Below are 56,343 nucleotides of genomic sequence, written 5' to 3'. Positions count from 1 at the left end.
TCCCCCCGGGTTTCAAGCTGCCGTTCTGAGCGGGCTTTGACCACGCTGTTCAGCGCAGCGACATTGAATGCGTGCGAAGTTACGCCATATTAGCGACGAACCACCTATAAGAAGGGCGGTGCGCCCGGTCGCGGGGCCCGTCCAGGAGCCGTAATGACGCAATCTTATCCCCTTCTTCCGCTGCGTGACATCGTCGTTTTCCCGCACATGATCGTGCCGCTGTTCGTCGGCCGCGACCGTTCGGTCGCCGCGCTCGAAGCCGCGATGGAAAGCGACAAGGAAATCTTCCTCGTCGCCCAGCTCGATCCGGGCGAAGACGATCCGCAGCGCGACGATCTCTACGACGTCGGCGTGATCGCGACGGTGCTTCAGCTGCTGAAGCTGCCCGACGGCACCGTCCGCGTGCTGGTCGAGGGCAAGGAGCGCGCGAAGCTGCTCGGCCTCGCCACCGAAGACAAGGCCGTGATGGCGAGCGTCAAGCCGATCGCCGACACCGCCGACGACAGCGTCGACACCGCCGCGCTGATGCGCTCCGTCGTCGACCAGTTCGAAAATTACGCCAAGCTCAACAAGAAGATGCCCGCCGAAACCGCGGTGCAGCTGTCGCAGATCGAGGACGCCTCGCGTCTCGCCGATTCGGTTGCGGGCAATCTCAACATCAAGGTCTCGGACAAGCAGGCCTTGCTCGTCGAGGATGCGCCGTCGAAGCGGCTCGAAATGGTTTTCGCCTTCATGGAGGGCGAGCTTGGCGTGCTGCAGGTCGAAAAGAAGATCCGCGGCCGCGTGAAGCGCCAGATGGAAAAGAGCCAGCGCGAATATTATCTCAACGAACAGTTGAAGGCGATCCAGCGCGAGCTCGGCAACGACAATGGCGAGGGCGGCGACGACCTCGCCGAGTTGCAGCTCAAGATCGACAGCCTCAAAATGTCGAAGGAAGCCAAGGCGAAGGCGCAGGCGGAGCTCAAGAAGCTGCGCGCGATGGCGCCGATGTCGGCCGAAGCCACCGTCGTGCGCAACTATCTCGACACGCTGATCGGCCTGCCGTGGGGCAAGAAGTCGAAGCTCAAAAAGGATATCGCCAAGGCGCAGGCTGTCCTCGACGACGACCATTATGCGCTCGAAAAGGTCAAGGACCGGATCGTCGAATATCTCGCCGTGCAGGCACGCACCAACAAGCTGAAGGGCCCGATCCTTTGCCTCGTCGGCCCTCCGGGCGTCGGCAAGACCTCGCTCGGCCGCAGCATCGCGAAGGCGACGGGCCGCGAATTCGTGCGCCAGTCGCTGGGCGGCGTGCGTGACGAGGCCGAAATCCGCGGCCACCGCCGTACCTACATTGGCTCGCTGCCGGGCAAGATCGTGACCAACCTCAAAAAGGCCGGCACGATGAACCCGCTGTTCCTGCTCGACGAAATCGACAAGCTTGGCCAGGATTTCCGCGGCGATCCCGCCTCGGCGCTGCTCGAGGTGCTCGACCCAGAACAGAATGGCAAGTTCCAGGATCATTATCTGGAGGTCGATGTCGATCTGTCGGACGTGATGTTCGTGACCACGGCCAACTCGCTCAACCTGCCGCAGCCGCTGCTCGACCGCATGGAGATCATCCGGCTCGAAGGCTATACCGAGGACGAGAAGGTCGAGATCGCCAAGCTTCACCTGATCGCCAAGCAGGTCGAGGCACACGGTCTGAAAGACGGCGAGTTCGAGCTGACCGAAGAGGGACTGCGCGACCTGATCCGCTATTACACCCGCGAAGCGGGCGTTCGTACGCTCGAGCGCGAGATTGCGCGGCTGGCGCGCAAGGCGCTGCGCCGTATCCTCGAAGGCAAGGCGACCAGCGTCACTGTTACGCCGGAAAACCTCTCTGAATTCGCGGGCGTGCGCAAGTTCCGCCACGGCATGGGCGACCTCGAGGATCAGGTCGGTGCTGTCACCGGGCTCGCGTGGACCGAGGTCGGCGGCGAATTGCTGACGATCGAGGCGGTTACCGCGTCGGGCAAGGGCCAGGTTCGCACCACCGGCAAGCTCGGCGAAGTAATGACCGAGTCGGTTCAGGCGGCGCTGTCGTTCGTGAAGGCGCGCGCGCCCGCCTATGGCATCAAGCCCAGCTTGTTCGCGCGCAAGGACATCCACATCCATTTGCCCGAAGGCGCGGTGCCCAAGGACGGCCCGTCGGCGGGCGTCGGCATGGTCACAGCGATGATCTCGACGCTGACCGGGATCGCGGTCCGCCGCGATGTCGCGATGACCGGCGAAGTCACGCTGCGCGGGCGCGTGCTCGCGATCGGGGGCCTCAAGGAAAAGCTGCTCGCCGCGCTGCGCGGCGGCATCAAGACGGTGCTGATCCCCGAGGAAAATGAAAAGGACCTCGTTGAAATCCCGGCGAATATCACGAGCGGGCTGAAGATCATCCCCGTCAGCCATGTCGATCAGGTGCTGGCCGAGGCGCTGGTGTCGCCGGTCGTGCCCATCGAATGGACCGAGGCCGACGAGCTCGCCGCGTCGCCGCCGGTACACCCCGGAAGCGACCCCGAAACGGCGATTCGGCACTAAGGGGCCGCCGCTTGATGGCGTTTCACCCCAAATTCGTCGCAAAATCGATGTTTTGGGACGTTTTTCGCCCTTTTTTGCTTTGACAAGACAGGGGCAAACATCGTTAGTGGCGCGCCATGGCTTCGGGCCATGAGAATCATTCAACCATAATGCAGGGGTTCCTTAGGCATGAACAAACAAGACCTGATCGCCGCCGTCGCCGATTCGAGCGGCCTGACCAAGGGTGATGCCAGCAAGGCCGTGGAAGCCGTCTTCGACGCGATCACGGGTTCGCTGAAGAAGGGCGGCGAAGTCCGTCTCGTCGGCTTCGGCACCTTCGCGGTCAGCAAGCGCAAGGCATCGACCGGTCGCAACCCGCGCACCGGCGAAACGATGACCATCGCGGCGTCGAACCAGCCGAAGTTCAAGGCCGGCAAGGCCCTCAAGGACGCCGTCAACTAAGTTGGCCCGCGCCTTTTGGTAAAAACATCTCGGGCCGCGGCGCAAGCTGCGGCCCGATTTGTATTTGTGCGTGAAGATCGAGCAAATGCCCGTTGCAATCATCGCCGCAGCGGCTATGGACGTCCGGCTTTCGAAGCTTGGACCCCGGTTCAGGTCGGAACGGGCGCGTAGCTCAGCGGTAGAGCACACCCTTCACACGGGTGGGGTCACAGGTTCAATCCCTGTCGCGCCCACCATGGCCCCACGGGCCGTGGCGGAACCAATACCGGGGCTGACCCGCCCATTCATCGCCTATTCAATGCTTTCGCGTTAGAGAAACGGCCATGACCCGCACCCTGACCCTTTCGATGATCTCCGCCCTGCTCCTGTCGGCAGGGTCGCCCGCGATCGCCCGCGGCGATCGCGACCAGGACCATCTGCGTCAGGCGGCCGCACAGGGACAGGTGGTGCCGCTGGGCAAGCTGATCGCCGACATCCGTTCGCGCCCGCCCTATGACGACATGACCTATCTTGGCGGACCGCAGTTCGATGCCGGGCGGATGATCTACAAGCTCAAGTTCATGGACGGCAGCCAGGTCGTCGTCGTCTATGTCGATGCCCGCACCGGCCGGATCGTCGGCCGCAAACCCTGACAATTCCAGAGCCCGCACGTTTCGTCGCAACGAGATTTTGCGATGAACGTTCGGACTTGATACACAGTCGAAACATGCGGCCGTCCTGTTCGGTTTCGCAAAGGAAAGGCGCCTGAATGCGGATTTTGATTGTCGAGGACGAACCCACGCTGGGCCCGCAGCTCAAGGCGACGCTGGAGGGGGCGGGTTATGCCGTCGATCTCGCGACCGATGGCGAGGACGGGCATTTCCTGGGTTCGACCGAAACCTATGACGCGGCGATCCTCGATCTCGGCCTCCCCGAAATCGACGGGCTGACCGTGCTCGACCGCTGGCGCCGCGAAAAGCGGAATTTTCCGGTGCTCGTCCTGACCGCGCGCGACAGCTGGTCCGACAAGGTGGCCGGGCTGGATGCGGGTGCCGACGACTATCTGGCAAAGCCCTTCCAGACCGAGGAATTGATCGCGCGGCTGCGCGCGCTGATCCGCCGCGCTTCGGGCAACGCGTCGAGCGAGTTGATCGCGGGCGACGTTCGCCTCGACACGCGGTCGGGCCGCGTCACGCTCGCCGGAGAGCCGGTGAAGCTGACCGCGCAGGAATATAAATTGCTGTCCTATCTGCTCCACCACAAGGGCAAGGTCGTGTCGCGCACCGAACTGATCGAGCATATCTACGATCAGGATTTCGACCGCGATTCGAATACGATCGAGGTGTTCGTCACGCGCATTCGCAAAAAGCTTGGCGCCGATATCATCACGACGATCCGCGGGCTGGGCTACCAACTCGACGATCCGCAATAGACCATGTCAAAGGCCGACGTCGCCCCGGCGGTCGAAACCGGCCCGGACGCGGCAACCAAGCCCCTAGCCACGTCGAAACGGATCACGGGCTCGCTGGCGCGGCGCATGATCGCGATTGCGGCGCTCTGGATTTCGGTGCTGCTGATCGGCGGCGGTTTTGCGCTCGATCAGGTGCTGAAGACCGCGATCACGCGCAATTTCGATTCGGGCCTCGAATATGTGCTGATCGCGATGATCCGCTCGTCGGAGATCGGGCCCGACGGGGAGGTGCGGCTGATCGAGCCGCTCGGCGACCAGCGTTTCCTCGAACCGTACAGCGGCCTCTATTGGCAGATCAGCGGCGGCAACCAGGAACCCTATCGCTCGCGTTCGCTGTGGGAACGGACGCTGAAGGCGCCGGCGCCGCATATTGATAACCAGATCCACACCTATGACAGCAACCAGTTTCCCGACGAGGAATTGCGGGTGCTCGAACGCAATGTCATCCTGCCGGGAAGCAGGACCAACTGGCGGTACCAGATCGCGCAGTCGCGCGAGGCGCTCGATGCACAGGTCAGCGCGGTCCGGCAGACGCTGATCCCCAGCCTCGCGCTGCTCGGGCTCGGCCTCATCATCCTCGCGGCGCTCCAGACCTTCTACGGCCTCTGGCCGCTGCGCCATATCCGCCGCGCGATCGCGGCGATGCGCGGCGGGCAGAACCGCCGGGTCGATGCGCCCCTGCCGCTTGAGGTGCAGCCCATGGTCGACGAACTCAACGCGCTGCTCGCGCATAACGAGAAACAGGCCGAGGAGGCGCGGCTTCACGCAGGCAACCTCGCCCACGCGCTGAAGACGCCGCTCACCGTCCTCGTCAACAGCGCAACCAGTTCGAATAGCGAGCTTGCCGAAACGGTGCGGCGTGAGGCGGCGACGATGCAGCGGCAGGTCGACCATCACCTTGCGCGCGCGCGCGCCGTCGGACGACGCGGCGCGGCGCAGGCGCGCGCGGTGGTGCGCGACAGCGTCGAAAGCGTCTCGCGCGCGGTCGCCGCGCTCTACCCCGACGTGCGGCTCGATGCCGCGGGTGACAAGGACCTCATCGCGCGCGTCGAGCGGCAGGACCTCGACGAACTCATCGGCAATCTGCTCGAAAATGCCGCGAAATATGGCGGCGGCAGCATCTTCGTCACGATCGGGCGCGCAGGCGATATGGCCGAGATACTGGTCGAGGACGATGGCGCCGGCATCTCGCCCGCCGACCGGTCGCGAATCTTCGACCGCGGCGTGCGGCTCGACAGCGGCAAGCCCGGCACCGGACTCGGACTTGCGATCGTGCGCGACGTCGCGGAGATTTACGGTGGCAATATTGTGCTGGAAGAGAGCGAGGATCTGGGCGGATTGCTCGTCCGGCTGCGGCTACCGGCGGGGTAGGGGCCGGTTGCTTTGGGGTGGGGAGCGGACGGTGCGTAACTCACCTTCGTCACCCCGGACTTGATCCGGGGTCAACAGCTACCGTTGCGTCCATGGATCCCGGATCAAGTCCGGGATGACGATGATAGATCGGGCAGCCTTAGGTCGAAACCCGACGTCAGGCCGCCGTCACGTCCAATCCGCGCTGCACGCCTGACCGTGCGAGCCCCGCATCCAGCCAGCGCTGGACATGCGCAAAGCGATCGAACCCGACGATCTCGCGTGCTTCGTAAAAACCGATCAGGTTGCGAACCCAGCCGAGCAGGGAGATGTCGGCGATGCTGTAATCATCGCCCATGATCCATGCCCGGTCCTCGAGCCGCGCGTCGAGCACGCCGAGCAACCGCGCCGATTCGGCCGCGTAGCGGTCGCGCGGGCGCTTGTCCTCATATTCACGGCCGGCGAATTTGTGGAAGAAGCCGAGCTGGCCGAACATCGGGCCGACGCCGCCCATCTGCCACATCACCCACTGGATCGTCTCATAACGCATCGCGGGATCGGCCGAAAGGAACCGTCCGCTCTTGTCGGCGAGATAGATCAGGATCGCGCCCGATTCGAACAGGGCGAGCGGCTTTCCGCCGGGCCCCGCGGGGTCGTAGATCGCCGGGATCTTGCCGTTCGGATTGAGCGCGAGGAACGCCGGGTCATGGCTTTCGTTCGCCATGATATCGATCCGGTGCGGTTCATAGGGAAGGCCCGTCTCTTCGAGCATGATCCCCACCTTCACGCCGTTCGGCGTCGGCGCCGAAAAAAGCTGGAGCCGGTCCGGATGCTGTGCGGGCCAGCGCGCGAAGATCGGGTGATCGAGGGTCATGCGCTCTGCTCGCGCTTTGCCTGCTGGTGATGGCGGATCACCTCGTCGATGATGAAGCGCAGGAACTTCTCGGTGAAATCGGGGTCGAGGTCGGCGTCGCGGGCCAGCGCACGCAGCCGTTCGATCTGGCGCTCCTCGCGGCCGGGGTCGGCGGGGGGCAGGCCTTCGCGTGCCTTCAGTTCGCCGACCGCCTTGGTCACCTTGAACCGCTCGGCGAGCATATAGACGAGCGCCGCGTCGATATTGTCGATGCTCTGACGGTAACGGCTCAGCTGATCGTCCATGGGTACGCGGCTCCTCTTAGCTCCGGCACGCTTGGCACCGGCGGGGGGCGTCATGCAAGCCGAAAGTCGTTGCAAATTTGTGGCCCTCCAGCCAAGGGTCGCCCCGTCATGACTGCCGAAATCCACCAGCTGCACGGCGACCGTCCGCCCTCGCTCGACCCGATGATGGCGCTCGTCGCCGCCGACATGAACGAGGTGAATTCGGTCATTCTCGACCGGATGCAGTCCGAAGTGCCATTGATCCCCGAACTTGCGGGGCATCTGATCGCAGGCGGCGGCAAGCGGATGCGCCCGATGCTGACATTGGCGTGCGGCAAGCTGCTCGACTATCCGGGGCGGCGGCATTGCAAGCTCGCCGCAGCGGTCGAGTTCATCCACACTGCGACCCTGCTCCACGACGATGTCGTCGACAAGTCGGACCTGCGTCGCGGCCGCAAGACCGCGAACATGATCTGGGGCAACAGCGCCTCGGTGCTCGTCGGCGACTTCCTGTTCAGCCGCGCGTTCGAGGTGATGGTCGAGGACGGTTCGCTCAAGGTGCTCAAGATCCTGTCGCGCGCGTCGGCGGTGATCGCCGAGGGCGAGGTCAACCAGCTCTCGGCGCAGCGACGGATCGAGACGAGCGAGGATCAGTATCTCGCAATCATCAACGCGAAGACCGCCGAACTGTTCGCCGCCGCGTGCAAGATCGCCGCGGTGGTTGCCGAGCGCGACGAGGCGACCGAAGCCGCGCTCGACGCTTATGGGCGCAATCTCGGCATAGCCTTCCAGCTCGTCGACGATGCGATCGATTATGTTTCGGACGCCGAAACGATGGGGAAGGGCGTCGGCGACGATTTTCGCGACGGCAAGGTCACCTTGCCTGTCATCCTCGCATACGCCCGCGGCAGTGCCGAGGAACGTGAATTCTGGAAGCAGGCGATCGTCGGCCACCGGACCTCGGATGAAGATCTCGCCTACGCGACGTCGCTGCTCCACAAACATGATACGATCATCGACACGCTCGCACGCGCGCGTCATTATGGACAGCGCGCGGTTGACGCGATCGGCGGCTTCCGCGCCAGCCAGGCGAAATCGGCGCTGACCGAAGCGGTCGCATTCGCGGTCGCGCGCGCTTATTGAGCGTTCCGGGGACAGAAGCGATCCGATGACCGTTTCGCTGCCGATCGATGCCGTGCTGCCCGATATCATGGCGGCGCTGGTGCTCAAGCCCAACGCCGTCGTCGTCGCGCCGCCGGGCGCAGGCAAGACGACGCGTGTCGCCCCCGCGCTGCTCGACCAGCCTTGGTGCACGGGGGCGGTGTGGCTGCTCTCGCCGCGCCGCCTCGCGGCGCGCGGTGCGGCCGAACGGATCGCCGAGGAGATGGGCGAGGCGGTCGGCGGGCGCGTCGGCTATGCGACGCGGCTCGACAGCAAGCAGTCGGCGGCGACGCGGCTGCTGGTGATGACGCCGGGGCTCTTCCGCAACCGCATCCTCGCCGACCCGGAGCTTCAGGGCGTGTCGGCGGTCTTGTTCGACGAGGTCCACGAACGCAGTCTCGACGGCGATTTCGCGCTGGCGCTGGCGATCGACGCGCAGCAGGGGCTCCGCGACGACCTCCGCATCGTTGCCATGTCGGCAACGCTCGACGGCGCGCGTTTCGGGGCCTTGCTGGGCAATGCGCCGGTGGTGAAGAGCGAAGGCAAGATCTGGCCGCTCGATCTCCGCCATATCGGCCGGCGCGCCGAAGACCGGCTCGAAGCGTCGGTGCTCGCGGCGGTGCGGCAGGCGCTCGCCGACGAAGCCGAAGGCGACATCCTCGCCTTCCTGCCCGGCGCGGCCGACATCGAACGCGCGGCGACGGCGGTCGAGGACGCACGCCTGCCGCTCGCCCTCCATCGCCTCCACGGCCAGATCGATCCGGCGCTCCAGCGCAAGGCGCTCCTCCGCGATGAGGAGGGGCGGCGCAAGTTGATCCTCGCGACGAGCATCGCCGAAACCAGCCTGACGATCGACGGCGTGCGCATCGTCATCGACGCCGGCCTGTCGCGGCGCCCGCGCTTCGACAAGGCGGCCGGCATCGCCCGCCTCGTGACCGAACGCGCGAGCCAGGCGTCGGCGACGCAGCGCGCGGGCCGCGCGGCGCGGCAGGGGCCGGGCGTCGCCTATCGCCTGTGGGAAGCGGCGGCGACCGCGGGCATGCCGCCGTTCGATCCGCCCGAAATCCACGAGAATGACCTGATGCCGGTGGTGCTCGACTGCGCGAGCTGGGGGATCGTCGATCCGCGCCAATTGGGCTGGCTCGACCCGCCGTCACCCGCCGCGATTGCCGAAGCGAAGACGCGGTTGCAGGCGATCGGCGCGCTCGCCGACGATGGCCGGATCACCGCGCACGGCAAGGCACTCGCCGCGATCCCGCTGCCGGTGCCGCTCGCGCACATGCTGCTCGACGCGGCGCGTGCGGGCGAGGGCGAGATGGCCGGTCGGCTCGCGGTACTGCTCACCGAGCCCGGACTCGGCGGCCGCGGGGTCGATGTCGAGGCGCGGCTTGGGCGCTGGCGCGGGCAGCGCAATGAACGCTCGGAGGGCGCGTGGCGCCTTGCGCGGCGGTTCGCAACGATCGGCGAGAAACTGGCGTCGGGGGCGGGCGACATGCTGCCGCGCTCGATCGGCGGCTGGATCGCGACCGCATGGCCCGACCGCGTCGCGCGGCAGCGCGCGGGACAGCGCGGCGAATATCTGAGCGTCGGCGGCCGCGCCTATCGCATCGACCCGGTCGATCCGCTTGCGGGCAGCGAATGGCTCGCGATCGCCGATGCGCAGGGACATGCGGCGGGGGTGCGTATCCTATCCGCGGCGCCGATCGCGGGGGCCGAGGTCGAGGCGCTGTTCGCCGATCGCATCGTCCAGCATTCGGCGAGCAGCTATGACGCCGCGAACGACCGCGTCGATCATCGCCGCGAGCGGCGGCTCGGCGCGATCGCGCTGACGAGCGGGCAGGCGGGCCGCGGCGAAAATGCCGAGGACGATGTCGCGGTGCGGATGGAAGCGGTGCGGGGCAAGGGGCTCGGGCTGATCGGCTGGGGGCCGGTGTCGCAGGCGCTGCGCCAGCGGGCATCCTTCGCCGGGCTCGATGCGCTGTCCACCAGTGCGCTCGGCGATAGCCTCGAAATCTGGCTCGAACCGTTGCTCACCGGCTGCCGCGGACTGCGCGACATCGGCGACCGCAGGCTCGCCGACGCGCTGATGGGCCTGCTCGACTGGCCCGCCCGGAAATTGCTCGAAAAACATGCCCCCGCCGATTATGCGACCCCGGCGGGCAGCCGGCACCCGATCGACTATGGCGCCGATGGCGGGCCGACGGTCAGCGTGCGCGTGCAGGAACTTTTCGGGCTCGCGCGCCACCCGGCGGTCGGTGACCCGCCGGTGCCGCTGGTCCTTGCGCTCACCTCGCCCGCGCACCGGCCGATCCAGACGACGCGCGACATCGAATCCTTCTGGAGCGGGAGCTGGCACGATGTCGCGCGCGAGATGCGCGGGCGCTATCCCAAGCATAGCTGGCCCGACGATCCCGCGGCGGCGCGCCCGACCCTGCTCACCAAAGCGGCGCAGGCGCGGCGCGATGCGCAATAGGCCCCTTTTCGCGGACGCCGCTTGCCGCTAAGGCGGCGGCACAGGCCCCAGTTGACAGGACGACCCCGATGAAAGCGCGTATCTTCCAGAAGCCCAAGAATGCCATGCAGTCGGGCCGCGCCGGGACGCAGCGCTGGATGCTGGAATTCGCGCCTGCCGAAGCGCGCAAGGCCGACCCGCTGATGGGCTGGGCGGGTAGCGGCGATACGCAGCGCCAGCTGCGCCTGGGTTTTGCGAGCCGCGAAGCGGCGGTCGCTTATGCTCAAAAGAACGGGATCGAGGTCGAGGTCATGCCGACCCCCGAGCGCCGCCTGAAAATTCAGGCCTACGCCGACAATTTCCGCTAAGTTTTAGGCAAAAGCTCGTCATTACGACCCCGGCGAAAGACGGGGGAAGCAATCCAGGGCGGTTTAAGCTACTCTGGATTGCCGCGTCGCTGCGCTTCTCGCAATGACGGGATTGGTTACTCGGCGTCCGGCTGCAACAGCTTGTGCAGATGGACGACAACATATTTCATTTCGGCATCGTCGACCGTGCGCTGTGCGGCGCTGCGCCACGCCTTTTCGGCCGATTTATAGTCGGGATAGAGGCCGACGACATCGAGGTTGGCGAGGTCGACGAAATCGAGACCCTGCGGATCGCTGACGCGTCCGCCGAACACGAGGTGCAATTTGCTCATGGCTGCTTTCCTTGCGGGTTAGCGCGGGGAGGGGAGAATGGCGCGCGCCCTACCAGTGCTTTGCCCTAACGGCAAGTACAGCTCACTCCTCGTCCTTGCGAACGCCCTTGGGCAGCAGCGAACCGAGAAGGGCGCCGATCGCGACGGCCCCGGCGACGAGCGCGAGCGGCTGCTTTTCGGCTACGTCCTTCAGCTTGCTGTTCGCACGCTTGGCCTGAACCTTGCCCTTTTCATACGCTTCGCCGGCGGCTTCGCGCGCGATGCCGGCCTGTTCGCCAGCCTTTGCGGCGAATTCCTCGGTCGCAGCGCGGGCACGGCCATAGCCGTCCTGGATGCGTGCCTTCGCCGCTTCGGCGGTCAGGCGCGCGTTTTCGGCGGTTTTCTCCGCAAGTTCACTCGCTTTTGCACGCGTTTCGCGCGCGGTTTCACCGAACGGCTTCATCATCTTCCTCCACATTTTCGATGTCATTCTCGTCCGCAGGTTCATCGGCAGAGCGAAAATGATCGGCGACGTCTGTCGCCAGGTCCTGGATCTTCTTCACCAGGCGCGGCGCATGTTCCCTGATCGGCTCGCGCAGCATCCACGCGAGGCCCGCCGCGGCGGCGATCGCGATCGGCAGGCGGTTGTCGCGAAATTGCTGCTGCACCGCATGCGCGGCGTCATCGACCTTTTCGCCGATGCGATATTTGCCGCGATGGACGAGCGCGGCGGGTCGGAGCGCGGCTTTCGCGACGTCGAGCCGCCGGTACAGTTCGCCGCGCTGGAGCATCGAGCGTCGCGCCGCCGCGATCAGGCGATTACGCATCCGCGCCATCGTCGATCCCCTCATTGGTCAGGTCGCGACGGAGCGCGGTCCGAATGTCGCCATAGCTGCGATGGGCGCGCCAGCCGGCGAAGCCCGCCACGACCAGCAGAACGGCCACGACGATCAAGGTCGCGGCGAACGGCCCGACATGTGGTGCGAGCGCGAGGATTGCGCCAAAGGCGAGTGCCAGCATCGCGATGCCCAAGGCGCATGCGGCGATCGTGCCCCATGCTGCGGTCCATGTCGTTCCATGCAGCGCCAGTTCGCCGCGTGCCTCGAGCAGGGCAAGCTCTGCCTTCGCCGTGGCCGATAGATTGTCGACGACATCGCCGACAATCTTTTCCAGCGGAACGGGAGGCGGCGCAACGGGGCGTCCATCCGGCGCATAGCCGTGACTTATGCCGTCAAAGCGATGCTCATCGGGCGACGGGATGTTTGGATCGGAAGATGCCAAGGTCCTGTCAATCGTTGGAGTTGCCCTTGAGCATGCGGGCGAGCACGAAGCCGATCACCGTGGCAGCGCCGACGGCGATCGCAGGGTTCTTCTTGACCATGTCGCGGGTCGATGCGGCGAGCTCGTCGAGATCCTTCTTGTCGAGTGTGGTGGCGAGGCCGGCGACGGTCGAAGCCGCCGATCGGGCATAGTCGCCATATTGCTTGCCGAATTTGCTGTCGACGGTGCCGGCGCTGTCCTCGAGCAACTTGGCGAGGCTGCCGACGGCTTCGGCCGCCTTGTCCTTGCCCTTGGTCGCGGCGTCGCGCGCCTTAGTCGAGGCCTGGTTCTTGAGCGTCGTCGCTTCCTGCTTCAGCGACGCCGCCTTCTTGGAGGCTTCGGATTTGATGGTCTCGCGCGTCGCGGCGAGCTGGTCGCGGATCGGATGGTCCTTGGCGGCCTTCACGGTGGCGGGCTTGCGGGCGGGCGCGGCCTTGGTGGCTGCCGGCTTCGCGGGTGCCTTGGGACGGGGAGCTGCGGCTTTCTTCGTCGCGGGAGTAGCGGCTTTGGCCATCATTTAGTCCTCTTCTGTCGTGTCGGGCGCCGCGCGGGCGGGCAACCTCTCTTGGTCCTGCTAGATATATAGCAAGGCGCGCCTAATGGTTCCATCCCCGCGCAAAATTCCTATGCAGCGGTTGCACTAACGTCACCCTGCCGATAACAGGCGGGCGCCTTTCTCCATCGGCCAGTTTCCGGCCGCCAGCAGGACGATTTTCATGACCGCCATCATCGACATCCACGGCCGCGAAATCCTCGACAGCCGCGGCAATCCGACCGTCGAAGTCGATGTCCTTCTGGAAGACGGCAGCTTCGGCCGCGCGGCGGTGCCCTCGGGCGCCTCGACCGGCGCGCACGAAGCGGTCGAACTGCGCGATGGCGACAAGGGCCGCTATCTTGGCAAGGGCGTGACGAAAGCCGTGGCGGCGGTCAACGGCGACATCGCCGAGGCGCTGATCGGCCTTGATGCCGAGGACCAGCGCGAACTCGACATGACGATGATCGACCTCGACGGCACCGCGAACAAGAGCCGCCTCGGCGCCAACGCGATCCTCGGCGTCAGCCTCGCCGCCGCAAAAGCGGCAGCGGACGCGCGCGGTCTGCCGCTCTATCGCTATGTCGGCGGCGTGTCCGCGCGCACGCTTCCCGTGCCGATGATGAACATCATCAACGGCGGCGAACATGCCGACAATCCGATCGACGTGCAGGAATTCATGATCATGCCCGTCGGCGCCGGCAGCATCGCCGAAGCGGTGCGCTGGGGCAGCGAAATCTTTCACACGCTGAAGAAGGGCCTGTCGGCGAAGGGCCTTGCCACCGCGGTCGGCGACGAGGGCGGTTTCGCCCCGAACCTCGCTTCGACCCGCGCCGCATTGGATTTCATCGCCGCGTCGGTCGATCAGGCCGGCTTCAAGCTCGGCACCGACGTCGTGCTCGCGCTCGATTGCGCCGCGACCGAGTTTTTCAAGAACGGCAAATATGAGATCAGCGGCGAGGGGCTTTCGCTGAGCCCCGAGCAGATGGCCGAATATCTTGCCGCGCTCGTCAAGGATTACCCGATCAAGTCGATCGAGGACGGGATGGGCGAGGACGACTTTACGGGCTGGAAGGCGCTTACCGACCTCGTCGGCGACAAGTGCCAGCTCGTCGGCGACGACCTGTTCGTCACCAACCCGCTGCGCCTCGAGCAGGGGATCAAGGACGGTCTCGCCAACTCGCTGCTCGTCAAGGTCAACCAGATCGGCACGCTCAGTGAAACGCTCGACGCGGTCGATATGGCGCACCGCGCGCGCTATACGGCAGTGATGTCGCACCGCTCGGGCGAGACCGAGGATTCGACGATCGCCGACCTCGCGGTCGCGACCAACTGCGGCCAGATCAAGACCGGCAGCCTCGCGCGTTCGGACCGGCTGGCGAAGTACAACCAGCTGATCCGCATCGAGGAAGAGCTGGGCGACATGGCGCGCTATCCGGGCGCGTCGATTTTCGGCTGATCGCAAAGCTGAGGAAAACTGCGTGCTGACGGCTTGACGCCACGAATCAACTCTGATTCAAGGGCCGGAATGACGCAGCGCCACAAATTCCGCAAATCGATGAGCCGGGCCACCGGCCCGGCCATTGCGGTGATGGTCGTGCTGGCGATGATCGGCTACATCATCTTCGGTCCGACCGGGCTTTATGCCTGGGGCGATTACGGCCAGTCGGTCGAAAAGAAGCGCGTCATATTGAGCGAGCTGACGAGGAAGCAGAACGAGCTTCAGAACCGCGTCAACCTGCTCGACCGGCGGCGCGTCGACCCCGACCTCGCCGAGGAATATGTGCGCGAGAAACTGGGCGCCTATCACCCCGACGAGGTGATCATTCCGATGGAACCCGAAGCGAAGCGCTGAGGCTCTTTTCGGCGGCTTAGCCGCGTTTGTGCTGCATACGTAGGTTGGTGCCGTCCCCTGCCATGGTGGGCGTTGCCAAGTGCGGCGCCGCTCTCCTATAGGGAGCCTTGCCGTAACGGCTAAATGCAAAGGAACCCGTCTTGGCCAAAGCACCTGCGCGCACCTCCCCCGCGCCGAAAAAGACCGCCTCCACCCCGGCCCCCGCGACCAATCGCGAGATGCCCCGCGACCCCGCGCCCTATGACGCGACGCCGGAGGAACTCGAGAAATTCTACCGCGAAATGCTGCTGATCCGCCGCTTCGAGGAAAAGGCGGGGCAGCTCTACGGTCTCGGACTGATCGGCGGTTTCTGCCACCTCTACATCGGCCAGGAAGCCGTTGCGGTCGGCTTGCAGTCGGCGCTCGACGGCGACAAGGACAGCGTGATCACGGGCTACCGCGACCACGGCCATATGCTCGCCTATGGCATCGATCCCAAGGTGATCATGGCTGAGCTCACGGGACGCCAGGCCGGCATCTCGAAGGGCAAGGGCGGCTCGATGCACATGTTCAGCGTCGAGCATAAATTCTATGGCGGCCACGGTATCGTCGGCGCGCAGGTGTCGCTCGGCACCGGCCTTGCCTTCGCGCACAAATATCGCGGCGATGGCGGGGTGGCGATGGCCTATTTCGGCGATGGCGCTGCGAACCAGGGCCAGGTCTATGAAAGCTTCAACATGGCCGAGCTGTGGAAGCTGCCGATCATCTTCGTGATCGAGAACAACCAGTATGCGATGGGCACCTCGGTCAACCGCGCGTCGGCCGAGGACCAGCTCTATCGTCGCGGCGAAAGCTTCCGCATCCCCGGCATGCAGGTCGACGGCATGGACGTGCTCGCGGTGCGCGGCGCGGCCGAAGCGGCGCTCGAATGGGTGCGCGCGGGCAAGGGCCCCGTGCTCATGGAGCTCAAGACCTATCGCTATCGCGGTCACTCGATGTCCGACCCCGCCAAATATCGCAGCCGCGAGGAAGTGCAGGCGGTGCGCGACAAGTCGGACGCGATCGAGCACCTCAAGAAATTGATGACCGACGCCGGTGTCAGCGAGGACAAGATCAAGGATATCGACAAGGAGATTCGCCAGGTCGTTGCGGAATCGGCGGACTTCGCCGAAAGCGCGCCCGAACCCGAACTTTCCGAACTTTATACCGACGTGCTGGTGGAGCAATATTGAGATGGCCATCGAATTGAAGATGCCGGCGCTGTCGCCGACGATGGAAGAGGGCACGCTCGCCAAGTGGCTCGTCAAGGAAGGCGACACGGTGAAGTCGGGCGACATCCTCGCGGAGATCGAGACCGACAAGGCGACGATGGAATTCGAAGCGATCGACGAAGGCACGATCGGCCAGATTCTGGTCGCCGAGGGCACCGACAATGTGAAGGTCGGCACCGTGATCGCGACGATCGCGGGCGAGGGCGAAGCGGCTGCCGCTCCGGCGCCCGCGCCTGCTGCCGCGCCCGAGCCCAAGGTTGAAGCCCCGGCTCCCGCATCCGCTCCGGCTGCGGCGGCGGAAAAGCCCGCAGCTACCGAGCGCGCCTCGGATCCCGCGATCCCCGAAGGCACCGCGATGGTGAAACTCACCGTCCGCGAAGCGCTGCGCGACGCGATGGCCGAGGAAATGCGCGCCGACGACCGCGTCTTCGTGATGGGCGAGGAAGTCGCCGAATATCAGGGCGCGTACAAGGTCACGCAGGGGCTGCTCCAGGAATTCGGCGCGAGCCGTGTCGTCGATACCCCGATCACCGAATATGGCTTCGCCGGGCTCGGCGCGGGGGCGGCGATGGGCGGCCTCAAGCCCATCATCGAGTTCATGACCTTCAACTTCGCGATGCAGGCAATCGACCACATCATCAACTCGGCGGCGAAGACCAATTATATGTCGGGCGGCCAGATGCGCTGTCCGATCGTCTTCCGCGGCCCCAACGGCGCCGCGGCCCGCGTCGGCGCGCAGCACAGCCAGAACTACGGACCGTGGTACGCCAGCGTCCCCGGCCTGATCGTGATCGCGCCCTATGACGCCGCCGATGCCAAGGGGCTGATGAAGGCGGCGATCCGCACCGAGGATCCCGTCGTCTTCCTCGAAAACGAACTGCTCTACGGTCGCAGCTTCGAGGTTCCAGACGTCGAGGATTTCGTCCTGCCGATCGGCAAGGCGCGGATCATGCGTCAGGGCAGCGACGTCACCATCGTCAGCTATTCGATCGGCGTCGGTCTCGCGCTCGAAGCCGCCGACCAGCTCGCTGGCGAGGGGATTGATGCCGAGGTGATCGACCTGCGCACGCTGCGTCCGCTCGATACCGCCACGGTGCTCGCCAGCCTCAAGAAGACGAACCATCTCGTCGTCGTCGAGGAAGGCTGGCCGACCTGCTCTATCGCCAGCGAACTCGCGATGGTCGCGATGGAGCATGGCTTCGACGATCTCGACGCGCCCGTCATGCGCGTGTGCAACGAGGACGTGCCGCTGCCCTATGCGAACAATCTCGAAAAGGCCGCGCTCGTCGACACGCCGCGCGTCGTGAAGGCGGTCAAGGCGGTCCTCAATCGCGCCTGACGATCCGGAGACGGCGTTCTACCCCGACATGCGCGATCCGCGCGTCATGGTCGCCGTGCCGCACCCGCGGCGCGCGGCCATTGCGGCGCTGTGGGCGCTCGCCGCGCGGCTGACGAAGCTGCTCATCGACGCGCGTGAACCGCTGATCGGCCAGATCAAACTCGCCTGGTGGCGCGACATGATGGCGATGCTCGCGAATGACCCCGCCGCACTGCCCAAGGGCGAGCCTTTGCTTGCCGAGCTTCAGACGAGCTGGGCGGGGCAGGGGGGGCTCGCCGCGCTCGTCGATGCTGCCGAAGCGATGTTGCTGGCCGAGAGCGATGCCGAGCGGCACACTGCGGCCGAAAGCTTCGGCACGCACCTCTTCGCGCTTTCCGGCGGTACGGAGGCGGGCGCTCGCCGCTGGGGCCTTCTTTGGGGTGCCGGCATCGTCGAGGCCGAAACGGACGCGCGGCGCCTTTTGGACGAGGCCAAAAATTGCGCGGCGCCGGCACCGCGCCACTTCGGCGGCAACCGCGCGCTGCTGATGCTCGATCGCTGGGCCGGATCGATCGCGCGCCACGATGGCAAGCGGGATTTGCGCGGCGAAGGGCTTCTCCTCCTGCGCATCGGGCTTTTCGGCCGCTGATCACTAAAAATGCGGCGGGGGTGGAAATGACGTCGCCGACCATCTATCTTGGGCAGAACAAATAGGGTCGCAGGGGACATCTGCATGTTCAACGGGCTGGTCGCCTATCTCGATTCGATCAAGGCACGCGATCCGGCGCCGCGGTCGCGCTGGGAAATTCTCCTCTATCCGGGCCTGCTCGCGGTGGGCCTGCACCGCATCGCGCACTGGTTGTTCGAGGCGCGGCTGTTTTTCCTCGCGCGTTTCGTCAATCACCTCTCGCGCTTCCTGACCGCGATCGATATCCATCCGGGTGCGACGATCGGTCGACATCTGTTCATCGACCATGGTTTCGGCGTCGTGATCGGCGAGACTGCCGAGATCGGCGATAATGTCTCGATCTATCAGGGCGTGACGCTCGGCGGCACCGATCCCGCCAATGGCATCGGTGGCAAGCGCCACCCGACGCTCGCCGACGATGTCATCGTCGGTTCGGGCGCGCAGATCCTCGGCCCCGTCACCGTCAGCGCGCGTGCGCGCGTCGGCGCCAATGCGGTGGTGACGAAGGATGTGCCCGAGGGCGCGGTGATGGTCGGCATCCCGGCGCGCTCGACTTTGCTCGACGCGACCGAATATGCGCGCGAATTCGTGCCCTATGGCACGCCATGCAGCGAAACCTTCGACCCCGCGACGCAAAAGGTCGAACTGCTGCAATGCCAGCTCGACCTGATGCAGAAGCAGCTCAAGGCGCTGCTCGAAGATCGCCACATTGCAGAGGATGAAGCGCCGCGGCGCAAGGGGAGCCGGAATCGCGCCTGATGGGGACGGTGACGCCCCTGCCGTTCCATAATCGGACGGTACCGCTTCAGACCGGCTTCGAGCGTCCCGAGCTCATGCGCATCCTCGACCTTTACGGCCGCATGGTCGCTGCCGGGCATTGGCGCGACTATGCGATGGATTTCCACCGTGACGCCGCGATCTTTTCGGCTTTTCGCCGCGCCGCCGAGCGCCCCGAATATCGCATCGAAAAACGCCCCGCCTTGCGGAGCCGGCAGGGCATGTGGGCCCTTGTCTCCGAAGCGGGGGCGATATTGAAACGCGGCGACGAGCTGGCCAATGTGCTCGCGCCCGTCGAACGCAAGCTGATGAAGCTGGTCGGGGACTGACGCCGACGACCCGGAACGGTGAGTGTGGATCAGGTCTTTTTTCCTGGCCTGACCCACACCCGTTCCTCCGCCCGCAGGGGAGCTCTTGATCAGGCCGCCGCGAGGCGCCTGAGCCTTTTGTCGTCGCCCAGCAGCACTGTCGGGCTGCCGTGCGCCTTGCGGCGTTCGACCCAGTCGCGCAGCAATTCGGCGCAGCTGTGGTCGAGCCCCGACAGCTGGCCGCAGTCGATCGTCACCGGCTTGTCGCGCGGGATCGCGCCCAGCGTGTCTTCCAGCTTGGGAAGCTGGACAAAGGTCGCCGCGCCCGACAGGCGAACGCGCGCGCCTTCCGCATTGTCCGAATGATCCACCTTGAGCCGCAGGCGGCGCACATGGGGGATGAGTTCGACGAGCGAGAAGAGGATGCCGACGATCACGCCGGTGAGCAGGTCGACCGCCACCACGAGCACCAGCGTCGTCGCCCAGATCACCACCGGCAGCACGCCATGGTGCTTGAGCAGTTCGCGCGCATGGTCGAGCTTGACCAGCCGCCAGCCGGTCACGACGAGCACCGCGCCCAGCGTCGCCATTGGCATGGCGCGCATCACCGACGGCAGCAGCGCGACGAACGCGAGGATCCAGACGCCGTGCAGGATCGTCGAGCGGCGCGACACCGCACCGGCCTGGACGTTGGCCGAGCTGCGGACGATGACGCCCGTCATCGGCAGCGCGCCCGCGCCGCCGCACAGCATGTTGCCGACACCTTGCGCGCGCAGTTCCTTGTTGAAGTCGCTGCGCGGACCGTCGTGCATCTTGTCGACCGCCGCTGCCGACAGCAGCGTCTCGGCGCTGGCGATGAAGGCGACCGCGACGGCGGCGGCGATGATTTCGGGCGTCAGCCAGCCGGCGAAGGACGCCGGCGGGGTGATCGCGGCGAGGATCGAATCCGGCACCTCGACGCGCGCGACATTCATGTTCAGCACCAGCGATACGACCGTGCCCGCGACGACACCCAGCAGGGCGCCGGGAACGAGGCGCAGCGATTCGGGGCGCCATTTTTCCCATGCGATCATGACGCCGATCGTGATGCCGGCGATCAGCAGCGCGAGCTCGGCGCCGCCGGGGCTGGCGGGATCGAGCCCGAGCAGGCGTCCCGGCATGGCGGCGATATTTTCAAGCCCGCTGGCCAGCGGTTTGGCGTCGAACAGGACGTGGAACTGGCCGATAACGATCAGCACGCCGATGCCCGCGAGCATCCCGTGCACGACGGCGGGCGAAATCGCGCGGAACCAGCCGCCCAGTTTCATCACGCCGGCAATCAGCTGGACCGCCCCCGCGATGAGCAGGATGGGGCCGAGTGCCTCGACCCCTTGCGTACGGATCAATTCGAAAACGATCACCGCAAGGCCGGCGGCAGGGCCGCTGACCTGGAGCGGCGATCCGGCGATCGCACCGACGACGATTCCGCCGATAATGCCCGTTATCAGGCCTTTTTCGGGCGGGAGGCCGGATGCGACGGCGATGCCCATGCACAGCGGCATCGCGACGAGAAACACGACGATCGACGCCGCGAAATCGCGCGAAAAGCCGCTGGCCGAGCTGGCGGGGAGAGCCTGGCTTGCCATGATCAGGCGGCCTTCGCCTGACCTGCGTGCATCGCAAGGCGCTGGCCCGCTGCAAGCGCCACGGGCAACGGATCCTCGTCGCGGATCGGCACGAACTGGCCGCTGGCGCCATCAAGCCCCATCACCGCGCCGAGGTGGATGTCCACAAACCAGCCGTGCAGCGAAATCTCGCCGCGCGCGATGCCGGCGGCGACCGACGGGTGGGTGCGCAGGTGGGCGAGTTGGACGACGATATTTTCCAGGCTTGCGGCGCGGACAAGGCCCGCGTCGTCAAGGTCGGAATAGCCGGTTCGCACGACATGCTCGGCGGCGTGGCTGTGGCGCAGCCAGGCCGCGACATTGGGCATGCCTTCGGTCATGTGCGGGTTCATCAGCGCCTTCATCGCGCCGCAGTCCGAATGGCCGCAGACGATGATGTCGCGCACGCCGAGCGCGGCGACGGCATATTCGACCGTCGACGACACGCCGCCGTTCTGCGTCGCAAAGGGCGGGACGATGTTGCCGGCGTTACGGCAGACGAACAGGTCGCCGGGTTCGGCCTGCATGATATGTTCGGGCACGATGCGGCTGTCGGCGCAGGAGATCATCAGCGCCTTGGGGCTCTGGCCGTCGGCGACGAGCTTGGCGAACAGGTCGTTGCGGCTGGGGAAGACGCGCTTTTCGAAATCGAACACGCGTCCGATAAGATCGTTCATGAAACCACTCCTTGCTGGTTGGTTTCACGCACATGGCGATCGAACTTTGCTGCGGTGCAGCGTTAATGTAACGAAATGTTTCTCAGGCGGCGGGAAGACGCAGGCGTGCGGCCAAACCGCCGAGATGGCTCTGGCCAAGCTCGAGCGAGCCGCCGTGCATCCGCGCGATGCGTTCGACGATTGACAGGCCGAGCCCGAAACCGCCGGTGTCGCGCGTCCGAGCGCTGTCGAGCCGGGCAAAGGGCTGGACGGCTTCTTCGCGCAGATGTTCGGGAATGCCGGGGCCGTCGTCGGCCACTTCTATTTCGATCGTCCGGCCGCCGCTACGCAGCCGCACCTCGATTTCGTCCCCGAAGCGCAGTGCATTGCCGAGCAGGTTGAGGAGCGCGCGCTTGATCGCGATACCGTGCACCGACAGCACCAGATGGTCGGGCCCGGCATAGCGGACGCGATGTCCCCGGTCGCTCGCCTCGTCGGCGGCGGTCGCGCACAGGACCGCGATGTCGGTCGGCGCCACGGGCTCGGTCGGATTGTCGATGTCGCCCGAAAGATAAGCGAGCAGCGAGTCGATCATCCGCTCCATCTCGCCGATATCCTGCTCCATCGCCGCTTCGACGGCCGGGTCCGCGATGCTGTCGGCGCGCAGCCTGAGCCGGGCGAGCGGGGTGCGAAAATCGTGCCCCACCGCCGCGAGCGCCTGCGTCCGGTCGGCGATCATCGCCGTGATGCGGTGCTGCATGTCGTTGAAGGCGCCGATGACGCTCCGCACCTCGGCCGGGCCGCGCATCGGGACATCGACGAAATCGCGCTGGCCGATCGTTTCGGCCGCGCGCTGGAGGTCGCGGAGCGGGCGCAGCGTGTGCCGGATCAACAGGCTGGCAAGCAGCACGAGCGCGACGGCCGGGACCAGCGTCTGGAGCGTTCGGCCGAGCGTCAGGTCGAGTTGGCGGATATGGTCGCGCGCGCTGAAACTGACCCAGCTGCCGTCATTCAGCCGGATCGCGCCCGATATCGTGCTGTGGAGCCCCGGCGACTGGAGATAGAGGCGCAGGTCGCGTTCCTGTATATCGGGTTCCCAGGCAAGGATCTGGCGCGTGATCTGGTTCAGTTTCGGCGACACCGGCGGCGGATTGACCAGCCGGTCCTGCCAGACGAGATGATAGCGCGTCGTCGTGAGTTCCGACGCCACCGTATCGCGCTCGGATCGCGGCGCTTCCTCGATCAGCTTGCCCGACAGGACGAGATGCTCGGCAAGCCGCCGCGCCTTGTCGCCGTTGATCGAAAACTGGCTCGCGCGCTCATAGAGAAAGATGCTTGCGGCGCTTTCGAGCAGCACCGCGGCGAACAGGATCGCGACGATCTGCCCGAACAGGCCGAAGCCCCGCTTTTCGAACAGGCTCAAAGCCGCTCCACCGGGACGTTCAGCATATAGCCGATGCCGCGAACGGTCACGATCGGCGCGGGCTGTCCGGGGCTCGACAATTTGCGTCGCAGGCGGCTGATCAGAACGTCGATGCTGCGGTCCGAACTGTCGCCGAGGCGGGTGCGCGACAGTTCGATCAATCGCTCGCGCGCGATCACGCGCTGGGCGTTGTCGCACAGGCTGACCAGCAGGTCGAATTCGGCGCCCGTCAGTTCGACCGCGGCGCCGCCGGGCGAGGTCAGCTGGCGCCGCGGCAGGTCGGCGGTCCAGCCGTCGAAGCGGATCTGGCCGCGCTCGCGGTCCGCCTGCGGCCGCTCGATCGCGTGGCGCCGCAGCACCGCGCGGACGCGCGCGACCAGTTCGCGGACGCCGAAGGGTTTGGCGAGATAGTCGTCGGCGCCGAGTTCGAGGCCGACGATCCGGTCGGTCTCGGTCCCTTTCGCAGACAGGAAGATGATCGGGACGTCGCTCGTCCGCCGCACTTCGCGGCAGATGTCGATTCCCGACGTGCCGGGCAGCATGATGTCGAGCAGCAGCAGGTCGGCGGGGGCCGCGCGCAGCGCGTCCCACATCTGCGGCGCGGTGCCAGCGGTGCGGACGATATAACCATGTTCCTGCAGCGCGCGCGCGGTCAGGGTTCGGATCGGAGGATCATCCTCCACCATCAATATGTTCGGCGGTGTCATTGCTTCACCTGGGAGAGGGGCTTCAAATTCCTTGGCCCGGACCCGCCCGTCCGTGCCGGTTTGCGAAAGTGCAGCGACGCCTTGCCGTTCGGGCCTGGCGAATACGCGGTCCACAGGATGCACGGCCCTGCGGATCCGCGCCTCTCTTATCGTGCCTCACCGTTCAGGCAAGGGGGCGAATCGTTTCCCCGCGCCCGGCGCCCGGCGCGGGCGCAACGAAAAGGGGCCCCGACCATCCGGCCGGGGCCCCCGAAAACCGGCTTCCAGGTAAGGAAACCGGCGTGCCGTTCGGATCGCCTATCCGTGTGCGGCCGCACCCGCCGTGCGAAGGGTCGCCGGCAACTGGTTCGCCAGATGGTCGGGCAGCAGGCCGACGACCACCGCGCGCGCGTTCTGCCAGAAGGCCGAAAGCAGCAGCAGCGCCGACCCGATCACGAATGCCGTCAGCGCGACATTCAGCTCGACCGCGCCAAAGGTGCGGAACAGCTCGGTCAGCGCGAAGAGCACATAGGCGAGGGCGGAGACGAGCAGCGCGCGGCGGTCGATCGCCAGCGCGATCAGGCCGAAGAGAATATAGACGCCGATCACCAGAACCGCTGCACCGCTGCCGATATTGCCCCCGTCGGTAACGCCGAGCAGATGGAAGATCGGGTGCGCGATCATCGGCGCCGCGAGCAGGTGGAGCCAGAAGGCGACGTCGCTGCGGCGCGTCTGGCGCACGCGGTCGCTGCGGTCCCACCACATGGCGAGCGTGAAGACGCCGATCCCGGCGATCAGCACCAGCACCATCGGCAGCGTGCCGTCGGGGCTGGGCATTCCGGTGATCGCGAGCACGAGCGCCACCGCGGTCGCGGCGAGCGCGGCGGTCCCGGCGGCGACGGTGATCGGCACCATGAAGCGCTTCCAGTGCGCCCAGGCCGCTCCGGCGGTGACCATCGCCATCGCGCCGATCAGGATCGCGCCGACGGTTTCGCTGGGACTGTGCCCGAAAATATCCTCGCCATGACGGACGAGGAAGCCCACCATCGTCGCGAAGACACCGCCGGCAAAGGCGAGGACGAGAACGATGCTGGGGAGTGCCATGCGGCGTTTGCGGGTGAAATATTCGGCGAGGAACCACGCTGACGCGGCGACGAAGGCGCCACCGAGCGCAGTATGGATCGACGCGCCGATCCAGCCCACCGCGACGAGCAGGATGACAGCCGCGATGCTGACGAAAATATCGTTGAAGCCGGTGATGAGGCGGAATGATTCCTCATCCGCTCCGGGGGCGGCGCGCACCGATGCGATATGCGAGCGGAATGCCAATGCGGCCTCCGGCGTCAATACCTTTGCATCGACCGCAGCTTGCAGGTCGCTTTCACTATACATCGGGGTCGTCCTTCTGTCCGATCCCCTTGCCCCAAGGCGCTTCTAGCAGAACTGTATTAGTGTCGCAACACAATAAATCAGGCAAAGATCTGCGCCGAGGTCAGCCGCTCTTTCTGCGCGGCGGTAATCCGCTTCACCAGCAGATAGGCAAGCGGGTAAAGGACGAGGCCGGTGGCGGTGGAAGCTGCATCGATTTCCAGCGCCGTCCGGACCTCTTCGGGCGTGTCGGCACGCAGGCTCAACCGGAAGGAAATGTTGCCGGCGATGCTCATGACCAGCCAGGCGGCCCACCACGCGCGGAGCAGCCAGTTGCCTTCGTCGATGGAATTGGCGTCGCGGCCATGGCTGGCGTTGTAGATCTGCCGCATCGCGCCATAGGGTTTGAACAGGTTGGCGATCGGTACGAACAGCCATCCCACCGCCCAGCCCGGGCTATAATCGAAGCCCACGGTTTGGGCGGCGACGATGTTCGCTGCGGCGCGGTAAATCCACAGGCTGAAGACGACATAGGTCGCGATCAGCAACAGCATGTAGCTGAGGATGACCAGGCCATAAAGCATCTCGGCCTGTGTCAGTTGTTCGCTTTCGAGGCTTATGATGCCATTGCGTTCGGCGATCTGGCCGGCGAGCGTCGCAACGCTCACCAACAGTCCGCCGATCAGCATCACCTCGACGATCCTCGCCCGCCGCTGAAGCAGGTCGATCCCGTCACCGAGGCTCATCTCCGCCATATATCAATCCCCCGCACGGGACGCGCCGCTCCGGCGCCCCATGCGGAAAGACGTATAAGCGTCAGCCCAGCGCCATCAATGCCTTCATGACATTCATCGACTGCTCGCTGCCCGATTGCGGGACGGTTTCGCCATTGCGGTCGATGATCTTCTCCCACGCCGCGGCGACGCCTTCGGGCGTGCGTTCGCCTTCGGGCAGCGCGACGCCGGGGGTCATGGTGACATAGGCGGCGTGGAACGCGCCCGCGCCCGCGCCGACGATCATGTTGGTCGGCGCATCCTCGCTGACGAGATAAAGCGCGGCCGGGACGACGTTCTCGGGCGTGAATTTCTCGAACAGTTCGGCAGGGAAGATGTCCTCGGTCATCCGCGTGCCCGCGACCGGCGCGATCGTGTTGCAGCGGATATTATATTTCGCGCCTTCGAGGTGGAGCGTCTTGGTCAGCCCCGCGAGGCCCAGCTTCGCCGCGCCGTAATTGGCCTGGCCGAAATTGCCGTAAAGGCCCGTCGACGAAGCGGTCATCAGGATGCGGCCATAGGCCTGCTCGCGCATCGTTTCCCAGCACGCCTTGGTGACATTGGCGCTGCCCGACACATGAACCTTCAGCACCAGGTCGAAATCGGCGGGCTCCATCTTGGCGAAGCTCTTGTCGCGCAGGATGCCGGCGTTGTTGATCAGGACATGGACGCCGCCCCATTCTTCCTTCGCGCGTGCGACCATCTCGACCATCTGCTCATATTCGGTGACGCTGCCGCCGTTCGAGATCGCGGTGCCGCCCTCGCTACGGATTTCCTCGACGACCTGAAGCGCGGCATCCGAATGACCCGTCCCGTCGCGCGAACCGCCGAGATCGTTGACCACCACTTTCGCGCCGCGCCGCGCAAGTTCCAGCGCATAGGCGCGGCCCAGGCCGCCGCCGGCGCCTGTGACAATGGCAACGCGGCCGTCAAATTTGATCGTCATGATGGTCTCCCGGAATAGGCTGAAAAGTTGCCAATAAAAACGCGACCGTCCTTAGCTGTTCATCACGGACAGGCAAGGGGGATGCGCGCCACGGAAAAACATCGTTTGCAACCAAATTGTCATGTCAGTGACGCTGGATTGTCATATATCAGCAATAATAGCGCCATCGGACAGTCACCTTTTCGCAATGGAGCTTTCGTTCATGCGCCACGCCCTTGTCGCCGCCCTGTTGGCGACGTCGATGTTCAGCCTGCCGGCGACGGCGCATGCCCAGGCGATGAGCGCCGAGGAGGCGGCCGCGTTGCGCGCCGAGCTGGCGGCGCTTCGCGCCAAGGTCGAAACGCTCGAAACGCGCCTCGACCAGACATCGCCTCCGCCCGTCGCGACATCGGCTCCGGCACCGGCTTCGACGCCCGCCCCCCAAGCTTCGGCGACGCAGATCAAATGGAAGGGCGCGCCCGAGATCAAGACCGCCGACGGCTGGAGCTTCAAGCCGCGCGGGCGGGTCCAGGTCGATGCCGTGCACGTCGGCGCACCGGGCGCGATCGCCGACCCCGCGCTCGGCTTTTCTAGCGAATTGCGCCGCATCCGCATGGGCTTCGGCGGGACGATCCCCGGCGGCTTCGGTTATAAGGTCGAGGCCGATTTCGCCGAAAGCGATGTCGTGCTGCTCGACGCGTTCATGACTTATCAGGACGGGCCGCTGAAGCTGACCGTGGGGCAGCACAACACCTTCCAGGGGCTCGAGGAATTGTCGAGCAGCAACGACACCAGCTTCATCGAGCGCGCCGCCTTTACCGACGCCTTCAACTTCATCCGGCGTGCGGGTGTTTCGGCCGAATATTCGACCGGCGCGCTGCTGTTGCAGGGCGGCGTCTTCACCGACAATTTCACCGCGCTCGATAGCGGGAACGACGGGTATAGCTTTGACGGCCGCATCGTCTACGCGCCCAAGGCGGGCAAGACCCAGCTGCACTTCGGCGGCTCGGCGCACTGGCGCAAGCTCGGCGATACCGTGCCCACGGTGCGTTACCGCCAGCGGCCGCTGGTCCACAGCGCCGACATTCGCTTCATCGCTACCCCCAATATGGACGCCGAGGCGGAAACCGGCTTCGGCGCCGAGGCGGCGTTCATCCGCGGGCGCCTGCACGGCGCGGCGGAAGCCTTCTGGCAGTCGGTCGATCGTCCGGGCCTGGCAGATCCGCAATTCTTCGGCGGTTCGGTGGAGGCCGGGCTGTTCCTGACCGACGACACGCGCGCCTACAAGGACGGCATGTTCAAGGAAATCCACGTCAAGAACCCGGTCAGCGACGGCGGGATGGGTGCGTGGCAGATCAACCTGCGCTACGACCATCTCGACCTCAACGACGCGGGTATCGTCGGCGGGCAGCAGGACGGCTATATGGCGTCGCTGATCTGGACGCCGATCGATTATGTGCGTTTCATGGTCAATTATGCACGGCTGCAATATCACGATGCGGTCATCCCCGCCGGCGGCGACCGCGATTATGGCGTCGACAGCGTCGGCGCGCGCGCGCAGATCGTGTTCTGAAGAGGTCGGTTTGGGGTGGAAGCGGACGGTCGCTCACCCCACTTCGTCATCCCGGACTTGATCCGGGATCCACGGCGGCGCTGAAGTCATGGACCCCGGATCAAGTCCGGCGTGACGCGGAAGGCAATATCCTCCCTGTCGTGCAGCGATGGGAAGGGGAGTGGTGGAGGGGCAGCGACGTCGCGCCATCAGCCCCCTCCGTCAGCGCTTCGCGCTGCCACCTCCCCATGGCTTCGCCACAGGGAGGATCAATGTCGGCAATCGGTCGAAACCGCCCATACCGATCGCCCGCGGCTTAAACGCTCTTCCCCGCATCCAGCGCGTAACCCGCCGAGCGCACGGTACGGATGATGTCGCTGGTGCCCGGCAGGTTGATCGCCTTGCGCAAACGCCGGATATGGACGTCGACCGTGCGCAGTTCGATGTCGCTGTCCTGCCCCCACACGCTGTCGAGCAATTGCCCGCGCGAAAAGACGCGGCCCGGATGCTCCATGAAATGACGCAGCAGGCGGAACTCGGTCGGCCCCATCGCGACGATCTGCCCCGCGCGCACCACCTTGTGTGCGACCGAGTCGAGTTCGATGTCAGCATAGGTCAGCATCTCGCCCGCGAGCGCGGGGCGCAGGCGGCGGAGCACCGCCGACACGCGTGCGACCAGTTCGCGCGGGCTGAACGGCTTGGTGACATAATCGTCGGCGCCGGTCTCGAGCCCGCGAATGCGATCCTCTTCCTCGCCGCGCGCGGTGAGCATGATGATCGGGACGTTCGCCGATTTCGGGTTGCGGCGCAGGCGCCGGCAAACCTCGATGCCGGGCAGGCTTTCGATCATCCAGTCGAGCAAGACGATGTCGGGCACGCGTTCCTCGACCAGGACGAGCGCCTGTTCGCCGTCGGGCGTCTGCCGGACCGAAAAACCTTCGCGTGCGAAATGCCAGACGATGAGCTCGGCGATTGCCTCGTCATCCTCGATGAGCAGCAGGTCGGGCTGCGGCATCAGCCTTGCTCCTGCTCCGCGGCGCCATCTTCGGGCTGTTCGCCGCGCTCGCGTTCCTCCATCCGCTCGCCGGTCACGACATAATAGACCATCTCGGCGATGTTCGTCGCATGGTCGCCCATGCGCTCGAGGTTCTTGGCGACGAACAGCAGGTGCGCGCTTTCCGAAATATATTTCGGATTTTCCATCATGAAGGTGACGAGCGTGCGAAAGATGCTGTTGTAGAAATCGTCGACATTCTTGTCGCGGACGGTGACGCGGATCGCCAGTTCGGCATCGCGCGCGGCGAAGCTGTCGAGCGCATCATGGATCAGTTCGGCGACGATGTTCGACATCGACATCAGCAGCGGGATCGCCTCGATCGCCCGCGTCTGGTCCATCAGCGCGACGCGCTTGGCAATGTTCTTGCCATAGTCGCCGATCCGTTCGACCACCGACACGATTTTCAGTGCCGCGATCATTTCGCGCAGGTCATCGGCCATCGGCGCGCGCAGCGCGATCGTCTGCACCGCCAGCTGTTCGACCTCGGCCTCCAGCGCGTCGATCTTCTTGTCGTCGCGCACCACCTGGGCAGCGAGGTCGAGGTCGCCCTTGTGGAGCGCCGCCATCGCCTGCAGCAGCGCCTGTTCGGCACGGCCGCCCATTTCGCTGATCAGCCCGCGCAGGCGGTTGAGGTCTTCGTCGAAGGCTTTGACCGTATGATCGTTCGTTAGTGCCATCTTCACTGTCCTGTTGCGCTACGGATCAACCGTAACGGCCGGTGATATAGTCCTTGGTGCGTTCTTGCTTCGGGTTGGTGAAGATGTCGGTGGTCTTGCCATATTCGACCAACGTCCCGAGGTGGAAAAAGGCGGTGCGCTGCGACACGCGGGCCGCCTGTTGCATGTTGTGCGTCACGATCACGATAGCATATTTGCCGCGCAGTTCGTGGATCAGCTCCTCGATCTTTGCCGTCGCGATCGGGTCGAGCGCCGAGCAGGGCTCGTCCATCAGGATGACTTCGGGATCGACCGCGATCGCGCGCGCGATGCACAGGCGCTGCTGCTGGCCGCCCGACAAGGCGGTGCCGCTTTCCTGGAGGCGATCCTTGACCTCGTCCCACAGGCCGGCGCGCACCAGCGCGCGTTCGACGATGACATCGAGGTCGGCTTTCGACGGCGCAAGGCCATGGATGCGCGGGCCGTAACCGACATTGTCATAGATCGACTTGGGGAAGGGGTTCGGTTTCTGGAACACCATGCCGACGCGCGCGCGCAGCTGGACGACGTCCATCGACGGCGCATAGATATCCTCGCCGTCGAGTTCGATCCGGCCGGTCACCTTCGCGCTCGCAACCGTGTCGTTCATGCGGTTCAGCGACCGCAGGAAGGTCGACTTGCCGCAGCCCGAGGGGCCGATGAACGCGGTGACGAGGTCGGTGCCGACGTCGATCGACACGTCGTTGATCGCCTGTTTCTCGCCATAGAAGACGTTGACGCCGTGCGCCTTCATCTTCGGGTCGGTAATGGTCAGGTCTTCTTGGGTCATGATCACCAGCGTTTTTCGAATTTGTTGCGAAGATAGATCGCAAAGGCGTTCATCGACAGCAGCACGATAAGCAGCACGATGATCGCGGCGGAGGTTTTCTCGACAAAGCCCCGGTCGACTTCGTCCGACCAGAGGAAGATCTGCATCGGCAGCACGGTCGAGGGCGAGCAGATGCCGCCCGGAACGTCGCCGATAAAGGCGCGCATCCCGACGAGGAGCAGCGGCGCGGTCTCGCCCAGCGCGCGCGCCATGCCGATGATCGTGCCGGTCAGGATGCCGGGCAGGGCGAGCGGCAGGACATGGTGGAACACCACCTGCACGGGACTTGCGCCGACGCCCAGCGCCGCATCGCGGATCGACGGCGGCACCGACTTGATCGCGTTGCGGCTGGCGATCACGATCACCGGCATCGTCATCAGCGCGAGCGTCAGCCCGCCGACGAGCGGGCTCGCCTGGCAAAGCCCGAACCAGTTGATGAACACCGCGAGCGCGAGCAGGCCGAAGATGATCGAGGGCACCGCGGCCAGATTGTTGATCGACACCTCGATCAGGTCGGTCCAGCGGTTCTTCGGCGCATATTCTTCGAGATACAGCGCCGCGAGCACCCCCGTGGGAAAGGCAATCAGGAAGGCGATGAAGATCGTCAGCACCGACCCCTTGAGCGCCCCCCAGATGCCCGCGACCGCCGGATCGGTCGCGTCGGCGTTCTTGAAGAAGGGCCAGTGGATGCCGGTCCCCAGCTTGCCGTCACGCTCCAGCGCATCGACCCGCGCGCCCAGTTCGCCGCGCGCGCCGTCTTTCGCCATGATGTCGACCGCCGAAGACGCCGGCAGTTCGAACACCGTCTTGCCGTTCAGGAGTTCGGGGTCGGCCTTGATCTCGCTGCGCACTTCCTTCCACGCATTCTCCGAAATCAGCTCGGCCCCGCCGTCGCCCAGCGCCTCGTCGGCGGCAAAGGCGACGATGTCGGCCAGCCCCGCATTCGCGATCACCTGATCGGCGTCGGCATCGCCAAGCCGCGACGTGTCGACGGTCAGCGGCGTCGCCTTGAAATCGATCGGCACCGCGACATGCGTATAGGTAAAGCCGCGCGCGCCATTGCCGACCATCACGAACAGCAGGAAGGCGAGGAAGGCGCCCGAGAGCAGCACCGCGCCCAGCCCCATCAGCTTGAAGCGGCGTTCGGCGGCGTAGCGGCCCGCGATGCGCTTCTGCATCACGGCGCCTTTCCAGTCGGTGGGGGCGGTGTCTCTATTCATAAGCTTCGCGATACTTTTTGACGATGCGCAGCGCGACGATGTTGAGCAGCAGCGTGACGATGAACAGCACGAGGCCGAGCGCGAAGGCGGCGAGCGTCTTGGCGCTATCGAACTCCTGATCGCCGGTCAGCAATTTCACGATCTGCGCGGTCACCGTGGTGACGCTGGCGAAGGGGTTGGCGGTCATGTTCGCGGACAGGCCCGCCGCCATCACCACAATCATCGTCTCGCCGATCGCGCGGCTGACCGCGAGCAGGATGCCGCCCATCACGCCGGGCAGCGCGGCGGGGATCAGCACCTGGCGGATCGTCTCGTTCGGCGTTGCGCCCAGTGCGAGGCTGCCGTCGCGCATCGCCTGCGGCACCGCGTTGATGCTGTCGTCGGCCATCGAGGAGACGAAGGGGATGATCATAACGCCCATCACGATACCCGCAGCCAGCGCGCTTTCGGTCGAGGCGTTGGGAATGCCCAGCATCACCGCGAAATTGCGCAGCGCTGGCGCCACCGTCAGCGCGGCGAAATAGCCGTATACGACGGTCGGCACCCCCGCGAGGATCTCGAGGATCGGCTTCACCCAGCGGCGCACCGTCGGCGCGGCATATTGGGTCAGGTAGACCGCGGTCATCATCCCGATCGGGATCGCGACGATCATCGCGATGATCGCCCCGATCAGGACGGTGCCCCAGAACAGCGGGATGCCGCCGAACGTGTCGGGCTGCGGCGCCCCGCTCTGCGGCGCCCATGTCGTTCCGAACAAGAGTTCGGCGGGCGAGACGAGGCGGAAGAAGCGGATCGATTCAAAGAGCAGCGAGAGCACGATGCCAAAGGTCGTCAGGATCGCGACGAGCGACGCGAGCAGCAGGAACGCCATAACGATCCGCTCGACCCGCGTCCGCGCCCGGAAATCGGGTTTGATCCGCGTAAAGGCATAAAGCCCGCCCGCCAGCGCCAGCGCCAGCATCGCGGCGATGCCGATCCACGCATATTTGTGGCTCGCGTCGGCATAGGGCTTCACCAGCGGCGCCGCGGCGGGCAGCCTCACCGCGTCCTGCCGCCCCTGCGCGACCGAACGGGCATCCGACAGGATCGCGCCGCGCTCGAAGCCAAAGCTCGGCAGGCTCTGCGCCGCCTCGCTCGTCAGCACCTGGTTGGTGATCAGCGCGGGCGAGACCGACGACCATACGGCGAGGAACAGTGCGGCGGGCGCGAACAGCCACAGCGCGACATACCAGCCATGATATTGCGGACGCGAATGGAGCTTGGTGCCCGCGCGGCTCGCCAGCAGGTTCGACCGCTGGCGACCGGCCAGCCAGCCGATCAGCGCGAGGCCCGCGATCAAAAGCAAAAGGGCGGCGGCGTTAAAGGTCACATGGTCCTCGTCAAACCATCCCCGTCATTGCGAGGAGCGAAGCGACGAAGCAATCTCCAGCTATCGAAATGGCTGGACGCTTGCTGGAGATTGCTTCGCTTCGCTCGCAATGACGATAAAAAAGACGGTGGCCGGACGGGCGAACCCGCCGCAGCCACCAGCGGGAGGAAACTTACTTCAGCTCGCTGCCGTCCAGCACGGTCATGCCCGTGCCGTTCGCCGCCGCCTTGTCGGCAACATCCTTCGGCGACACGATCAGGCCCTTGGCGGCCAGATAACCGCCTTCGCCCGCGCCCTTCAGGAACTCGGCGACATATTCGGCCAGCCCCGGAACGACGCCGACATGCGCCTTCTTGATATAGATGAACAGCGGGCGCGAACCCGGGTAGCTGCCGTCGGCGATCGCGGCATAGGTCGGCGAAACGCCCTGGATCGGCACCGCCTTGATCTTGTCCTTGTTGGCGTCGAGATAGCTGAAGCCAAAAATGCCAAGGCTGGTCGGGTTCTTGTCGAGCTTCGAGATGATGAGGTTATCATTCTCGCCCTGCTCGACATAATAGGGCGAACCGCGCAGCGTCGTGCAGGTCGCCTCATGCTTGTCCTTGTCGCTGGCCTTCAGCGCCTTCATCTCGGGATTGGCGTCGCAGCCGGTGCCGAGGATCAGTTCCTTGAACGCATCATAGGTGCCGCTGGTCGACGGCGGGCCGAAAACCGAAATCGCGACCGCGGGCAGGGCGGGGTTCACGTCCTTCCACGTCTTCGCGGTGTTCGGCTTGCCATAGGGGTTCGCCGCGAGCGCCTTGTAGACATCTTCTTCGGTCAGCTTGAAGCCGGGGCCGCGCGAAGCCTCGCCCAGCGCGATGCCGTCGATGCCGATCTGGATTTCGACGATGTCCTGGACGCCATTCTTTTGGCAGGTGTCGAACTCCGACTTCTTGATGCGGCGCGAGGCGTTCGAAATGTCCGCGGTGTCGCCGCCGACGCCGGCGCAGAAACGCTCGAAGCCGCCGCCGGTGCCCGTGCTGTCGATCTTCGGCGTCTTGTTACCCGTCGCTTCGGCGAACTTCTCGCCGACCGCGGTGGCAAAGGGATAGACGGTCGACGACCCGACCGCGCTGATATAATCGCGCGCCCCGCCGCCCGAAGACGCCTGATCCTGACACGCGGAAAGCGCGAGCGCGCACGTCGCGGCACCAGCGATACCAAGGGCCTTGAGGGCGAATTTCTGCAGCATGACATAATCCTGTGGTGGGGGTCGTTACCGATCCAAGCCACCACCCCCGCGGCGACTCGCTGAGGGCCATTTGGGGGAGTTGTGTGACGTGTATGTGACAGGGAGTGTCATGGAAGTGTCATTTTGCAGATTTCAAAAAACGGCATTCCAGATCCAGCCAACCGCGTATCTTGCGGCAGTAAATACTAATAGTCCGGCGGTTAAGGCGATTCCCACGGTTGACAGCGGAGCCCGCCTAACGTCAAATCGCTCTGACAGCTTAACCATTTGCCTCGAAACGGGACCCGCTGTCTGGCAAATCGCAAGCCAAACCAAATATAGCCAAAAGAAAATTGAAACCCCAAGGCTTGAGGCAAGCATCGGAGAGAACGGAACGGTGAGCCGATCTAAGTCAGGTTGGGGTTTAGCGGAAAATCCAGATAGTAAGTAGTTTGCGTTGGAATCACCCTGGGTGAAACCTAGAAATCCGTAAAGAGTTTGCATTATTATACTGTCATAAAATAAACTTATATCGTTCATCGGTTCTACGACAGAGTAAGACGCCAATTTGAATCCAAAGTTTTCGTAGAAATTATACAGCGTCCTCTCGAAAGAAGCATAGAACGCATTAAATATTCCAGAGATTTTTAGCAGCGATCCCGAGCTGATTTTTTGAGAAATTTTCAGAATCGGTTTAGAGCATACATCTCTCTTCGGCGGCGTCCACTGAGATGATTTCTTGTTGAGTGTATCGACAATCTCCTGATGATATTCTCCGTACTGCGGTATGCCGCGACGAGTGGAGATTTCTCTTGCTAAAAGTGCAACTGTCTGCGGAGGAGCGCGAAAGAACGCTTCAAAATTTTTTGGATCGTCGCCACATATAAACGTGACTTTGCTTTCGACTTCCACTCCCTCGGGCATCAAATCCAAAAATTGATTTGTATAATCGTTCAGCGCTGCGTTCGCCAGTTTCTCATCTTTTTGCGCTGTCGCATTAGATAAGAGGATCGGCCATCCAAGATCGGTTTTGCTAGAGAGATTGGAGGCAACGGAGTATTCTGTCAGATACTTTAGCTGTGCGGTGTCTATATATTCGTTACGCTCAAGATTGACCATCGGTGTCAGAGAAATTATTGAAAGGTAAGCGATAAGTCTGGTCAAAGAAAAAATGAAAACAAATATTGAAAGGCTTATTATAGAATCTGAAATTGCAAGCCCCGTTGAAACTGTCCATCCTTTGTTGTTATCAAGGGTTCTAAGAAATACTCTTGTCTGAGCGTAACTTATTATATCTCCTATTAAGCATCCCACTAGAAATAGTAGAAATAAAGCAATTGTATTTAAATTTGGAGATTTATCAAATATAGAGATCATTAAAAAATCGCTCGTTACGTAAGCGTATACATAAGAAAATACAAGAGAAGCTACCGATAAAATTATTGATACAGATATAGATCTTTTTGATAGAAGATTTTTACCGAATATTTTGTCAAGTTTTTCGCTGCCTTTGTAGGCGTTGTTTGACATATCTTTGATAGATGGGGATATGGCTGCGCCAATATTCGCTTTGACGCTAGGTTTCAGAGCAAAATCTAATGCCGCGGCGACAGCAATTATTAGTCCGATAACTCCTAGTATATCTAGCATGTGTTTGCCCCCAATTGTGTGAAGTTAGTGCAGTTTGGGAAGGGGAGCAAGAATGGCACGCCGGAGAGTTGTGCTGGCGAGTCTCATGTGTTCACTCCGCAGAATTGAAGAATGAGTCCATGATCCTCATCACCGGCCACGTCATCCTCACCCCCGAGCATCGCGAGCGCATGATCGCGCTCGGTGCCGGGCATAGCGCGCGGTCGCGCGGCGAGGCGGGGTGTCTGGGGCATCGCTGCCATGTCGATGTCGAGCAGCCCGATCGTCTCGTCTTTATCGAGGAGTGGGCGGATATCGCCGCGGTGCGCGCCCATTTCGCGCTGCCCGCCTCCGCCGCCTTCGTCACCGAAATGCGCGCCCTCTCGCCGCAGCCGCCGGTGATCCGCATCTATGCTGCTCAGGATATCACCGCGAAGCTGATGGGGTGATATGCCCCTCGCGCTTGCGGGACGGGCTTTTCCGCACCCCGTCGCCCCGGACCTGATCCGGGGTCCATCGACGTCGCGGCAATGGATGCCGGATCGAGACCGGCATGACCACAGGTCGGGCTTCCGCAAAAAAAACCGCTGTCCTACATTATCGCGCCGTGCCAGCGTCGCCGCCGCTCTTTCGCATAGTCGGCTTCCTCACACCGTTTTTCGTCCGCGCTCCGTGCGGCGGGTATCATTCTACCCGAGGGGAGCGTGAACTTTGTAAACTTTGGAATATTGTTGCGCGGGCGGGCCCCCGCGCGGGCTTGATGGGCGTCGCGGGATCGTGAGGGCAGGGTGATTGGCCGCGGATCGCACCGGGCACGACAACAGCTTGATTGCGGGGGCATATGAGCGGGTTCGAATTCATCTTTTCGCTGTTCGGGCTGATCCTCGGCCCCGCGCTCGCCGAGGGGCTGGGCGGGCTGGCGAAGGCGCTGAAGGCGAGCCACAAGGTGCGGATCGGCTGGCGCGCGCCTTCGCGCAAATCGCCGGAATATTGACAAGAACCTGCGACTGGTGCTGACTTGCCGCCTACGGGGAAGGGGGTTTTCATGATCGATCATCGCGGGGTTTCGGGCGGGGAAGGGGCGCCGCGCGGCAGCTCCCTTCGCCCATATGACCCATCCGGACCGTGGCAGGGGCTGATCTTCATCGCGCCGGTCGCGGGGCTGGTCGCCGCGCTGTGGGCGGCCCGGCTGCTTGCCCTCTCGGCGATCGCGACCATCGCGGTCACGGTGGCGCTGCTCGGCGGCGCGCTGCTCGCGGGTGGCGCGCGGGTCGACTGGCTGGCGCTGCTGCGCCGGACGCTGATCGGCTGGGGCCTGTTCCTGCTCGTCGCGTTTGCGGTCGGATATGGCGCGTGGACCCTTGCGGAGGCGGGCGGCCCCGACCTGATCCCGGCGCGCGAGACGCTGTTTTCAGAGGTCGGGGGGATATGGAACCCCGCCATGTCGGCTATCGCGCTGCCGCTGGTGGCGGGGGTCGCGGCCGCGACATGGTGGCTGCACGCGCGCCTCCCCGCGACGCCGTTCCCGGTGCCCGTGCGTTGCGCCGCGATCATATTGATTCTGCTCGCCGCGCCCGTCGCGGGCGCCTGGCTCGCGCGCACCTTGCTGGCCCTGGCCTGATCGGCGCTGCGCGCGCCGCGCCCGATGCGCGGTGCCGGCGAAAAAGCGCGGTGCTGCCACACCGGCCACACCGGCTCGATCCGCTGTTGCCGATGGGGCGTCGATCGAGTTCCCCTCCCGCCTGCGGGAGGGGTTAGGAAAGGGCATGTTTGGGCGCGGGACGGCGACGGACGCTCCCAACCCCTCGCTGAAGGGAGGCGTTTTCGGCCCTACTTCCCCAAGAGCGGCGCCAGATACTGGCCGGTGAAGCTGCGCTTCTCCTTCACCACCTGTTCGGGCGTGCCCGCGGCGACGATCTCGCCGCCCTTGACCCCGCCCTCGGGGCCGAGGTCGAGGATATAGTCGGCGGTCTTGATGACATCCAGATTATGCTCGATCACCACGACGCTGTTGCCCTGGTCGACAAGCTGTTGCAGCACTTCGAGCAGCTTGCGCACATCCTCGAAATGCAGCCCGGTGGTCGGCTCGTCGAGGATATAGAGCGTCTGCCCGGTCGAGCGGCGCGACAATTCCTTGGCCAGCTTGACGCGCTGCGCCTCGCCCCCCGACAGCGTCGTCGCCTGCTGCCCGACCTTGATGTACCCCAAGCCCACGCGCACCAGCATCGCCATCTTCTCGCGGATCGAGGGCACCGCCTTGAAGAATTCGGCCGCATCCTCGACCGTCATGTCGAGCACGTCGGCGATGCTGTGGCCCTTGAACTTCACCTCGAGCGTTTCGCGGTTGTAGCGTTTGCCGTGGCACGTCTCGCACGTCACATAGACGTCGGGCAGGAAGTGCATCTCGATCTTGATCAGCCCGTCGCCGGTGCAGGTCTCGCATCGCCCGCCCTTGACGTTGAAGCTGAAGCGCCCCGGCTTGTACCCGCGCGCCTGGCTTTCGGGCAGCCCCGCGAACCAGTCGCGGATGATCGTGAAGGCGCCGGTGTATGTCGCGGGGTTCGATCGCGGGGTGCGGCCGATCGGCGACTGGTCGATGTCGATCACCTTGTCGCAATGCTCCAGCCCCTTCAGGCTGTCGTGCGGCCCCGCGATCATCCGCGCGCCGTTGAGCACGCGCGCCGCGCTGGCATAGAGCGTGTCGATGATCAGGCTCGACTTGCCGCTGCCCGACAGGCCGGTGACGCAGGTGAAGGTGCCGAGCGGGATCTTTGCAGTGACATTCTGGAGGTTGTTCGCGCGCGCACCCTTGAGCACGAGGTCGAAGCCATTGCCCTTGCGGCGGTGCTTGGGCACCTCGATCTTCTTCGCGCCGGTCAGATACGCCGCGGTCAGGCTGTTCTTGTTGGCGAGCACTTCTTCGAGCGTGCCCTCGGCGACGATCTCGCCGCCGTGGAGGCCCGCGCCGGGGCCCATGTCGACGACATAATCGGCGTGGCGGATCGCATCCTCGTCATGCTCGACGACGATCACGGTGTTGCCGAGGTCGCGAAGGCGCTTCAATGTCGCGAGCAGCCGGTCGTTGTCGCGCTGGTGGAGGCCGATGCTCGGCTCGTCGAGGACGTAGAGCACGCCCGACAGGCCGCTGCCGATCTGGCTGGCGAGACGGATGCGCTGGCTCTCGCCGCCGCTCAATGTGCCGCTGGTGCGGTTGAGGTTGAGGTAATCGAGCCCGACATTGTTGAGGAAGCCGAGCCGTTCGTTGATCTCTTTCAGGATCGCCTTGGCGATCTGGCGCTGCGTGTCATTGAGCTTTTCGTCGAGCGTGCTGAACCAGCCGAGCGCGTCGGCGACGCTGCGCTGCGCCGACATGCTGATATTCTCGCCCGCGATCTTCACCGCGAGCGGTTCGGGGCGCAGGCGCGCGCCGTGGCACGTCTCGCACGGGTGCGGCGCCTGATATTTGCTCAGCTCCTCGCGCATCCACGCGCTTTCGGTCTGGAGCAGGCGGCGGTTGAGGTTGCCGATCACACCCTCGAACGCCTTGTGCGTCGTGTAACTGCGCTTGCCATCCTTGAAGGTCAGCTCGACGGGTTTGCCGCCGCTGCCATAGAGGATCACGAGCTGCACTTCGCCGGGCAATTCCTGCCACGGCGTCGTCAGGTCGAATCCATAGGCTTTGCCCAGGCTTTCGAGCACCTGCATATAATAAGGCGAGGGCGGGTTCGATTTGGCCCACGGCACGATCGCGCCCTTCTTCAGGGACAGCGCATGGTTGGGCACGACCAGGTCGGGGTCGAACTCCTGCCGCTCGCCGAGCCCGTCACACGCCGGGCACGCACCCTGCGGCGCGTTGAAGCTGAACAGCCGCGGTTCTATCTCGGCGATCGTGAATCCGCTGACCGGGCAGGCGAATTTCTCGGAGAAGATCAGGCGGTTCGGGGGGATGCCCGCGCCCTTCATCGCGCCGCCGGTATCTTCTTCCTCGCGCCCCGGCACCGGGCCGTCGGCGAGGTCGACATAGGCGAGCCCTTCGGCCAGCTTCAACGCGGTCTCGAAGCTGTCGGCGAGCCGCGTTTCGAGGCCTTCACGGACGGCAACGCGGTCGACGACCACCTCGATGTCATGCTTGTATTTCTTGTCGAGCGCCGGCGCCTCGCCGATCTCGTAGAATTCGCCGTCGATGCGGACGCGCGTGAACCCGTCCTTCTGCCACTGCGCCAGTTCCTTCTTATACTCGCCCTTGCGGCCGCGCACGACGGGGGCGAGCAGATAGGCGCGGGTGCCCTCGGGCAACGCCATCACGCGGTCGACCATGTCGGTAACCGTCTGCGCGCTGATCGGCTTGCCCGTCGTCGGCGAATAGGGAATGCCGACGCGCGCCCAGAGCAGGCGCATATAGTCGTAGATCTCGGTCACCGTCGCGACGGTCGAGCGCGGGTTGCGGCTCGTCGTCTTCTGCTCGATGCTGATCGCCGGCGAGAGGCCGTCGATATGCTCGACATCGGGCTTTTGCATCATCTCGAGGAACTGGCGCGCATAGGCCGACAGGCTCTCGACATAGCGCCGTTGGCCTTCGGCATAGATGGTGTCGAAGGCGAGCGAGGATTTGCCCGATCCCGACAGGCCGGTGATGACGATCAGCGCATCGCGCGGCAGGTCGACGTCGACGCCCTTCAAATTGTGCTCGCGCGCGCCGCGCACCGAAATATGGGTAAGACTCATGGGAGGGATTTGTTCCAGATTTGTTCTAGGGGCGCAAGAGCGGTTCGCGCCTGTTCACAGCATAAATAGGCGGTCGGGTGCGCGGCCGCAATGCGGTCGCTTTCCACCAACCCCACAAAGACTTCGACCAGCGTCGGGTCACTCGCTTGACCCTCTGGCGCGACAGGCGGACAAGAATGATCATGCGCGCCGTCTCGACCCGGCGGCGCCGGGGAACGGGAGACTGGGGATATGAATAGTTTCACTTCGAGCGTCGCGGGACTTGCGATCGCGGCGGCGCTGATTGCGGCGCCGGCCTTGGCGAAAGATGTCAGTCCGGGAATGGCACCCATCGCGCCGAGCGGAGACGCGGGTGCGGGAGGTGCTTCGCCGGACGGTTCGCTGAAGGCGCTGACGTTCGGAAAATGGGGCGTCGACCTGGGCGCGCGCGACATGTCGGTGAAGCCGGGGGACGATTTCGACAAATATGCGAACGGTGACTGGTTCGCCCGAACCGAGATTCCGGCGGATCAGGCGTCGGCGGGGGTCGGCTATGACGTCTATAATCTGACCCAGCGCCAGCTCCGCCAGCTTGTTACGAGCGCGCCGGCGACGAGTCAGGTCGGCGGTCTCTATCAGAGCTTCATGGACGAGGCGCGGGTCGAGGCATTGGGCACCAAGCCGTTGATGGCTGACGTGGCCGCAGTCACCGCGATCAAAGATAAAAAAGCAATGGCGCGCTTCATGGGCGGCACGCAGGGCACCTTCGGTTCGACGATTGTCAGCGGTGGGCCCTATGCTGACACCGCCGATCCGACGGTCAATGTCCTGTGGCTGGGGCAAGCGGGGCTGGGGCTTCCCGAGCGCGATTATTATCTGAGCGACAGCTTCAAACCGCAGCGTGACGCCTATCGCGCCTATATCGCCCGCATGATGAAGATGGTGGGCAACGCCGACCCCGAAAAGGCGGCCGACGCGATCATGGCGTTCGAAATCGAGATCGCGAAGGTCAGCTGGGCAATCGCCGACCGCCGCGACATCGGCAAGATCAACAATCCGATGTCTTCGGAGGAACTCGCCGCCTACGCGCCGGGGCTCGACTGGTCCGCCTGGTTCGCAGGGGCGGGTATCGCGCCGCAAAAGCGGATCATCGTCAACGAAAAGACGGCGGTTCGCGATATCGCCGCGCTTTATGCCAGGACGCCGCTCGACACGATCAAGCTGTGGCAGCAGTTCCACGTCGCCGACAATGCCGCGCCCTATCTCGACAAGGCGTTCGTCGACAGCCGTTTCGAATATACGAAGGCGCTCAGCGGCGTGGGCGAGCTGCGCCCACGTTGGAAGCGCGGCCTGACGCTGGTGGACGGCAGCCTCGGCGAATTGGTCGGCGAGACCTATTCAAGCCAATATTTTCCGGCGAGCGCCAAGGCGAAGATGGAAGTGCTCGTCGCGAATTTGAAACTGGCTATGGGCGATCGCATTCGAGCCAACAGCTGGATGGCACCGGCCACCAAAGAGGCCGCTTTGGCGAAACTTGCCAAAATGGAAGTGATGGTGGGCTATCCCGACAAATGGCGCGACTATTCGGCGCTGAAGATCGATCCCGCCGATCTCTATGGCAATGTCAAACGCAGTTCGGCCTTCGAATATGCCTATGCGCTGTCGGACCTGAACCAGCCCGTCGATCGCAAGAAATGGGCGATGAACCCGCAAGAAGTGAACGCATACAACGGCGGTCTGGAGAACAAGATCGTGTTTCCGGCTGGCATCCTGCAGGCGCCCTATTTCAGCGAAAGCGTCGACGATGCGGTCAATTACGGCGCGGTCGGCGCGGTTATCGGCCACGAGATAACGCATGGTTTCGACGATCAGGGCCGCAAGATCGATGCCGAGGGCGCGGTGCGCGACTGGTGGACGCCCGAGGACGCGGCGCGTTTCGATGCGCAGGCCAAGGCATTCGGCGCGCAATATGCGACATATGAGGCCGCGCCCGGCGCCTTTATCAATCCCGACCTGACGATGGGAGAGAATATCGCCGACCTTGCCGGGCTTGAGGTCGCCTATGATGCCTATCACCGCTCGCTGAACGGCAAGGAGGCCCCGGTGATCGACGGGCTGACCGGCGATCAGCGTTTCTTCCTCGCCTTTGCGCAGGCGTGGCGCGACAAGGCGCGCGAGGATGCGATCAAGCAGCAGGTGGCGAGCGACCCGCACAGTCCCGCGCGCTGGCGCATCATCGGGCCGGTGCGCAACGTCGACGCGTGGTACAAGGCGTTCGGCGTCGAGGCGGGGGCCAAATATTACCTGGCGCCCGAGGCACGCACGAAGATCTGGTAGCCCTGAGACCGCTTTCTCAGGATTGGGCGGGGGCGGCCTCGCGCCGTCCCCGCACGGCCATTACGGTGAGCGACAGCGCCGCTCCGACGATGATGAACAACGCCGGAAAGCCGCCGAGCACCGACATCATCCGGATGCCGTCGATGCCCGACGCGGCAACCAGGATGGTCGCCACGAGCCCGACTGCAACGCCCCAGACGATCTTGATCGCCAGCGGTGCTTCGGGGGTTTCGGGCGAAATACCATGCGTCGACAGCGCGCTCATTGCCGAGACGTTGCTGTCGGCAGCGGTAACATAGGAAAGGAAGATCGCGCCGATCAGCAGCGCGAGCACCGGCGAACCCCCGCCGAGCTGGCTGAACAGGCGATAGAGCAGGGGGTCGGGGCCGACGCTGGTGAGCACGGCATAGAGTTCTCCGCCCGATCCCTGGTCGAGCGCGATTGTCGTGCCGGCGATAACGACCATCCACACCGCGCCGAACAACGCCGGGAGCAAGAGATTGAACAGAATGAAGGCGCGCACGGTATAGCCGACCGCCAGCCGGCCGAGGAAGAGCGCGGTGACCGGCGCCCAGGCGAACCAGTTTCCCCAGTTGAAGATCGTCCATTGCCGGTGCCAATCGGGATCGACATCTGCGCCGAGGCTGCGCGGCAGGAAGGTGACGGCATAGTCGGCGGCGCCGACAAGCCCCAGCGTGAGGAGCCGTCCGGTGGGCGCCGCCAAAAGCACGAACAACAGGATCGCCAAGAACAGCCAGACATTCAGGAGCGAAAGGCGGGTTATGCCGCGCTGGAGTCCGAGGGCGGCGGAGCCGACGAACGTCGCCACGATCGTTCCTGCGATCGCCCACCGAAGCGGGTCGCCGCCGCGAAATCCACCGAGCCCTTCGATCCCGCCCGCGAGTGCGAGCACGCCGGCGCCGAGCGAGGCCGCCATTCCTGCGACGAGCGCGTAGAGGCAGAGGATGTCGATGCCCGTCCCGACGGGGCCGTGCGCGCGCTGTCCGATCAGGGGGACGAAGAGCGATGACAGGCTGAAGGGTTCGCGGCGGTTGTAATAGACGAGCGCGAAGGCGAGTCCGGCAACGGTATAGATGGCATAGGGCGTCAGCGTCCAATGCAGGAACATCGTTGACATCGCGAAGGTCGCGGCGGCGTCGCTGCCGGGTTCGAGCCCCAGCATAGCGGGGGGATCGTTGAGGTGGAACAGCGGCTCGGCCGCGCCCCAGAAGAGAATGCCGGTCGCGATGGTCGTGCAGAGCGTCACCGCGAACCAGCGCCAGCGCGAAAGGATGGGGATGGCGCCGGTCTCACCGATGACCCGCCCGCCGAGCGGCGAGAGCGCGATACAGGCGAGAAGCGCCAGAAAGCCGATCCCGGCCCAGGCGAAGAGCGGCGAGAAGTTGCCGAGGATCCAGTCGTTGACCGTTGTCTCGGCCGCGACAACCGCCGGTCCCTGCCACAGGCTGAGGCCGACGGCGGCGAGAAGCACCGCCAGCGGCGTGAAAAATACCGGGCGATTGAGCGGATGTTTCAAGAATGTTGGCAAATGATCGGCCGATCGGACAAGGGATGCGCCTAGGGTCGGGGCCGTAGCATGGCGATTGCTCCATCGGAGGTCAAATCGGGCGGGAACGGTCCCACGGGCCAAGCGTTCGACCGCCGATACGGATGATTTGAAGGAGGACTTCGATGACCAGGATGATTTGGGCGGCGAGCGCCGCATTCGCGCTGATTTCTTCGGCCCAGGCCATGGCTTGGCAGACGCCCGAGGCCGCGCCTGCGGCCGCACGAACGGTAGCCCCTGTTGCCGAAGAGACAGCGCCCGACGGCACGACGCCCGAGGAACGCGCGAATACGGCGCGCCTCAATGCCGAACAGGCGGCTCGCGCCAGCACCGACAACACCATTTATACGCAGGAAGTGTCGGCCGCGCAGCAGCAGATCGCGCATGACCAACAGGTTTATGCCGAAGAAACCGCGGCCTATGAAGCCGAAAAGGCGCGCGTGGCCGCGATGTCGGCCGAAGAGCGGATGAAATGGGAGGCCGATGTCGCCGCGTGCAAGGCGGGCGACACGACGCGCTGCGCGCCCCAGGCACCCGTGCCGCCCAAGTAAGGCCGACGGCTTCCTGATCCGCATCCCCGAGGCTCGCTCGGTGATGCGGATGATTTTGACGACAGGTTTTCACTATTCTGCGGGCGGCCAGTCGAATCCTGCCTCAGGCGGTACATCACCGTCCACGGCAGGCGGGATCATCTTCGCGTCTTCGGCCGGGACCGTCCCGACCTTTGGGCTAGGGTCGGGGAAGCGGCCGCCATATCGGTAACTGTCGTCGGCCGGTTCGGCGGGCAGCGGCGCGTCGATATCGACCGCCCCCAATTCGCGAAAGGCGCCGTCCATCATCCGCCCGTCGCGTTCGGCGCGCAGCCTTGCCGCGACGCCATAGCTGTCGGGGCAGGAGATGCAGGCGGCGGCGGTTTCGCCCTGAGGCACGCGGGCTTCGGGATTGGCACTGTGCCGTGAATAAGAGGTCGTAAGGGGCGCGCGCGGCGCCGCCAGCGGTTCGGCGATCATTTCGCCCAGCAGCAATCCGGCAAGCGCACCCGCGAGTGCCAGAAGCAATACGCGTACGAGCCATTCGCCGCCGGATCGACTCGGTGTGAAAGATAATTTCCTCGTCACAGTCCGATTTGGCCACGGCCGTGTGTCCGATGCAAGCCTTGCGCCACGATATTACCCCTCCGCCGACCATTCGTCGACGGATGGACGCCCTTCGTCCGTAAATCGAGCCGCCGTTCGCGCCGATCGATCCAAAGATGATTCCCGCGACGTCCAAGGGGTATCAACCGTGTTGCGGGATATCGGAAGACGGTCTCCCCGGTCCGCCGACCGGTATCCCGCATCCCTTGTAGAGAGGACTCCCCCATGGCGAAATTTTTCCTGATGCTGCTGACTGTGCCGCTGGCGACGGCCGGCGTCGCGGCCCCCGCCTTCGCGCAAGACGTTACGCGGAGCATTGCCGTGTCCTATGACGATCTCAACCTGTCGAGCGAGCGCGGTCGCGAACGACTGACGACCCGCGTCAAGATGGCCGTTCGCAAGGTCTGCGGATTGCCGGGCCGTGCGACGCTGCGCGAGCGCGCCGCCGAAAACGCGTGCAAGGTGCAGGCGATGAGCGACGCCGAAACCAAGCTCGCGGCCCTGTTCAACGGCGGCGGCACGCGCCTCGCCGACCAGGGCGCGATGGTCGTCGCCGCGCCCTGACCAACCCGGCTGTATGTTGATCCCAAAAAGTGGTCATGCCCTGGCGGCATGGCCGCTTTTTTTGGTGGGGTAAGACTTTAGACGTGCATGATCGCCTTGACGTCATGGAGATAGGTGCGTCCGATACGATGGACGCCACCCTCGCCAAGGTCGACGCTCCACGCCCCGTCGCCATGATGCTTCAATCCGACAATGCCTTCGCGGCGGATCATCTTTGACCGGTGGATGCGCATGAACTGGTCGGGGTTCATCCGTGCTTCCAGCGATTTGATCGTCTGGTGAATGAGCCAACTGCGGCCGCCGACGTGCAGGCGCATATAGTCGCGTTCGGCCTCGATCAGATCGACCTGGCCGGCGTCGATTCGCAGCATCTCGCCGCGGTTTTGGACCCAGAATTCGTTGATCCACTTGCTTTTTTGCGCCGGCGCCCGCTCGGTCGAGCGCCATTCGCGGACGCGGGAGAGCGCGCGGGCGAGGCGGTCGGGCGACACGGGCTTGAGCAGATAGTCGACCGCGGCGACGTCGAACGCCGCGACCGCATAACGGTCGAAGGCGGTGACGAAGACGATCGCGGGCGGATTGTCCATGCCCTCGATCGCGGCGGCGACCTCCAGCCCGTTGAGATCGGGCATCGCGATGTCGCAGAGCACCAGGTCGGGTGCGAGCGCATCGACCATGCGCAGCGCCGAGGCGCCGTCGCTGGCGGTGCCGACGAGCGAAATGCCGTCCTGTTGCCCGGCGAGGATTTGCAGGCGCTCGATCGCCAGCGGTTCGTCATCGACGATCAGGGTGCGCAAGGTCTGGATCATGACGTCAACAAGCCTCCCGTGCCAGCGGCAGCCAGAGCGAAACGACAAAGCCGCCACTATCCGATTTGCCCCATTCGCAGCCCGCAGTGGGGCCATAGCGCGTCAGCAGGCGTTCGCGAACATTGCCGAGCCCGAGCCCAGTACCCGAAGCGGGGACGGGCGCCTTGGGGTCGATGTCGTTCTCGACGCGCACTATGAGCAGACCATATTCGGCACTGGCGTCGAGGCGAATCGCGATTCGGCCCTTGCTGGGCGAAACACCATATTTGATCGCATTTTCGATGATCGGCTGCAGGATCAGCACCGGCACGCAGGCGTTTTTCAACTCGTCGGGCATCGTCACCTCGACCTGGAGCCGGTCGGGAAAGCGCGTCTGTTCGATATCGAGATAGAGACGCTGGAGCGCGATCTCCTCGTCGAGGCTGACGAGTTGTTCGGGATCGACCGCAAGGCTTGAGCGGAGGAAGGACGAGAGGTTCATGATCATCGTCTCGGCCTCGCTCTTCGACCCCTTCAGCACCAGCGTCGATAGCGAATTGAGCGTGTTGAACAGGAAATGCGGATTGACCTGATAATGCAAGGCACGGAGCTGCGCGGTCTGCGCCTCCATGCGGAAATGATTGGCGCGCCGTTCGACCGCCCGCATTTCATTGGCGTAGCCGAAGGCGACATAGAGCGCGGCCCAGACCGCGAAAAAGAAATACCAGCGGATCGAACTGTCGAGGATCAACACCATTTCCCACGCCACTGGGAATTTCGATTGCACTTCCTCTATGATCTTTGCCGTGTCGGGCGCGGGGAACCAATAGAAGAAGACGAGCAGGTTGATCGTCGCATAGACGACGACCAGCGGGATCGCGGCGCCCATCGCGGCGGCAAGGCGTGCGCCGAAGCTTTGCGGCTGGGCGCGCTGGAGCAACTGGTAGAGGACGAAGGTGCACAATATTCCCGCGACGACGACGATCGCGCGGCGGCCCGCATAAGACCATTGTTCGGGCGCGCCGGTCAGCATGGCGAGGCCGGTGGTGATCAGGAAATAGATCAGCCACATGGCAATGATCGACCCGATCGCGACGCGCGGATTGACGCGCGCGTCGGATGCGCGCCAGTCGGGCGCGGCGGCCAGCATTTTCGCGCGCTGGTCGCGCAGCGCGTCTTTGCGGTTTGTCACATTCATTGACATGACTTTAGCGGCAAAAGCCGGTCGCTGGCTAGCGGGCGCCGGGCCGCCAGTCGAAGCGGCGCGCGCCTTGGTCGAAAGCCGGCGACTTAGCCGCCCCCGGACCGAGGCAATGCCCGGCGCCAGCCGCCACGCTTGTATATGGCCCATGCCATCGCCAGCGAGGAGAGCGACGACAGCGGGAAGCTCCACCAGAGGATGTCGCTGCCGACCGCGGGATAGCCGAAATAATAGATGCCGAGGCGGATCGGGAACATCGACAGGAACAGGATGACGAGCGGCGGCACGACCGAGCCGTTGGCGCGCAAGGTGCTGATGAGCACGATCGTCGTGCCGAAGGGCAGGAAAGTCCAGGTCGCGATCAGCTGGATATTGCGCGCAACGTCGATCGCCGGGCTTTCGCCGCCGAGGAACAGCGCGAGCGCGGCACGGTCGAACGCCAGGAGGAGCGCGATGAGCACGCCGGTCATCGCGAGGTTGATCGCGATGCCGCTGTTCGTCACCGAGGATACGCGGTCCCAGCGCCCGGCGCCGATATTCTGCGCCGCCATCGAACTGACCGCCGCGCCGACCGCGAGCGCGGGCATCTGGATATAGTTCCAGAGCTGCAATGTCGCGCCATAGGCTGCGGCGGTGACGAGCCCCTCGCGGTTGACGAGCCCGACCATCACGAGTCCGGCGCCCGAGATGACGAGCATCTGCGCGCCCATCGGCAGGCCGCGCCCGATGATGAAGCGCAGCTCGCTCCATTTGGGAAGAAGGTATGACAGTTCGCGGCCGCGCAGGCGGAGAACATGGTTCTTCGCGTAGAACCAGCCGATCATGCCCGCGAGGCTGATCGTCCCGGCGAGCGCAGTCGCGAGCGCGCTGCCCGCGATCCCCAGGCGCGGGAAGGGGCCGAGGCCGAGGATCAGCACGGGGTTGAAGACGATGTCGAGCACGACCGCGAGGATCATGAAGCGGAGCGGCGTCACGGCATCGCCCGCGCCGCGCGAGGCCATCATCAGCGTCACCGATAGCATCGACGCGGGAACCGCGAGGAAGGTGACGCGGAGATAATCATGCGCGAGCCCGAAGGCTTCGGGCGGGGTCTCGAGCCAACGCAATATCTGGTCCGACGCGAACCAGCCGACAATCGCGATGACGATCGAAAAGATCAGCGCAAGGCCGATCACGCCGCCGGTCGCGCGCCGCGCAGCGTCGATATCGCCGCGCCCGATCGACTGCCCAATCAACACCGTGGCCGCCATGCCGAAGCCGAAGAAGGCGCCGAACATCAGAAACATGATGATATTGGCGTTGGCGGTCGCGGCGAGCGCGCCCTCGCCGAGGAATTGCCCGACCCAGATCGAGTTCACCGATCCCGACAGCGTCTGGAGAATGTTCGACGCGAGCGTCGGCAGCGCGAAGAGGATCAGCGTCTTGGTGATCGGCCCCTGGGTCAGGTCCATCCGCCCGGCGCCGCGCGCGGTCTGGCGCGGCGGGACCGGGCTGGCAGCCGGGTCCGCCGCCGCCGCGACCGGCGTCGGCGTGACGGGGACCTCTTCGTTCACCCCAGCCGCGCCAGTGCGGCGGTCAGGCGGTCGGCTTCGGCTTCCTTGGCGGCGTGGTCGACGCGCGCCTTTTCGACCGCTTCGGGCTTGGCGCGTTCGACGAAGGACGCGTTGTTCAGGCGGCCGGCGAGGCCATCGCGTTCTTTCGTCGCGGCGGCGAGCGCCTTGGTCAGCCGGTCGCGTTCGGAGGCGATGTCGATGACGCCCTCGAGCGGCACGGTGATCGTCTCGCCCTCGACGACGAGCTGCGCCGCGGCGCCCGCGGGGGCGAGGTCGAAGCTGACCGTCTCAAGACGTGCGAGGCGGTCGAGCTGCGCGGCGAGCTTGTCGGTGCGGCGCTTGAGCGACACCGGGAAATGCGCGGTCAGGCGCGCGCCCGGCGGCAGACCAAGCTCGGCCTTGGCAGTCCGCAATTCGCTGACGAGCTTGATCAGCCAGTCGATGTCGGCGCTGGCGTCGGCATCGTGCGCGGCGTTCGGCGTGGGCCATTTGGCGGTGATCAGCGGATAGTCGGCGCGATCGCCAAGCCCGGTCCACAGCTCTTCCGTGATGAACGGCATGAACGGGTGGAGCATGACGAGGATCTGGTCGAGCACCCAGCCCGCGACCGCCTTCGTCTCGTCGTCGATCGACCCTTTGATCAGTTCGAGATACCAGTCGCAGAAACGGTCCCACGCGAAGCTGTAGATCGCATTCGCGGCCTCGTCGAAACGATAGGCGGCGAAGGCACTTTCCATCGCGGCGACGGTCGCGGCGACCTCGCCGATGATCCAGCGGTTGACCGGGAGCGTCGCGGCGGGCGCCTCGAAGCTGGTCGAGGCCGAAATGCCGTTGGCTTCGCAGAAACGCGCGGCGTTCCACAGCTTGGTCGCGAAGTTGCGATAGCCGGCGAGGCGGGCGTCATCCATCTTGATGTCGCGGCCCTGGCTTTCCATCGCCGACATGAAAAAGCGCAGCGCGTCGGCGCCGTACTGGTCGATCAGCCCGAGCGGGTCGACGACATTGCCCTTCGACTTCGACATCTTCGCGCCGTCGGGCGCGCGGACGAGGCCGTGGAGGTAGAGCGTCTTCCACGGCACGTCGCCCATGAACTCCATCCCCTGCATCGCCATGCGGGCATCCCAGAAGAAGAGGATGTCGAAGCCGGAGATGAGCACGTCATTGGGGTAATGGCGCTTCAGCAGTTCGCTATTCTCGGGCCAGCCGAGCGTTGCGAAGGGCCAGAGGGCGGAGGAGAACCAGGTGTCGAGGACGTCCTCGTCGCGGGTCAGGGCGACACCGGCGCCCGCTTCGGCTTGCGCCTCTTCCTCGGTTTCAGCGACAAAGATGCGGCCGTCCTCGGCGTACCACGCCGGAATCCGGTGCCCCCACCACAGCTGACGCGAGACGCACCAGGGCTGGATATTTTCCATCCAGTTGAAGAAGGTCTTTTCCCACGTCTTGGGGACGATGTTGATGCGCCCGTCGCGCACCGCCTGAATCGGCGGCTGCGCCAGCGTCTTGGCGTCGACATACCATTGGTCGGTCAGCATCGGCTCGATCACGACGCCGCCACGGTCGCCGAACGGCTGCATGATCAGCTTGTCCTCGACCTTGACCATCAGCCCTTCGGCATCGATGTCGGCGACGACGCGCCCCCGCGCTTCATAACGATCGAGCCCGCGATATTCTTCGGGAACGAGGTTGAGCGCGTCGATTTCGGCCGGGGTCGCGGTCGCGCCCCTGGCGATTTCGACCGCGCGCGCGGCGGCTTCGGCGTAGGGTGGACCATCGGCGCGCATCGCGGCGACTTCGTCCATCAGGCGATACATCGGAATGCCGTTGCGTTGCGCGACGCCATAGTCGTTTTCGTCATGCGCGCCGGTGATCTTGACCGCGCCCGACCCGAAATGCGGATCGGGATATTCGTCGGTGATGATCGGGATCAGGCGGCGATGTTCCTTGGGCCCGACGGGGATTTCGCAATATTTGCCCACGATAGGCCGATAGCGCTCGTCGTCGGGATGCACCGCAACGGCGCCGTCGCCGAGCATCGTTTCGGGGCGCGTCGTCGCGATCGAAATATAGTCGCGCTCTTCCTCGAACAAGACATTGCCGTCGGCGTCGCGCTCGACATAGGTGTAGGTTTCGCCATCCGCGAGCGGATATTTGAAATGCCACATATGGCCCGGCACTTCGTGCGATTCGACTTCGAGGTCGGAGATCGCGGTCTTGAGCGCGGGATCCCAGTTCACCAGGCGCTTGTCGCGGTAGATCAGACCCTTCTTGTGGAGGTCGACGAATACCTTGACCACCGCACGCGTGAAATGCGGATCCATCGTGAACTGCTCGCGCGACCAGTCCATCGAGCAGCCGAGACGGCGGAGCTGGCGGGTAATCTGGCCGCCGCTGGTCGCCTTCCATTCCCAGACCTTGTCGACGAACTCGTCGCGCGTGAAGTCGGTGCGCTTTTGCTGGCGTTCGTTGAGCTGGCGCTCGACAACCATCTGCGTCGCGATGCCGGCATGGTCCATCCCGACGATCCAGAGGGCATCCTTGCCGCGCAGCCGCTCGTAGCGGACGAGCACGTCCTGCAGCGTATTGTCGAGCGCATGGCCGATATGCAGCGCGCCGGTGACGTTCGGCGGCGGGTTGACGATCGTGAAGGGTGTCGCGTCGGGGCGCGCGGGACGGAAGAGTCCACGGCTTTCCCATTCATGGGCCCATTTCGCCTCGATAGCGGCGGGATCGAATGTTTTTTCCATCGGCATAGCCGGGCGCCTTTGCCAGTCGGGGGCGAAGGCGGCAAGGGGGGAACGAACCCATCCTCGTCATGCCGGACTTGATCCGGCATCCATTCCTGCGGCGAGGAAATGGACCCCGGATCAAGTCCGGGGTGACGATATAGGGAGAGGTGGGCTTACTTCTTTAAATGGCTGCCCATCCAGTTGAACACTGTCTGGTGCCACTGGACGCTGTTCGCGCCCTTCAGGACCCAATGATTCTCGTCGGGGAAGACGAGCAGCTCTGACGGAACGCCGCGGCGCTGGAGCGCGGTGAAGGCGGCGAGGCCCTGACTGTAGGGGATGCGGAAATCCTTTTCGCCGGTGATCACCAGCATCGGGGTCTTCCACTTCGCGACATGATTGACCGGGTTCCACTTTTCGGGGTCGGTGCGTTCCCACCACGGGCCGCCATGATCCCATTCGTCGAACCACAATTCCTCGGTCTCGAACGCCATCGCGCGCAGGTCGAACACGCCGTCGTGCTGGACGAGGCATTTGAAGCCGTCGGTCCACTGGCCCGCGATCCAGTTCATCATATAGCCGCCATAGGAGGCGCCGAGCGCGCAGGCGTTGGTGAGGTCGAGCTGCGCATCCTGCTTGCCGGCGGCGGCGAAGCCGAGCTTAAGATCCTCGAGCGGTTTGCCGCCCCAATCCTTGTTGATGCTGTCGGTGAAGGCCTGACCATAGCCGGTCGAGCCGTGGAAATCGACGGTGACGACGCCGTAACCCTGCTCGGCGAAAAGGCGCGGGTTCCAGCGCGTCGACCAGCTGTTGCCAAAGCTGCCCTGCGGCCCGCCATGGACGATGAAGGCGACCGGCAGCTTGCCCGTGCTGTTGGCGGGCTTCAGGATCATGCCCCACACCTTGTCGCCATTCGCCCCGGCGAACTGGATCTTTTCGAGCTTCACCGGATCGAATTCGGCGAGCGCCGCTGCGTTGACGTTGGTGAGCTGGCCGACCTTGCCCTTGGCATCGCGGACGAAGAGATCGGTGGGCAGGAGCGCGCTGTTGCGCGAATAGAGCAAAGCGCCACCGGGGAGCGGGGTGACGTCGCCGACATTGCCCTCGACCGCTTCCGGTGACGCCTTCAGCCGCTCAACCTTGCCCGTCGTGGCATCGACGCGGAACACCGGATGTTCGAGCGTGTCCTGCGCGGTGATATAGAGCGACTTGCCGTCGGGCGCCCAGGCGATCGAGCCGACAGAGCGATCCCATGCGTCGGTGAGCTTCTTCGTCTCGCCGCTTTCGAGGTTGCGCAGCATCAGAACGAGCCGGTCGGCCTCGTAGCCGGGCCGCGCCATCGCGGCATAAGCCAGCCATTTGCCGTCGGGCGAGGGGGTGGGGAGGGTGTCGGTCGCCTGATTGTCCTGCGTCAGGTTCACCGGCATCATCCGGCTGTCGACAAGCCAGCTGTAGATATCGAGGTTGGTCGACATCGGTTCGTTGCGGTCGGCCTTGCGCAGCGTGAAAAAAACGGTGCGGCTGTCAGCGCCCCAGGCGAGTTCCTCGCCGCCGCCGAAGGGTTTGGAGGGAGTGTCGCCGATCAGGCCTGCGTCGGCCGGACGCGCGGCGATCGCCTTGCCGCCTTCGAGGTTGAAAACGAAGGGGCGGCTATAGGTGCCGGGGGTTTCCCAATGATCCCAGTGGCGCACGAAACCCGCGCCATCCTTGTAGAGACGGCCGGTGCCGGGACCGGGAAGCGCGCCCTTGTCCTTCGCCTCACAGCCGAAGTCGGTGCATTCCTTCGGAATGTCGCCCCATGCGAGCAGCTTTGATCCGTCTGGCGCAATCTTGAAACCCGCGACATCGGCCCTGGTATCGGTGACCTGCGTCGCGGCGCCGCCCGTCTTCGGATCGATACGCCACACCTGATCCTTGCCCGACGCGTTCGAGAGGAAATAGAGGAGGCCGTCATTGTCGAAGGCGGGGGAGGTTTCATTCTTGGCCGCGGTGTCGGCGATCGGCGTCGGTTTCGCGCCCTTTGCATTGCGGTCGACGAGCCAGAGCCCGGTCGATCGCTTGTAGGTTCCGCCCTCGGTCTCGGTCATCTGGAAGACGACCCAGCGCCCGTCGGGCGACGCGGTCGGCGCGGAGACGCGTTTCAAGATTGCTAGGTCCACCTCGGTCATCGGGCGGGCCAGGGCGGGGGAGGAAAGGGCGGCGGTGAGCGCGATCGCGCTGGTGAGGAGCATGTTACGCATGGCGGGGGTTTAACGTCGCGGCGAGCCGGTTCAAGAGCCTAACGGCAAATCCAGCTTCGCGCGGCTCAATCAAACTTCACTGGATCGAAGCGCCATGATGGTCCATCGGCGCGGCGCAAAGGAGAATCGCGTGTTCCGGGCGCTGTCGACCACCACCATCCGCCTGTTCGTGCCGCTGCTCGCGGGTGCGAGCCTGCGTGACCGCGCGATTGGCAGTATTGGTGCGTTGATCGGCATCGGTATCGCGGGCGCCGCCTGCTTCATCCTATTTCCTGCCGCGACGCCGTGGATCGTCGCGCCGATCGGCGCGTCAGCGGTGCTGCTGTTCGCGGTCCCGGCGAGTCCGCTCGCCCAGCCCTGGTCGATTGTTGGCGGGAATGTCATTTCGGCGGCGTTCGGGATCATCGTCGCCGGGCTGGTGCCCGAACCGGCGCTGGCTGCGGCGTTGGCCGTCGGCGGCGCGATCCTGACGATGTCGCTGCTTCGCTGCCTCCACCCGCCCGGTGGTGCTGCCGCATTGAGCGCAGTGATCGGCGGACATACGCTGGCGTCGGGCCACGCCGGGCACCTGCTGCTGCCTGTCGCCGTCAATTCGCTGCTCCTCGTCGCGGCGGGCTGGGCCTTTCATCGCTTTTCGGGACACAGCTACCCCCACCGCGCGGCGCCGGTGGATGGAAAGCCCGTCGTTGCGGCGGCGCCGGCGGGCTTGCTGATGGATGATATCGACGCCGCACTCGACGATCTGGGCGAGACATTCGACATCGGCCGCGAGGATCTGGCGTTGCTGCTTGCCCGCGCCGAAGTCCACGCCGCCTCGCGGATCGGCCGGGCACAACTCGATGCGGTCAAAAAGGTTCGTGGCGGGAAGACCGCGCGCGAGGTGGTAACGTCCTAAGATCGGACCTTTTTTGTCGGAACCACGGAGTTTGGTTCAACGCGATCAACGAGCTAGCGGATCAGCACGCCGCCCTTCATCACATGGTCGATCTTTTCGAGCACGGCGATGTCGGCGAGCGGATCGGCCTTTACCGCGACGAAATCGGCATAGCGGCCCGGTAGGATCGCGCCCACGTCGCCGCGCCCCATTTCCTCCGATGCGCGGCCGGTGGCCGACTGGATCGCCTGCATCGGCGTCATTCCATATTTGACCATGTTGCGGAACTGCCGCGCGTTCAGCCCGTGCGGATAGACGCCGGCGTCGGTCGCATAACCGATGTTGAC

At 64.7% G+C, this 56,343-nt stretch carries 54 protein-coding genes and 1 tRNA gene (2 of these 55 running past the window's edge); 25 read left to right on the top strand and 30 right to left on the bottom strand.

Annotated features, from left to right (window positions below; all coding sequences use genetic code 11):
• The 7 genes from VSX79_RS10140 to VSX79_RS10110 form a co-directional block, all read left to right on the top strand.
• Positions 1–29 carry the 3' end of a YbaB/EbfC family nucleoid-associated protein gene (locus VSX79_RS10140; protein WP_058803723.1) on the top strand. The gene continues 307 nt to the left of window position 1, outside the view, so the window shows 29 of its 336 coding nt (coding positions 308–336); its start codon lies beyond the left edge, outside the window; the stop codon is at positions 27–29.
• 124 nt (positions 30–153) lie between these two features.
• On the top strand, positions 154–2,550 hold the full coding sequence (gene lon, locus VSX79_RS10135) for an endopeptidase La (protein ID WP_179495771.1): 2,397 nt from the start codon (positions 154–156) through the stop codon (positions 2,548–2,550).
• 168 nt (positions 2,551–2,718) lie between these two features.
• Positions 2,719–2,991: an HU family DNA-binding protein gene (locus tag VSX79_RS10130; protein WP_037510426.1), complete on the top strand. Its 273-nt coding sequence runs from the start codon at positions 2,719–2,721 to the stop codon at positions 2,989–2,991.
• Positions 2,992–3,152: 161 nt separating this feature from the next.
• A tRNA-Val gene (locus tag VSX79_RS10125) sits at positions 3,153–3,227 on the top strand.
• An 87-nt stretch (positions 3,228–3,314) separates the two neighbouring features.
• Positions 3,315–3,623 (top strand): PepSY domain-containing protein, encoded by a 309-nt coding sequence (locus VSX79_RS10120; RefSeq protein WP_179495773.1) that lies wholly within the window; start codon positions 3,315–3,317, stop codon positions 3,621–3,623.
• 116 nt (positions 3,624–3,739) lie between these two features.
• The gene (locus VSX79_RS10115; protein WP_037557905.1) at positions 3,740–4,402 is read left to right on the top strand and encodes a response regulator transcription factor; all 663 of its coding nucleotides are present in this window, start codon (positions 3,740–3,742) and stop codon (positions 4,400–4,402) included.
• Positions 4,403–4,507: 105 nt separating this feature from the next.
• A complete protein-coding gene (locus tag VSX79_RS10110) occupies positions 4,508–5,812 on the top strand; it encodes a sensor histidine kinase (RefSeq protein WP_179497330.1) in 1,305 nt (434 codons plus the stop codon).
• Positions 5,813–5,969: 157 nt separating this feature from the next.
• Here the strand turns inward: VSX79_RS10110 and VSX79_RS10105 are convergent, their stop codons facing one another.
• Both VSX79_RS10105 and VSX79_RS10100 read right to left on the bottom strand, forming a co-directional pair.
• On the bottom strand, positions 5,970–6,665 hold the full coding sequence (locus tag VSX79_RS10105; protein WP_326913281.1) for a glutathione S-transferase N-terminal domain-containing protein: 696 nt from the start codon (positions 6,663–6,665) through the stop codon (positions 5,970–5,972).
• Positions 6,662–6,949 (bottom strand): chorismate mutase, encoded by a 288-nt coding sequence (locus tag VSX79_RS10100; RefSeq protein ID WP_179495777.1) that lies wholly within the window; start codon positions 6,947–6,949, stop codon positions 6,662–6,664. Before VSX79_RS10100 ends, VSX79_RS10105 begins: the two co-directional genes overlap by 4 nt.
• 108 nt (positions 6,950–7,057) lie before the next feature.
• On the opposite strand from VSX79_RS10100, the gene VSX79_RS10095 reads away from it, so the two are divergent.
• From VSX79_RS10095 to VSX79_RS10085, 3 genes are all read left to right on the top strand, one after another.
• Positions 7,058–8,071: a polyprenyl synthetase family protein gene (locus VSX79_RS10095; RefSeq protein WP_179495779.1), complete on the top strand. Its 1,014-nt coding sequence runs from the start codon at positions 7,058–7,060 to the stop codon at positions 8,069–8,071.
• A 25-nt stretch (positions 8,072–8,096) separates the two neighbouring features.
• Complete coding sequence (gene hrpB / locus VSX79_RS10090; RefSeq protein ID WP_326913280.1) at positions 8,097–10,562, top strand: ATP-dependent helicase HrpB; 2,466 nt, start codon at positions 8,097–8,099, stop codon at positions 10,560–10,562.
• 68 nt (positions 10,563–10,630) lie between these two features.
• Positions 10,631–10,909 carry an ETC complex I subunit gene (locus VSX79_RS10085; RefSeq protein WP_179495783.1) on the top strand — a complete coding sequence of 93 codons (279 nt, stop codon included), beginning with the start codon at positions 10,631–10,633 and terminating at the stop codon, positions 10,907–10,909.
• A gap of 116 nt (positions 10,910–11,025) precedes the next feature.
• Here the strand turns inward: VSX79_RS10085 and VSX79_RS10080 are convergent, their stop codons facing one another.
• From VSX79_RS10080 to VSX79_RS10060, 5 genes are all read right to left on the bottom strand, one after another.
• Positions 11,026–11,241, bottom strand: a complete 216-nt coding sequence (locus VSX79_RS10080; protein ID WP_168953058.1) for a DUF4170 domain-containing protein — start codon at positions 11,239–11,241, stop codon at positions 11,026–11,028.
• An 82-nt stretch (positions 11,242–11,323) separates the two neighbouring features.
• Positions 11,324–11,683 carry a hypothetical protein gene (locus VSX79_RS10075; RefSeq protein WP_179497332.1) on the bottom strand — a complete coding sequence of 120 codons (360 nt, stop codon included), beginning with the start codon at positions 11,681–11,683 and terminating at the stop codon, positions 11,324–11,326.
• On the bottom strand, positions 11,667–12,056 hold the full coding sequence (locus VSX79_RS10070) for a hypothetical protein (protein ID WP_326913279.1): 390 nt from the start codon (positions 12,054–12,056) through the stop codon (positions 11,667–11,669). The genes VSX79_RS10075 and VSX79_RS10070 overlap by 17 nt, the downstream gene beginning before the upstream one ends.
• Positions 12,040–12,501, bottom strand: a complete 462-nt coding sequence (locus VSX79_RS10065) for a phage holin family protein (protein ID WP_179495786.1) — start codon at positions 12,499–12,501, stop codon at positions 12,040–12,042. The genes VSX79_RS10070 and VSX79_RS10065 overlap by 17 nt, the downstream gene beginning before the upstream one ends.
• 7 nt (positions 12,502–12,508) lie before the next feature.
• A complete protein-coding gene (locus tag VSX79_RS10060) occupies positions 12,509–13,057 on the bottom strand; it encodes a hypothetical protein (RefSeq protein WP_326913278.1) in 549 nt (182 codons plus the stop codon).
• 199 nt (positions 13,058–13,256) lie between these two features.
• Between VSX79_RS10060 and eno the strand changes: the two genes are divergently transcribed.
• From eno to VSX79_RS10025, 7 genes are all read left to right on the top strand, one after another.
• Positions 13,257–14,531: a phosphopyruvate hydratase gene (eno, locus tag VSX79_RS10055; RefSeq protein ID WP_326913277.1), complete on the top strand. Its 1,275-nt coding sequence runs from the start codon at positions 13,257–13,259 to the stop codon at positions 14,529–14,531.
• Between the two features lie 69 nt (positions 14,532–14,600).
• Positions 14,601–14,927, top strand: a complete 327-nt coding sequence (locus VSX79_RS10050) for an FtsB family cell division protein (protein WP_179495788.1) — start codon at positions 14,601–14,603, stop codon at positions 14,925–14,927.
• A gap of 140 nt (positions 14,928–15,067) precedes the next feature.
• Positions 15,068–16,138, top strand: a complete 1,071-nt coding sequence (gene pdhA, locus VSX79_RS10045; protein WP_179495789.1) for a pyruvate dehydrogenase (acetyl-transferring) E1 component subunit alpha — start codon at positions 15,068–15,070, stop codon at positions 16,136–16,138.
• A gap of 1 nt (position 16,139) precedes the next feature.
• Entirely contained in the window at positions 16,140–17,516 is a 1,377-nt protein-coding gene (locus VSX79_RS10040) for a pyruvate dehydrogenase complex E1 component subunit beta (protein WP_326913276.1), read from the top strand.
• Positions 17,517–17,544: 28 nt separating this feature from the next.
• On the top strand, positions 17,545–18,144 hold the full coding sequence (locus tag VSX79_RS10035; RefSeq protein WP_326913275.1) for a hypothetical protein: 600 nt from the start codon (positions 17,545–17,547) through the stop codon (positions 18,142–18,144).
• An 84-nt stretch (positions 18,145–18,228) separates the two neighbouring features.
• Positions 18,229–18,942, top strand: a complete 714-nt coding sequence (gene epsC / locus VSX79_RS10030) for a serine O-acetyltransferase EpsC (RefSeq protein ID WP_326913274.1) — start codon at positions 18,229–18,231, stop codon at positions 18,940–18,942.
• Positions 18,942–19,289 carry a DUF2794 domain-containing protein gene (locus VSX79_RS10025; protein WP_179495792.1) on the top strand — a complete coding sequence of 116 codons (348 nt, stop codon included), beginning with the start codon at positions 18,942–18,944 and terminating at the stop codon, positions 19,287–19,289. Before epsC ends, VSX79_RS10025 begins: the two co-directional genes overlap by 1 nt.
• Positions 19,290–19,378: 89 nt before the next feature.
• Here VSX79_RS10025 and VSX79_RS10020 read toward each other — a convergent pair whose 3' ends face one another.
• The 7 genes from VSX79_RS10020 to VSX79_RS09990 all read right to left on the bottom strand — a co-directional run bounded on the left by VSX79_RS10020 (position 19,379) and on the right by VSX79_RS09990 (position 26,763).
• A complete protein-coding gene (locus VSX79_RS10020) occupies positions 19,379–20,893 on the bottom strand; it encodes a SulP family inorganic anion transporter (RefSeq protein ID WP_179495793.1) in 1,515 nt (504 codons plus the stop codon).
• A 2-nt stretch (positions 20,894–20,895) separates the two neighbouring features.
• Positions 20,896–21,588 carry a carbonic anhydrase gene (locus VSX79_RS10015; protein WP_179495795.1) on the bottom strand — a complete coding sequence of 231 codons (693 nt, stop codon included), beginning with the start codon at positions 21,586–21,588 and terminating at the stop codon, positions 20,896–20,898.
• Between the two features lie 82 nt (positions 21,589–21,670).
• Positions 21,671–22,990: an ATP-binding protein gene (locus tag VSX79_RS10010; protein WP_179495797.1), complete on the bottom strand. Its 1,320-nt coding sequence runs from the start codon at positions 22,988–22,990 to the stop codon at positions 21,671–21,673.
• Positions 22,987–23,697, bottom strand: coding sequence for a response regulator (locus VSX79_RS10005; protein WP_179495799.1), 711 nt, complete (start codon positions 23,695–23,697; stop codon positions 22,987–22,989). Before VSX79_RS10005 ends, VSX79_RS10010 begins: the two co-directional genes overlap by 4 nt.
• Before the next feature lie 297 nt (positions 23,698–23,994).
• Positions 23,995–25,068 (bottom strand): hypothetical protein, encoded by a 1,074-nt coding sequence (locus VSX79_RS10000; RefSeq protein WP_179495801.1) that lies wholly within the window; start codon positions 25,066–25,068, stop codon positions 23,995–23,997.
• 77 nt (positions 25,069–25,145) lie between these two features.
• The gene (locus tag VSX79_RS09995) at positions 25,146–25,799 is read right to left on the bottom strand and encodes a DUF4328 domain-containing protein (RefSeq protein ID WP_179495803.1); all 654 of its coding nucleotides are present in this window, start codon (positions 25,797–25,799) and stop codon (positions 25,146–25,148) included.
• A 61-nt stretch (positions 25,800–25,860) separates the two neighbouring features.
• Positions 25,861–26,763 (bottom strand): SDR family oxidoreductase, encoded by a 903-nt coding sequence (locus tag VSX79_RS09990; RefSeq protein ID WP_179495805.1) that lies wholly within the window; start codon positions 26,761–26,763, stop codon positions 25,861–25,863.
• A 202-nt stretch (positions 26,764–26,965) separates the two neighbouring features.
• On the opposite strand from VSX79_RS09990, the gene VSX79_RS09985 reads away from it, so the two are divergent.
• Positions 26,966–28,315, top strand: coding sequence for an OprO/OprP family phosphate-selective porin (locus tag VSX79_RS09985; RefSeq protein ID WP_326913273.1), 1,350 nt, complete (start codon positions 26,966–26,968; stop codon positions 28,313–28,315).
• Positions 28,316–28,610: 295 nt separating this feature from the next.
• Here the strand turns inward: VSX79_RS09985 and phoB are convergent, their stop codons facing one another.
• The 7 genes from phoB to VSX79_RS09950 all read right to left on the bottom strand — a co-directional run bounded on the left by phoB (position 28,611) and on the right by VSX79_RS09950 (position 36,327).
• The gene (phoB, locus tag VSX79_RS09980; RefSeq protein ID WP_179495809.1) at positions 28,611–29,309 is read right to left on the bottom strand and encodes a phosphate regulon transcriptional regulator PhoB; all 699 of its coding nucleotides are present in this window, start codon (positions 29,307–29,309) and stop codon (positions 28,611–28,613) included.
• The gene (phoU, locus tag VSX79_RS09975; RefSeq protein WP_179495811.1) at positions 29,309–30,028 is read right to left on the bottom strand and encodes a phosphate signaling complex protein PhoU; all 720 of its coding nucleotides are present in this window, start codon (positions 30,026–30,028) and stop codon (positions 29,309–29,311) included. Before phoU ends, phoB begins: the two co-directional genes overlap by 1 nt.
• A gap of 25 nt (positions 30,029–30,053) precedes the next feature.
• Complete coding sequence (gene pstB, locus VSX79_RS09970; RefSeq protein WP_179495813.1) at positions 30,054–30,836, bottom strand: phosphate ABC transporter ATP-binding protein PstB; 783 nt, start codon at positions 30,834–30,836, stop codon at positions 30,054–30,056.
• A gap of 2 nt (positions 30,837–30,838) precedes the next feature.
• Positions 30,839–32,095: a phosphate ABC transporter permease PstA gene (pstA, locus tag VSX79_RS09965; protein WP_326913272.1), complete on the bottom strand. Its 1,257-nt coding sequence runs from the start codon at positions 32,093–32,095 to the stop codon at positions 30,839–30,841.
• On the bottom strand, positions 32,088–33,404 hold the full coding sequence (pstC, locus tag VSX79_RS09960; protein WP_407697282.1) for a phosphate ABC transporter permease subunit PstC: 1,317 nt from the start codon (positions 33,402–33,404) through the stop codon (positions 32,088–32,090). The genes pstA and pstC overlap by 8 nt, the downstream gene beginning before the upstream one ends.
• Before the next feature lie 232 nt (positions 33,405–33,636).
• On the bottom strand, positions 33,637–34,698 hold the full coding sequence (locus tag VSX79_RS09955) for a substrate-binding domain-containing protein (RefSeq protein ID WP_326913270.1): 1,062 nt from the start codon (positions 34,696–34,698) through the stop codon (positions 33,637–33,639).
• 132 nt (positions 34,699–34,830) lie between these two features.
• Positions 34,831–36,327 carry a hypothetical protein gene (locus VSX79_RS09950; RefSeq protein WP_326913269.1) on the bottom strand — a complete coding sequence of 499 codons (1,497 nt, stop codon included), beginning with the start codon at positions 36,325–36,327 and terminating at the stop codon, positions 34,831–34,833.
• 119 nt (positions 36,328–36,446) lie between these two features.
• Here VSX79_RS09950 and VSX79_RS09945 point away from each other — a divergent pair, with 119 nt between their 5' ends.
• The 3 genes from VSX79_RS09945 (at position 36,447) to VSX79_RS09935 (ending at position 37,927) form a co-directional block, all read left to right on the top strand.
• Positions 36,447–36,755, top strand: a complete 309-nt coding sequence (locus VSX79_RS09945) for a putative quinol monooxygenase (RefSeq protein WP_326913268.1) — start codon at positions 36,447–36,449, stop codon at positions 36,753–36,755.
• Between the two features lie 392 nt (positions 36,756–37,147).
• A complete protein-coding gene (locus VSX79_RS09940) occupies positions 37,148–37,300 on the top strand; it encodes a hypothetical protein (RefSeq protein ID WP_326913267.1) in 153 nt (50 codons plus the stop codon).
• A gap of 51 nt (positions 37,301–37,351) precedes the next feature.
• Positions 37,352–37,927 carry a hypothetical protein gene (locus VSX79_RS09935; RefSeq protein ID WP_326913266.1) on the top strand — a complete coding sequence of 192 codons (576 nt, stop codon included), beginning with the start codon at positions 37,352–37,354 and terminating at the stop codon, positions 37,925–37,927.
• A gap of 209 nt (positions 37,928–38,136) precedes the next feature.
• On the opposite strand, the gene uvrA is transcribed toward VSX79_RS09935, so the two are convergent.
• Entirely contained in the window at positions 38,137–41,031 is a 2,895-nt protein-coding gene (uvrA, locus tag VSX79_RS09930; protein WP_326913265.1) for an excinuclease ABC subunit UvrA, read from the bottom strand.
• Between the two features lie 231 nt (positions 41,032–41,262).
• Between uvrA and VSX79_RS09925 the strand changes: the two genes are divergently transcribed.
• Complete coding sequence (locus tag VSX79_RS09925) at positions 41,263–43,347, top strand: M13 family metallopeptidase (RefSeq protein ID WP_326913264.1); 2,085 nt, start codon at positions 41,263–41,265, stop codon at positions 43,345–43,347.
• Between the two features lie 16 nt (positions 43,348–43,363).
• Here VSX79_RS09925 and VSX79_RS09920 read toward each other — a convergent pair whose 3' ends face one another.
• Complete coding sequence (locus VSX79_RS09920) at positions 43,364–44,884, bottom strand: BCCT family transporter (RefSeq protein ID WP_326913263.1); 1,521 nt, start codon at positions 44,882–44,884, stop codon at positions 43,364–43,366.
• 155 nt (positions 44,885–45,039) lie between these two features.
• On the opposite strand from VSX79_RS09920, the gene VSX79_RS09915 reads away from it, so the two are divergent.
• The gene (locus tag VSX79_RS09915) at positions 45,040–45,465 is read left to right on the top strand and encodes a hypothetical protein (RefSeq protein WP_179495832.1); all 426 of its coding nucleotides are present in this window, start codon (positions 45,040–45,042) and stop codon (positions 45,463–45,465) included.
• A gap of 72 nt (positions 45,466–45,537) precedes the next feature.
• On the opposite strand, the gene VSX79_RS09910 is transcribed toward VSX79_RS09915, so the two are convergent.
• Complete coding sequence (locus tag VSX79_RS09910; protein WP_326913262.1) at positions 45,538–45,972, bottom strand: hypothetical protein; 435 nt, start codon at positions 45,970–45,972, stop codon at positions 45,538–45,540.
• A gap of 303 nt (positions 45,973–46,275) precedes the next feature.
• Between VSX79_RS09910 and VSX79_RS09905 the strand changes: the two genes are divergently transcribed.
• A complete protein-coding gene (locus tag VSX79_RS09905) occupies positions 46,276–46,614 on the top strand; it encodes a UrcA family protein (protein WP_326913261.1) in 339 nt (112 codons plus the stop codon).
• Between the two features lie 77 nt (positions 46,615–46,691).
• On the opposite strand, the gene VSX79_RS09900 is transcribed toward VSX79_RS09905, so the two are convergent.
• The 5 genes from VSX79_RS09900 to VSX79_RS09880 all read right to left on the bottom strand — a co-directional run bounded on the left by VSX79_RS09900 (position 46,692) and on the right by VSX79_RS09880 (position 55,122).
• On the bottom strand, positions 46,692–47,423 hold the full coding sequence (locus VSX79_RS09900) for a LytR/AlgR family response regulator transcription factor (RefSeq protein ID WP_326913260.1): 732 nt from the start codon (positions 47,421–47,423) through the stop codon (positions 46,692–46,694).
• Between the two features lie 4 nt (positions 47,424–47,427).
• Complete coding sequence (locus VSX79_RS09895; RefSeq protein ID WP_179495840.1) at positions 47,428–48,600, bottom strand: sensor histidine kinase; 1,173 nt, start codon at positions 48,598–48,600, stop codon at positions 47,428–47,430.
• A 92-nt stretch (positions 48,601–48,692) separates the two neighbouring features.
• Positions 48,693–50,054: an MATE family efflux transporter gene (locus VSX79_RS09890; RefSeq protein ID WP_407697281.1), complete on the bottom strand. Its 1,362-nt coding sequence runs from the start codon at positions 50,052–50,054 to the stop codon at positions 48,693–48,695.
• Between the two features lie 98 nt (positions 50,055–50,152).
• Positions 50,153–52,906 carry a valine--tRNA ligase gene (locus VSX79_RS09885; protein ID WP_179495851.1) on the bottom strand — a complete coding sequence of 918 codons (2,754 nt, stop codon included), beginning with the start codon at positions 52,904–52,906 and terminating at the stop codon, positions 50,153–50,155.
• A gap of 149 nt (positions 52,907–53,055) precedes the next feature.
• Positions 53,056–55,122, bottom strand: coding sequence for a S9 family peptidase (locus VSX79_RS09880; RefSeq protein WP_326913258.1), 2,067 nt, complete (start codon positions 55,120–55,122; stop codon positions 53,056–53,058).
• 130 nt (positions 55,123–55,252) lie between these two features.
• Between VSX79_RS09880 and VSX79_RS09875 the strand changes: the two genes are divergently transcribed.
• Positions 55,253–56,017, top strand: coding sequence for an HPP family protein (locus VSX79_RS09875; RefSeq protein ID WP_326913257.1), 765 nt, complete (start codon positions 55,253–55,255; stop codon positions 56,015–56,017).
• A gap of 53 nt (positions 56,018–56,070) precedes the next feature.
• On the opposite strand, the gene VSX79_RS09870 is transcribed toward VSX79_RS09875, so the two are convergent.
• Positions 56,071–56,343, bottom strand: the end of a protein-coding gene (locus VSX79_RS09870; protein ID WP_326913256.1) for a metal-dependent hydrolase family protein. It continues 1,014 nt past the right edge of the window; the window shows 273 of its 1,287 coding nt (coding positions 1,015–1,287); its start codon lies off the right edge, out of view — the gene reads right to left on this strand; the stop codon is at positions 56,071–56,073.

Source organism: Sphingopyxis chilensis (genome assembly GCF_035930445.1).
Classification (GTDB): domain Bacteria; phylum Pseudomonadota; class Alphaproteobacteria; order Sphingomonadales; family Sphingomonadaceae; genus Sphingopyxis; species Sphingopyxis chilensis.
Note: the sequence above shows the minus strand (reverse complement) of the source record. Positions and strands in the feature narration are given on the sequence as shown.

Coding starts and splice junctions, on each gene's coding strand:
- VSX79_RS10095 (WP_179495779.1), top strand. CDS start 7,058: ATGACTGCCGAAATCCACCAGCTGCACGGCGACCGTCCGCCCTCGCTC.
- lon (WP_179495771.1), top strand. CDS start 154: ATGACGCAATCTTATCCCCTTCTTCCGCTGCGTGACATCGTCGTTTTC.
- VSX79_RS10085 (WP_179495783.1), top strand. CDS start 10,631: ATGAAAGCGCGTATCTTCCAGAAGCCCAAGAATGCCATGCAGTCGGGC.
- VSX79_RS09935 (WP_326913266.1), top strand. CDS start 37,352: ATGATCGATCATCGCGGGGTTTCGGGCGGGGAAGGGGCGCCGCGCGGC.
- VSX79_RS10020 (WP_179495793.1), bottom strand. CDS start 20,893: ATGGCAAGCCAGGCTCTCCCCGCCAGCTCGGCCAGCGGCTTTTCGCGC.
- VSX79_RS10110 (WP_179497330.1), top strand. CDS start 4,508: ATGATCGCGATTGCGGCGCTCTGGATTTCGGTGCTGCTGATCGGCGGC.
- VSX79_RS09885 (WP_179495851.1), bottom strand. CDS start 52,906: ATGCCGATGGAAAAAACATTCGATCCCGCCGCTATCGAGGCGAAATGG.
- VSX79_RS10015 (WP_179495795.1), bottom strand. CDS start 21,588: ATGAACGATCTTATCGGACGCGTGTTCGATTTCGAAAAGCGCGTCTTC.
- VSX79_RS10060 (WP_326913278.1), bottom strand. CDS start 13,057: ATGATGGCCAAAGCCGCTACTCCCGCGACGAAGAAAGCCGCAGCTCCC.
- pstA (WP_326913272.1), bottom strand. CDS start 32,095: ATGAATAGAGACACCGCCCCCACCGACTGGAAAGGCGCCGTGATGCAG.
- VSX79_RS09915 (WP_179495832.1), top strand. CDS start 45,040: ATGACCAGGATGATTTGGGCGGCGAGCGCCGCATTCGCGCTGATTTCT.
- VSX79_RS09945 (WP_326913268.1), top strand. CDS start 36,447: ATGATCCTCATCACCGGCCACGTCATCCTCACCCCCGAGCATCGCGAG.
- VSX79_RS10005 (WP_179495799.1), bottom strand. CDS start 23,697: ATGACACCGCCGAACATATTGATGGTGGAGGATGATCCTCCGATCCGA.
- phoB (WP_179495809.1), bottom strand. CDS start 29,309: ATGCCGCAGCCCGACCTGCTGCTCATCGAGGATGACGAGGCAATCGCC.
- VSX79_RS10105 (WP_326913281.1), bottom strand. CDS start 6,665: ATGACCCTCGATCACCCGATCTTCGCGCGCTGGCCCGCACAGCATCCG.
- VSX79_RS10025 (WP_179495792.1), top strand. CDS start 18,942: ATGGGGACGGTGACGCCCCTGCCGTTCCATAATCGGACGGTACCGCTT.
- VSX79_RS09985 (WP_326913273.1), top strand. CDS start 26,966: ATGCGCCACGCCCTTGTCGCCGCCCTGTTGGCGACGTCGATGTTCAGC.
- VSX79_RS09990 (WP_179495805.1), bottom strand. CDS start 26,763: ATGACGATCAAATTTGACGGCCGCGTTGCCATTGTCACAGGCGCCGGC.
- eno (WP_326913277.1), top strand. CDS start 13,257: ATGACCGCCATCATCGACATCCACGGCCGCGAAATCCTCGACAGCCGC.
- VSX79_RS10050 (WP_179495788.1), top strand. CDS start 14,601: ATGACGCAGCGCCACAAATTCCGCAAATCGATGAGCCGGGCCACCGGC.
- VSX79_RS10035 (WP_326913275.1), top strand. CDS start 17,545: ATGCGCGATCCGCGCGTCATGGTCGCCGTGCCGCACCCGCGGCGCGCG.
- VSX79_RS09940 (WP_326913267.1), top strand. CDS start 37,148: ATGAGCGGGTTCGAATTCATCTTTTCGCTGTTCGGGCTGATCCTCGGC.
- VSX79_RS09880 (WP_326913258.1), bottom strand. CDS start 55,122: ATGCGTAACATGCTCCTCACCAGCGCGATCGCGCTCACCGCCGCCCTT.
- VSX79_RS10080 (WP_168953058.1), bottom strand. CDS start 11,241: ATGAGCAAATTGCACCTCGTGTTCGGCGGACGCGTCAGCGATCCGCAG.
- VSX79_RS09995 (WP_179495803.1), bottom strand. CDS start 25,799: ATGGCGGAGATGAGCCTCGGTGACGGGATCGACCTGCTTCAGCGGCGG.
- VSX79_RS10115 (WP_037557905.1), top strand. CDS start 3,740: ATGCGGATTTTGATTGTCGAGGACGAACCCACGCTGGGCCCGCAGCTC.
- VSX79_RS09905 (WP_326913261.1), top strand. CDS start 46,276: ATGGCGAAATTTTTCCTGATGCTGCTGACTGTGCCGCTGGCGACGGCC.
- VSX79_RS09955 (WP_326913270.1), bottom strand. CDS start 34,698: ATGCTGCAGAAATTCGCCCTCAAGGCCCTTGGTATCGCTGGTGCCGCG.
- phoU (WP_179495811.1), bottom strand. CDS start 30,028: ATGGCACTAACGAACGATCATACGGTCAAAGCCTTCGACGAAGACCTC.
- VSX79_RS10100 (WP_179495777.1), bottom strand. CDS start 6,949: ATGGACGATCAGCTGAGCCGTTACCGTCAGAGCATCGACAATATCGAC.
- VSX79_RS09950 (WP_326913269.1), bottom strand. CDS start 36,327: ATGCTAGATATACTAGGAGTTATCGGACTAATAATTGCTGTCGCCGCG.
- hrpB (WP_326913280.1), top strand. CDS start 8,097: ATGACCGTTTCGCTGCCGATCGATGCCGTGCTGCCCGATATCATGGCG.
- VSX79_RS09890 (WP_407697281.1), bottom strand. CDS start 50,054: ATGGACCTGACCCAGGGGCCGATCACCAAGACGCTGATCCTCTTCGCG.
- VSX79_RS09900 (WP_326913260.1), bottom strand. CDS start 47,423: ATGATCCAGACCTTGCGCACCCTGATCGTCGATGACGAACCGCTGGCG.
- VSX79_RS09925 (WP_326913264.1), top strand. CDS start 41,263: ATGAATAGTTTCACTTCGAGCGTCGCGGGACTTGCGATCGCGGCGGCG.
- VSX79_RS10130 (WP_037510426.1), top strand. CDS start 2,719: ATGAACAAACAAGACCTGATCGCCGCCGTCGCCGATTCGAGCGGCCTG.
- VSX79_RS10040 (WP_326913276.1), top strand. CDS start 16,140: ATGGCCATCGAATTGAAGATGCCGGCGCTGTCGCCGACGATGGAAGAG.
- VSX79_RS10120 (WP_179495773.1), top strand. CDS start 3,315: ATGACCCGCACCCTGACCCTTTCGATGATCTCCGCCCTGCTCCTGTCG.
- VSX79_RS09895 (WP_179495840.1), bottom strand. CDS start 48,600: ATGAATGTGACAAACCGCAAAGACGCGCTGCGCGACCAGCGCGCGAAA.
- VSX79_RS10000 (WP_179495801.1), bottom strand. CDS start 25,068: ATGTATAGTGAAAGCGACCTGCAAGCTGCGGTCGATGCAAAGGTATTG.
- VSX79_RS10070 (WP_326913279.1), bottom strand. CDS start 12,056: ATGGCGCGGATGCGTAATCGCCTGATCGCGGCGGCGCGACGCTCGATG.
- pstB (WP_179495813.1), bottom strand. CDS start 30,836: ATGACCCAAGAAGACCTGACCATTACCGACCCGAAGATGAAGGCGCAC.
- VSX79_RS10075 (WP_179497332.1), bottom strand. CDS start 11,683: ATGAAGCCGTTCGGTGAAACCGCGCGCGAAACGCGTGCAAAAGCGAGT.
- epsC (WP_326913274.1), top strand. CDS start 18,229: ATGTTCAACGGGCTGGTCGCCTATCTCGATTCGATCAAGGCACGCGAT.
- uvrA (WP_326913265.1), bottom strand. CDS start 41,031: ATGAGTCTTACCCATATTTCGGTGCGCGGCGCGCGCGAGCACAATTTG.